This window comes from Mycolicibacterium canariasense (assembly GCF_002101555.1).
In the GTDB taxonomy this organism is placed as follows: domain Bacteria; phylum Actinomycetota; class Actinomycetes; order Mycobacteriales; family Mycobacteriaceae; genus Mycobacterium; species Mycobacterium canariasense.
In genome coordinates this window covers 1-48,763 of sequence record NZ_LQOL01000002.1, presented here as the reverse complement: position 1 = coordinate 48,763, position 48,763 = coordinate 1, and the positions used below count along the sequence as shown (strand labels likewise).

The window sequence follows — 48,763 nt, the reverse complement described above, 5'->3', positions numbered from 1 at the left end:
CTCATTTTCGAGAGACCTCGACCTCTATCCCGGCAACGACGCGCCAACCACCTCTACACCCTCATCTGTGAAGAGCCGGTCATCGTGTCCGACGGCAACAGTGCCGATGCCACCACCGCGATCGGTCATCGGTACGCCGACCGGGTCGTGGTGCACGACCTGCCGGCCCGCCAGACCATCGGCCAGGCCAGAAACATGGGGGCCGCGGTGGCCCGTGGCGATTTCTACGTCTTCCTCGACGCCGACGTGGTGATCCCCGATATCGACGAATTCTTCGGCACGGCACTGCAGCGGTTCCGCGCGAATCCGGAGTTGGTGGCCCTGACCGTCAAGTACCGGGTGTTGCCCGAGGCCAGTACATGGTTCGACACCTGGGTTTTCACGATGCTGGGGCTGCAATTCCGATTCCAGAACAACATCCTGGGTATCGGCGGGTCCGGCGGGGAGTTCCAGATGATCTCCGCGCAGGCCTTCCACGCCGTCGACGGCTTCGACGAATCGTTGGTCGCCGCCGAGGATATGGACCTGTTCCGCCGGCTGTCCCGAATCGGGCGGACCCGCTTCGACGGTCGACTCGCCGTGTTCCACACCGGCCGGCGGGCCCACGAGATCGGTTGGCCCAGCCTGCTGTGGCAGTGGTTCACCAACTCGTTCACGGTCTTCTTCTTCCAGCGGTCGGCCAGCCGGGAGTGGGAAGTGGTCCGGTGACTCGGCGCTAGCCGGCGGCCTCGGCTTTGGCCTTCAGCCGCGCCAGGGTGGCCTTGATGTGCTCGGCGTTGGCCGCATCCCGATCCGAGACCCCGGTGGCCAGCCCGGCCAGCGGTTTGAACCAGCCCGGCCTGCGATCCCAGGTTCGCTCGGTGACGGTGCACCCGCCGTCGTCGGCGGCGGTGATGTCGTACCGCCAGTGCGCGATCGGCAGACCGGTGGACTTGACGTCGAAGGCGAAGGTCCGGCCCGGCTCGGCCGTGGTGACCGTACACTTGGTGGTCCACTTCTTGGCGCCATTGCGGTTGTGCCCCTTGAACACCGCCCCCGCGACCGCCGCATCTCCGCTGAGCCACTCCATCGCGTGGGTTTCCTCGGCCAGGGTGGCCAGCGTGGCGAGATCGGTGATCAGCGCGTAGACGGCCTCGGGTGAGGCGGCGATGCTGACGTCGGCGCCCGCGGTGGCCGGTCCGGTGGTAACCATGCCGATGATGCTAAACCCGGCGGGTGGCGGGAATCACCTGCCCGGCGCGACACGTTGTTGACCGTATGAGTGAACGTCCCGTGCTCCAGCCCGGTCCGCAGCACCCCATCACCATCACGCCGACCGGGCTGCGCGTCACGGTCCGGGTGAACGGTGCCGTCGTCGCCGATACCGAGAACGCCCTGACCTTGCAGGAGGCGAGCTATCCGGCCGTGCAGTACCTGCCGCTGGCCGACGTCGACGCCGCGGTGCTGACCCGCAGCGACACCGCCACCTACTGCCCGTACAAGGGTGAGGCCAGCTATTACGACGTGGCCGGGGTGCCGGATGCAATCTGGACCTACGAGGACCCGTACCCGGCGGTGGCCGCCATCGCCGGCCGGGTCGCGTTCTACCCGGACAAGGCCGACATCGTCGTGGGCTGACCGGCCGGAGCCGTAATCTGGTGCGGTGCCCACCGGCAGTGTGGCCTTCCCCGGACCCGTCAGCCCGTTGCTGACGCTGTCGCCGCTGCGCCGTGGCTGCGGGGATCCGTGCTTCCGCGTCGTGGACGGCGTCATCTGGCGTACCAGCCTGATGCGCACCGGCCCGGTGACGGCCCGGATCGGCAGCACCCGCACCGTCGCCGAATGCGAGGCGTGGGGCGCCGGTGCCGACGAGTTCCTGGACGGGTTGCCCGCGCTGCTCGGCGCCGACGACGATGCCTCGGATTTCCATCCCGTCGAACCGACGATCGCCAGAGCCCATGAGCGGGTGCCGCATCTGCGGCTGGGCCGGACCGGCCGGGTACTGGAGGCGCTAATCCCCGCGATCATCGAACAGCGGGTGTCCGGTAAGGACGCCTTCCGTGGCTGGCGCCGGCTGGTGACGAAGTACGGTGCGCCGGCGCCGGGACCGGCCCCCGCGGGGATGCGGGTTCCGCCCGCGGCGGAGGTGTGGCGGCGCATCCCGTCCTGGGAGTTCCACCGCGCCAACATCGATCCGGGCCGGGCCCGCACCATCGTCGGCTGCGCGCAGCGGGCCGACGCCCTGGAACGGTGTCGCACCGCGGCGGGTTTCCAGTCGATGCCCGGGGTGGGTGAGTGGACCGCGGCCGAGACGATGCAACGCGCGTTCGGTGATGCCGATGCCATCTCGGTGGGGGACTACCACCTGTCCAACATGGTGGGGATGACGTTGCTGGGTTATCGCATCGACGATGCCGCCATGGTCGAGCTGCTGGAACCACTGCGCCCGCACCGGCAGCGCGCGGTGCGGCTGCTCGAGGTCAGCGGCCTGGCGCGCAACCCGAGGTTCGGTGCGCGCCAGGCCATTCCGGATCTGAAGGCGCTGTAGCTAGCGGGCCTGCTCCAGGGCGTCGTCGCGGTCCGGCCGGTCCGCGAGCTGTTCGGCGACACCGAACAGGAACGGATAGGCCACGCCGGCGATGGCGGCCCCGACCAGTGGAGCCACCCAGAACGCCCACAATTGGGCCGGTGCGCCGTCGCCGTTGAAGAAGGCCACCGCGGTGGAACGTGCCGGGTTGACCGAGGTGTTCGAGATGGGGATGGAGATCAGGTGGATGAGGGTCAGCGTCAGGCCGATGGAAAGGCCGGCAAAGCCTTTCGGCGCCCGGTCATCGGTGGACCCGAGGATCACCAGCAGGAAGACCGCCGTCAGGACGATCTCGGTGACCAGCACGGCCACCAAGGAGAACCCGCCGGGTGAGTGTGCGCCGTAGCCGTTGGCCGCCATGTTGCCCGCCGCGCTCCAGCCGTCCTGGCCGCTGGCCACGAAATAGATGACACCGCCTGCCACCAGGCCGCCGAGCACCTGCGCCACCCAATACAACGGCAGCGCCGCCCATTCCACACGGCGTGCCAGTGCCGCGCCGAGCGTCACCGCAGGGTTGAAGTGGCCACCGGAGATGGTGCCGAAGGCGTACACACCGGTGAGCACGGTGAGGCCGAATGCCAATGCGACGCCGAGGAATCCGATGCCCAATGAGGTTCCGTCGCCGGAGACGAACTTGGCGGCGAACACCGCACTTCCGCAACCACCGAGGACCAGCCAGAACGTTCCGATGAATTCTGCGGCCAGCCTGTGTTGCATTGTCGGTCTTGACATGACGAGCTCCTTTGCTGGATATGCCGTACCGTGAGAGTCGCACAGCCGATGGCCGACGCAGGACCCAGCAAAGGACATTGTGTCCGAATATTGGCTGATTAGAGACGGTTTCTAGACTCGGATGTCGCTGTCGCGATCGAAACGCTGCGACTTGCAGATCGACACGCGGGTCTGGCTCATCAGAAGATACGCGACGCCGACGGCGATCATCGCACCGGGTAGCACCGAGAACGAGTTCGCAGGCCATCATCGCCAGCACGACGAAATGCCCGGACCGTAAGGGATTCCGGGCAGTCGACCGGTCAGCGCGACGGTGCCGAAGAAGACGCGCAGCGGTGGAGGCCGGCACCCGGCGGATGCCGGCCCGGATTGGGCGGTGGCGTCAGAGATACGCCGTGAGCCTGCCCACCAGAGCCGGCCGACCGTCGGCGTCGAACGCCTGGGCGTCGGCCACGCCGCTGCTGCGTCCGCTGTGCAACGCCGTTGCGGTGTAGTGCGCGCGGCCACCGGAAATGAGCCGGCGCAGGTAGTTCACCCGCAGCGACGCGGTGTGCAACGGCCCGTCGGCCCGGGTCGTGTTGAGTGCGGCGGCAGCCACCAGTTCCAGGCCGGCCGCGGCCACGCCGCCGTGCACCGCGCCCATGCTGTTGTTCACCGCCGGACCGGCGTGCTGGACCAGCAGCGGGCCGGGGCCGCCGGCCTCGGCCACCTCGACGGCCATCAGCTCATCGAGGGCGTCGGGGACCGGTGCCGGCGCGTCGGGGCCGGCGTCGTCCGGCAGTGGCGGTGCGGACACGGCGATGTAGAACGTCCGGACCGTCCCCACCCCGATGCCGATGCCGCGGTGGCTGAGCTCGCAGGCCGACAGCGAGGTGGCGGTGGCGGCACCCACGGTCCGACTCTCGGCGAGCACCGGGGTGGCCGGGTCGGCGGCCAGGACGGCGTGCGCGTCGGGGGTGAACTCCATGGTCAGCTCGCTGGACACGGTCCAGTGCCCGTCCGGGCGGCGCAGATGATTGGCGAAGCCGGCGATGTGGTCGACGAGCACCGCCAGGGGTGCCAGGCTCGCGGCGCCGGTGAACGGATTGCACAATCCGGCCACCGGCATGGTGGCGGCGCAGCGCTGCGCCGTGGCGGCCAGGTTGACGATGCCGAACCGGCCCGGGGCGGTGTGCGGCGGGAAGGCTCCCGTCACCGGGTGACCCGCTGAACCAGACATTGCAGTACCAGACATTGCAGTCAGCTTGGCACGGCGTGTGCGCGGGCGGTGGAGGGAGGGAGTACCGCTGAGACCGATGTGCCTGATGTGGCAGGTGGGGTCAGTGATCGGCGCGGGTGTGCCGGTGCCTAAGAATCTGAACAGGCTTTGAGCAAATGGCATCCACAGCATTGCTGCAGCTTGCGGCGTCGACAAAGAAATCTTAGCAAAGCACAGTGCGGTAGGGCGGTCAGAGGCTCGGATACTGCCGCCATCCCCGTGCGGGGTGAGACCCCAAGTGCCGCAACAGGTTACGAGCCGGCGCCGGCGGCGACTCGTCCCCGCCGAGCGGGTCGCCGACCAGCTTAGTTAGGTCTGGCTAAGTTGGCATGTCAGGCGGTGCTTGTCATATCGTTTTTCCCAACTCAAGGCGAGCGGGACTGGCCGTCGTTCAATGCTGCACGAAAGGCACCGCGATCGCCTGGCCGGAACGCCGGCGGATGCCGCTGGTCACAGCAGGCAGCAACACACCCGGCTTCGCGCAAGCAGGGTAAGAGAGTAAAGGGTCAGGTGGTATCCGGATGGGACCAGTGCCCGGGAGTTTTCAGGGCTCCTCACGTCCGCGGGGTATGTACAACCCCGCCTACGAGCACGATTCATGCGGTGTGGCCATGGTCGCCGACATGCACGGCCGGCGTAGCCGCGACATCGTCGACAAGGCCATCACGGCCCTGCTGAACCTGGAACACCGCGGTGCCGCCGGAGCGGAGCCCAACACCGGCGACGGCGCGGGCATCCTGCTGCAGGTGCCCGACGCCTTTTTGCGCGCCGTGGTGGACTTCGACCTGCCCGAGGAGGGCAGCTACGTCACCGGCATCGCGTTCCTGCCCCAGTCCGCCCGGGACGCCAAGCTGGCCTGCGAGGCCGTCGAGAAGATCGTCGAGGCCGAGGGCCTGACGACGCTCGGCTGGCGCGACGTCCCCACCGACGACTCCTCGCTGGGCGCGCTGGCCCGCGACGCCATGCCCACGCTGCGTCAGGTGTTCATCGGCGGGGCCTCCGGGATGGACCTGGAGCGTCGCGCCTACGTGATCCGCAAGCGCTCCGAGCACGAGTTGGGCACCAAGGGTCCGGGGCAGGACGGTCCGGGTCGCGAAACCGTCTACTTCCCAAGCCTTTCCGGGCAGACCCTGGTGTACAAGGGCATGCTCACGACTCCGCAGCTGCGGGCGTTCTACCTGGATCTGCAGGACGAGCGGCTGACCAGCGCGCTGGGCATCGTGCACTCGCGGTTCTCCACGAACACGTTCCCGTCCTGGCCGCTGGCCCACCCGTTCCGCCGGGTGGCGCACAACGGTGAGATCAACACCGTCACCGGTAACGAGAACTGGATGCGGGCGCGCGAAGCCCTGATCCACACCGACGTGTTCGGATACCACAACGACCTGAACAAGATCTTCCCGGTCTGTACCCCGGGGGCCTCCGACACCGCGCGGTTCGACGAGGTCCTGGAGCTGCTGCACCTGGGCGGACGCAGCATCGCGCACGCGGTGCTGATGATGATCCCCGAGGCGTGGGAGCGCAACGAGGACATGGACCCGGCCCGCCGGGCGTTCTACCGCTACCACGGCTCGCTGATGGAGCCCTGGGACGGTCCGGCCTCGGTGTGCTTCACCGACGGCACCGTCGTCGGCGCGGTGCTGGACCGCAACGGGCTGCGCCCGTCGCGGATCTGGGTCACCAAGGACGGCTTGGTCGTGATGGCGTCGGAGGCCGGCGTGCTCGACCTCGACCCGTCGACGGTGGTGCAGCGGCTGCGCCTGCAGCCCGGTCGGATGTTCCTGGTGGACACCGCCCAGGGCCGCATCGTCTCCGACGAGGAGATCAAGGCCGACCTGGCCGCCGAGCACCCGTACCAGGAGTGGCTGGATGCCGGGCAGTTCCACCTCGACGATCTGCCGCCCGGCGACTACGTCAAGATGCCGCATCACCGCGTCGTGTTGCGTCAGCAGGCCTTCGGCTACACCTACGAGGAGCTCAACCTGCTGGTGGCGCCGATGGCGCGGACCGGCGCCGAGGCGCTGGGCTCGATGGGCACCGACACGCCCATCGCCGTGCTCTCGCAGCGTCCCCGCATGCTCTACGACTACTTCCAGCAGCTGTTCGCGCAGGTCACCAACCCGCCGCTGGATGCCATCCGCGAAGAAGTGGTCACCAGCCTGGAGGGCGTCATCGGCCCCGAGGGCGACCTGCTGAACCCGGACGAGAACTCGTGCCGCCAGATCGTGCTGCCGCAGCCGATCCTGCGCAACGCCGAACTGTCCAAGCTGATCCACGTCGACCCCGACCATGAGATCCGCGGCCGCAAGCACGGCATGCGGGCCGCGGTGGTGGGCTGCCTGTACCCGGTCGCCGACGGTGGCCCCGGACTGCGCCGCGCCCTGGAAGAGGTCCGGGCGAAGGTGTCGCAGGCCATCCGCAACGGGGCGCGCATCATCGTGCTCTCCGACCGGGAGTCCAACGAATGGCTGGCGCCCATCCCGTCGCTGCTGGCGGTGGCGGCTGTGCACCACCACCTGGTCCGGGAGCGCACCCGCACCCAGGTGGGCCTGGTCGTCGAGTCCGGTGACGCCCGCGAGGTGCACCACATGGCCATGCTGTGTGGGTTCGGCGCGGCCGCGATCAACCCGTACATGGCCTTCGAGTCGATCGAGGACATGGTCGACCGCGGCATCATCACGGGTCTGACCAGTGACCAGGCCAAGGCGAACTACGTCAAGGCGGCCGGCAAGGGTGTGCTCAAGGTGATGTCCAAGATGGGCATCTCCACGCTGGCGTCCTACACCGGCGCCCAGTTGTTCCAGGCGGTCGGTATCAGCCAGCGGGTCCTGGACGAGTACTTCACCGGATTGCATTGCCCCACAGGCGGTATCGATCTGGACGACATCGCCGCCGACGTGGCCACCCGGCACTCGCTGGCCTACCTGGACCGGCCGGACGAGTGGGCACACCGCGAGCTCGAGGTCGGTGGCGAATACCAGTGGCGCCGCGAGGGTGAGTACCACCTGTTCAACCCGGACACGGTGTTCAAACTCCAGCATTCCACCCGCACCGGGCAGTACTCGGTGTTCAAGGAGTACACCAAGCTGGTCGACGACCAGAGCGAGCGGATGGCTTCGCTGCGTGGCCTGCTGAAGTTCAAAGAGGGTGTCCGCGAGCCTGTTCCGCTGGACGAGGTGGAGCCGGCGAGCGAGATCGTCAAGCGCTTCTCCACCGGCGCGATGAGCTACGGATCCATCTCGGCCGAGGCGCACGAGACGCTGGCCATCGCGATGAACCGGCTGGGCGGCCGGTCCAACTCCGGAGAGGGCGGCGAGAGCGTCGACCGCTTCGAGCCCGACGCCAACGGCGACTGGCGCCGCAGCGCCATCAAGCAGGTGGCCTCGGCCCGATTCGGCGTCACCAGCCACTACCTGACCAACTGCACCGACATCCAGATCAAGATGGCTCAGGGCGCCAAACCCGGTGAGGGCGGCCAGCTTCCGGGGCACAAGGTGTACCCGTGGGTGGCCGAGGTGCGGCACTCGACGCCGGGCGTCGGGCTGATCTCACCGCCGCCGCACCATGACATCTACTCGATCGAGGATCTGGCGCAGCTGATCCACGACCTGAAGAACGCCAACCCGTCCGCGCGGATTCACGTGAAACTGGTGTCCGAGAACGGCGTCGGAACGGTTGCGGCCGGCGTCTCCAAGGCGCACGCGGACGTGGTGCTCATCTCGGGGCATGACGGCGGCACCGGTGCGACCCCGCTGACCTCGCAGAAGCATGCCGGTGCCCCGTGGGAGCTGGGTCTGGCCGAGACGCAGCAGACGCTGCTGCTCAACGGCCTGCGCGACCGCATCGTGGTGCAGGTCGACGGCCAGCTCAAGACCGGCCGCGACGTGGTGATCGCCGCGCTGCTCGGCGCCGAGGAGTTCGGTTTCGCCACCGCTCCGCTCGTGGTCTCGGGCTGCATCATGATGCGGGTCTGCCACCTCGACACCTGCCCGGTGGGCGTGGCCACCCAGAACCCGGTGCTGCGACAGCGGTTCAACGGCAAACCGGAATTCGTGGAGAACTTCTTCCTGTTCATCGCCGAGGAAGTTCGCGAGCACATGGCCAAGCTCGGCTTCCGGACCGTCAACGAGATGGTCGGTCAGGTGGGCGCACTGGACACCCAGCGTGCCGCCGAGCACTGGAAGGCGCACAAGCTCGACTTGGCTCCGGTGTTGCATGAGCCCGAGTCGGCGTTCATGAACCAGGACCTGTACTGCACGTCCACCCAGGATCATGCGTTGGACAAGGCGCTGGATCAGCAGCTGATCGCCCAGTGCCGGGAGGCCATCGACAATGGCACCGCGGTGAGCTTCACCACCAAGATCGCGAACGTGAACCGAACGGTCGGCACCATGCTCGGCCACGAGGTGACGAAAGTCTACGGCGGCGAAGGTCTCCCGGACGGCACGATCGACATCACGTTCGACGGTTCGGCGGGTAACAGCTTCGGCGCGTTCGTCCCGCGGGGTATCACGCTGCGGGTTCGCGGCGACGCCAATGACTATGTGGGCAAGGGCCTTTCGGGTGGGCGCATCGTGGTGCGCCCGTCGGCCGGTGCTCCGTCGGACTACGTCGCCGAGGACAACATCATCGGCGGCAACGTGATCCTGTTCGGCGCCACCAGCGGCCAGGCCTTCCTGCGCGGGGTGGTGGGCGAGCGGTTCGCCGTCCGCAACTCCGGTGCGCACGCCGTCGTCGAGGGCGTCGGTGACCACGGTTGCGAGTACATGACCGGCGGCAAGGTGGTCATCCTCGGAAGCACCGGGCGCAACTTCGCCGCCGGTATGTCCGGTGGTGTGGCGTACGTGTACGACCCGGACAAGGCCTTGCCGGACAACGTGAATCAGGAGATGGTGGATCTTGACGTGCTCGATGACGCCGACCTCGAATGGCTGCACGGCATGATCACCGCGCATGTGGATGCCACCGATTCGGCTGTGGGACACCGGATCCTGGCGGACTGGCCGGCGCATCAGTCGAAGTTCGTGAAGGTGATGCCACGCGATTTCAAGCGCGTGCTGACGGCGATCGCGGAGGCCGAATCGGCCGGGGCCGACGTCGACGAGGCGATCATGGCGGCGGCTCGTGGCTGATCCGAACGGTTTCCTCAAGCACACCAAGCGGGAGACGCCCGCCCGTCGTCCGGTGGACCTGCGCCTGCGGGACTGGAAAGAGGTCTACCAGGACTTCTCCAAGGACACCCTGCAGGTTCAGGCCTCGCGGTGCATGGACTGCGGTATCCCGTTCTGCCACAACGGTTGCCCGCTGGGGAACCTGATTCCCGAGTGGAACGACCTGGTGTTCCGGGGTCGTTGGCGTGACGGTATCGAGCGGCTGCACGCGACCAACAACTTCCCGGAGTTCACCGGCCGGCTGTGCCCCGCGCCGTGCGAGGCATCGTGCGTGCTGGGCATCAACCAGGATCCGGTGACCATCAAGCAGGTCGAGGTCGAGATCATCGACAACGCCTGGGAGCAGGGCTGGGTCAAACCGCTGCCGCCGGACGTGCTGACCGGTAAGAAGGTCGCCGTGGTCGGATCCGGGCCCGCCGGCCTGGCCGCCGCCCAGCAGCTGACCCGCGCCGGGCACGAGGTGACGGTGTTCGAGCGCGCCGACCGCATCGGCGGCCTGCTGCGCTACGGCATCCCCGAGTTCAAGATGGAGAAGCGCCACATCGACCGCCGCCTGGAGCAGATGGCGGCCGAGGGCACCCAGTTCCGCACCGGGGTGAACGTCGGTGTCGACCTCACGGTCGAGCAGCTGCAGGAGGACTTCGACGCAGTGGTGCTGGCAGGCGGGGCGACCGCCTGGCGCGACCTGCCGATCCCGGGCCGCGAACTGGACGGCATTCACCAGGCCATGGAATACCTGCCGTGGGCCAACCGGCTGCAGCAGGGCGACGATGTGGCCGGACCCGACGGGCAGCCGCCGATCACGGCCAAGGGCAAGAAGGTCGTCATCATCGGCGGCGGCGACACCGGGGCGGACTGCCTGGGCACCGCGCACCGCCAGGGCGCGGCCAGCGTGCACCAGTTCGAGATCATGCCGCGCCCGCCGGAGACCCGGGCCGACTCGACGCCGTGGCCGACCTATCCGCTGATGTTCCGGGTGTCCTCGGCGCACGAAGAGGGCGGCGAGCGGGTGTTCTCGGTGAACACCGAGCAGTTCGTCGGGACCGACGGCAAGGTGTCCTCGCTCAAGGTGCACGAAGTCGAGATGAAGGCCGGCAAGTTCGAGAAGGTGCCCGGCTCCGATTTCGACCTGGATGCCGACATCGTGTTCCTGGCGATGGGCTTCGTGGGTCCCGAGCGTGAGGGCTTGCTGACCGACCTGGGGGTGGAGTTCACCGAGCGCGGCAACGTGGCGCGTGACGACGACTTCCAGACGACGGTGCCCGGCGTGTTCGTGGCCGGTGACATGGGCCGCGGGCAGTCGCTCATCGTGTGGGCCATTGCCGAGGGCCGGGCTGCGGCCGCCGCCGTGGACCGTTTCCTGATGGGGGAGTCGGCGCTGCCGGCACCGATCAAGCCCACCGCCGCGCCCCAGCGATGAGCGCGTGCGCGAAGAGCCTCCGGTCTCAGCGATGAGCGCTTAACCAAACCGTCGCGAGATTGTTGTTGTTGCGGTCTGCACTCGCAGAACACCGCAACAACGGCAATTTCGCGATACGGGGCGGTCTCGGAACGATCGCGCGACGCCACTCCAGCAACTCCTGCCACAGCAAAAACATCCGATTTATCGTCGGCGCGCCTTGCTGTGTTTGCTCGGGGAGCGGTATCTAATGAGTGGGCAGGGGTCGTGCGGTAAAGTGACCCCACGGTGCAGCTATACGCCCGACCGCAGGAGTTCCTACCGTGTACATCAACCCGTATTCACGGTCCCGATTGAGTCGAATTGCCTGGTCATGGCTCCGCCATCCAGTCAAGAGCCGCGAGTTTCCAGCTAAGCACGAACGCCTGATCACCCAAGCCGAGTTGCTGCGCTACGGCGTCTGATCCGGCTCGTCGAGCGGCCCGTCGCTGACGGACGCGCTATTTTGCCAGTTGTTATCGAACCGTTACCAGCATGCCGTGGCGGGTGCGGGTGACGATTACCCGGCCGCGGAGACGGCCGGAGTTCCCGCCCGCCGGCACACGCTCAGGGAGCGAGGTATCCGCCGTCGACCACGAGCGACGTTCCGGTGACGTAGCTGGCCTCGTCGCTGGCAAGGAAGAGCGCGGCGTAGGCGGTCTCGATCGGCACGCCCGGGCGCCCCAGGACGGTGCCGGCGATCAGGGCGGCGTTGATCTCGGGGTCCTGATGCTCATTCATCGGCGAGAGGATGTAGCCAGGGTGTAGCGAGTTGCAGCGCACGCCGTCCTTGCCATGCGTCGCGGCGACGTTCTTGCTGACGTTGAGGATGGCGCCCTTGGCGGCCTGGTAGGCATACGAGCTGGGCACACCGGCCAGCCCCCAGATCGACGAAACGTTGACGATCGACCCCTTCTTCGCCCGGATCATGTGCGGCAGAACAGTTTTCATGCCGTAGAAGATGCTCTTGAGGTCGACGTCGAGCACCCGATCGTAGATGTCGTCGGTGGTCTCGAGGATGGGTTCGTACAGGCAGATCGCCGCGTTGTTGATCAAGATGTCGATGTGGCCGTGGTCGGCGACGATCCGGTCGACGACGGATGTCCACTGGTCGGCTCTGGTCACGTCCATCTGCAGGAAGTTGACGGCGCTGTCCTGCGTATCGGCGGCCTCGAGCACGTCGGCCGAGTACACGGCCGACGCGTTCTCGCGCATGAAGAGTTCGGCCATCTCGCGGCCCTGACCGCGTGCGGCGCCGGTGATCAGCGCGACCTTGTCGTCCAGTCGTCCCATGCTGGTGTCCTTTCCGATGACGGCGCCGCGACTCTTGCGAATTTTTGTATGACGGTCATATAGTCGCCTCGCCGGTCACACTCTAGGGCATCACGTGACCGCAATCACACCCTCGGTGGGACCATTCGAGACAAGGGAGTTCTCATGGCCGAACACTCGGTTCCGATCAGCGTCTGGCAGGTCAAGTACGGCGAGCGGGTGGTGCGCCGCAGCGACGTGCTCAACGACTACGCCCAATACGGCCTGCCCGACGGCACCCTCGACATGGACTACAACTTCTGGGTCGCCCGGGCGGGTGGCAAGACCATCCTGATCGACACCGGCTACGACATACCCGCCCGCGACTGGCTCGGTGAGATCAGCGTGACACCGCCGCGGGTCGGGCTCGATCTCGTCGGCGTCGACCCCGAGGCCGTCGACATGGTCATCACCTCGCACTTCCACTACGACCACATCGGCGAACTCCGTCTGTTCACCAATGCGCAGGTGGTGTCAGGCCAGGCTGAATATGACTACTGGTTCGGCAAATGGGAAGCGGGCACGCTGGACGGCGAGTTCACCACCGCTGAGAACCTCGAACCCGTCCGCAAGGCGCGTGACGAGGGCCGGTTGCGGCTGATCTCGGAGGAGACCGAGGTGTTTCCCGGTATCACCGTGTATCCCATCGGGGGGCACTGCCCCGGCGAGCTGCTGGTGCGCATCGACGGCGCCGACGGCGGCCTGATCCTCGCCGTGGACGCGGCGCACTTCTACGAGCAGATCGAGAACGAGTGGCCGTTCTTCGCGTTCACCGACCTCGACGAGATGAAGGCCGGGCTGGCCTTCATCAATCGGTTGGCCGCCCAGACCGGTGCCGCGGTCATCCCTGGGCACGACGCCCGGGTGCGTGACCGCTATCGCGCCGCACCCGGCCGGGCCGCCGAAGTCGCCAACGTCCTGGCCTGAGTCCTTGACTGCGGTCCACGGACCACCGCCGCCCCTTAGGCTGGAGCCATGCCTGGCAATTCGCTCGCCGCTTCGTGGCCGGCCGCGCCCGTCGGTCGCACCGCCGCGCCCCTGCGCGAGCAGGTGATCGCGGCGCTGCGCCAGGCGATCCTCGATTTCCATCTCGTGCCCGGGCAGCGCCTGGTCGAGCGGGAACTGATCGAGAGTCTCGGAGTCTCGCGGACCACCATCCGGGAGGCCTTGCGTGAACTTGCCTCCGAGGGGCTGGTGACGGTCGTCCCACAGCGTGGAGCAATCGTCACCGTGCCGTCACTCGACGACGCCATGGACCTTTACGAGGTGCGCGCCTCGCTCGAATCGCTCATGGTGCAGCGGTTCGTCGAGCGGGCCAGCGACGATCAGGTGGGCCAACTCGGGCGCACCGTCGAGCATTTCGCCAAGGTGGTCGAATCGGGTGCCGAGGTGCGCGACATCCTGGCGGCGAAGAACCGGTTCTACGTCGTGCTCACCGCGGGCGCCTCCAGCAACGCCGTCCAGCAACTCCTCGAGGCCATCCAGGCAAGGGTGCAGGTGCTGCGCGCGACATCGCTGTCCGAACCGGGTCGTGCCCACGACGTCATCGGTGAACTGCAGGGCATCGTCGGCGCCATCGCAGCCAGGGACGCTGCGCGGGCTTCGGAGCTGATGGCCGGGCACGTCCGCGCGGCAGCGCGGACCGCACTGTCCAGCCTCAAGGACGGCGTCGCCTGACGGCGGCGCGGCATCTCTAACTCCACTCTTGATCCACCTCGCGGGGTGACGTACGTCGGCGCCGGGCGAGCGCCGGCCGGAATTTCGCCGGATTGAATGACTGTCATACAAAACTGCGGTACGTTGCGATCAACCACAGCGCGTCATCGAAGACATCGCATTGGAGGTCGCTCACGTGCACACCACAACGGCCCGGGCGCCGAGTCGGGCCCGCATCGCGGTCGCCGTCGGCATCGGGAACTTCATGGAGTGGTTCGACTTTGCGGTGTACGGGTTCTTCGCCGCGATCATCGGTGAGTTGTTCTTCCCGCCGGGCACTTCGCCGTTTGTCGCGCTGCTGTCATCGCTGGCGGTGTTCGCGGTCGGCTTCGTGATGCGCCCCCTGGGCGGATTCGTGCTCGGCCCGATCGGTGACCGCTTCGGGCGTCGGATGCAACTCGCGGTCTCGGTCGTCGCCATGGGAACCGCGACCACGCTGATCGGGGTGCTCCCGGACTACGCGGCCATCGGCGTCGCGGCACCCTGCCTGCTCGTCCTGCTGCGCTGCGTACAGGGCCTGTCGGCGGGCGGCGAGTGGACCGGTTCGGCGGCGTTCCTCGTGGAGTCGACCCCGACCCACCGTCGCGGCATCTTCGCCAGCGTCATCTCCGGTACCGCCGCGCTGGCGACGATCGCCGGCAGCCTGTTCGCGCTCTTCCTCAACTCGGTTCTCACCGAGGAGCAGATCCTCAGCTGGGGATGGCGGGTGCCGTTCCTGATGGCCGCCCCGCTGGCCCTGATCGGTCTCTACATCCGTTCGCGCCTGTCCGAGACGCCGGTGTTCGAGAAAGTCAAAGCGCAGCAAGCGATTCAGGAGCCGGATCGGCTCGCGGTCTTCCGCGGCTTCCGCCGCAACATCAAGCCCATCCTGCTCACGCTCGCGATCGCCGCCGTGCAGGGGCTGGGGTTCTACTACCTCGCCACCTACGTGGTGAACTACCTCATCTCGACGGTGAAGCTCGACCGCGGCACGGCCCTGGGACTGGCCGCGATCGGCCTGTTCGTCTACATGATCTTGTGCCCGGTCGCCGGGGCGCTGTCCGACCGGTTCGGCCGCCGTCGGCTCAACATCATCGGCACCATCGGCTACGTGGTGCTGCCGTTCCCCGTCTTCCTCATGATGTCCGGCGGCGACAGCATCGCGATCGTCGCAGGAATCAGCATCTTGAGCCTGGCCCAGTGTCTGGTCAGTGTGACCACCGTGGTCATGCTCGTCGAGCTGTTCCCCGCCTCCACCCGAGCCTCGAGCAGTGCACTCGGCTTCAACTTCGCGCTGGCCTTCATCGCCGGCCCCGGCCCGTTCATCGCGGCCTGGATCGCCGGCGTGACGGGCAGCGCGGTGGCCCCGGCCGGCTACCAGGTGCTCGTCGCGGCGATCGCGCTGGTGGTCATCGTCCGGTGGTTGCCCGAGACGGCGGGGCGCAACATCGCCGCCGACCACGCCGAGGACGAGGAGCATGCGGGGGAGGGCGGCGCGGCGGGCGTACCCGCCGACGCGATCGGATCGAAAGGAAAGCGATGAGCTCCGAGAACTACCGGGTCACCATCGTCAAGTACGGCGAGCGGTCGACCCGCAAGTCGGATGTCTACCTCAACCACCACATCTACGGTGAGGACGACGCCCCGATCGGCATGGACTACTTCTTCTGGGTGCTGCAGAATGCCGACCGCACCATCGTCGTCGACACGGGTTTCTCCCGGCGCGGCGGCGAGGTGCGCAAGCGCACGTTCGGGATCGACCCGGCCCGCGCATACGCGGCCCTCGGTGTCGACCCGGAGGCGGCGCCGGATGTCGTCGTCACCCATGCGCACTACGACCACATCGGCAACCTGGGCCTCTTCCCCCGATCGAGACTGGTTATCGCACAACGTGAATACGACTTCTGGACCGGACCACTCGGACAGCGCAGGCAATTCCACTACTCGATAGAGGACGAGGAGATCGCGACACTCGTTGCTGCGGCACAGGACGGCCGGCTGCACACCTTCGAGCGGTCGCTCGAGCTCGCCCCAGGGGTGACCCTGGTCGAATTGGGCGGGCATACACCGGGTCTGAGTGTCGTCTTCGTGTCGACCGAGGAGGGCACCGTCCTGCTGGCCTCCGACGCGGTGCACTACTACGAGGAGCTGGATGCGGACATGCCGTTCGCGTTCGTCGCCGACCTGCCGGCCATGTACGCGGGTTTCGACACGATCACCGACATGGTCTCGTCCGGCCGAGTCACCCACCTCGTCTCCGGTCACGACCCCGGCACGCTGTCCCGGTTCACCCCGGTCACCGAAGGTGAGCTCGCCGGCATCGCCGCCACGATCGGATCGTTGGCATGACGGGCCGGTTCGCCGGACTCGTAGCCGTGGTCACCGGGGCGGCGTCCGGCCTCGGGCGCGCTTCGGCGCAACGATTGGCCGAGGACGGCGCCCATGTCATCGCCGTCGACATCAACGGCGATGCCGTCGAAGCACTGGCCGCGACGCTGCCCACCGAGTCCATCGGCGTGCGCGCGGACATCGCCGAGGAGGCGAACGTGGAGGCCTATGTCGCCGCGGGGGTCGACGCGTTCGGCCGGATCGACCTGCACCACCTCAACGCCGGCATCTTCGGCAGCTTCGCCGAGCTCCCCGACCTGACGGTCGACGACTTCGAACGGGTGATGGCGGTCAACGTGCGCGGCCAGTTCCTCGGCCTGCGCGCCGCATTCCGCTGCTACCGCCGGCAAGGCACGCGCGGGTCGATCGCGGTCACCGCCTCCATCGCCGGACACACCGGTGCGGCGGATCTGCTGCCGTACCAGACGTCCAAACATGCGGTCGTGGGACTGGTGCACGCGGCGGCCGTCTACGGCGGGCCCCTGGGCATCCGCGTCAACGGCGTCGCACCCGGCATCGTGCCGACCGAGTTGTTCGCGGCGGCCGCGTCCGCGTCGGGTGGCAAGAACGACATGGTGCGGCGCGCCTCGACGACGCCGTTGCGCCGGGCGGGCACCGCGGCCGAGATCGCCGGGGCCGTCGCCTTCGTGCTCAGCGACGACGCGGCGTACATGACGGGGGAGATCCTCGCCGTCGACGGCGGCGCGTCGATCGTGAACACGGTGCGGCCCTCCGGCGGCGCCGGAGCGTGGGACACGGGCGCGGTCGACGACGCCCTCTACGGGAAGGAGTGGCGCCGATGACGGCGAAGCCACCAACGGTCGGTTTCATCGGGCTGGGCAACATGGGCGGTCGCATGACGGCGTGCATCGTCCGCGCCGGCGTGCAGGTGCTCGGCTTCGACATGCGGCAGGGCGCGGCCGAAGAGGTCGGCGCCACCGCTGCACCCACGGCGGCGTCGGTGGTCGAGGCATGTGACGTGGTACTGCTGTCGCTGCCGGACAGCACCGTCGTCGAGGCCGTCGTGTACGCAGACCCCGCCTTCCTCGCCGCGGTGCGGCCCGGGCAGGTGATCGTCGACCTGTCCACCTCGGCGCCGGCATCGACGCGGCGCATCGCGGCCGACATCGCCTCGCGTGGCGCGGAATACCTCGACGCGGGCATCTCCGGGGGCGCGGCAGCCGCCGAGAAGGGCACGCTCACGCTGATGGTGGGCGGAGATGCCGCCGCGGCCGAGCGCGCCCGGCCGGTGCTCGACCACTTCGCCGCGAAGATCTTCCACTGCGGTGCCAGCGGCGCCGGCCACACGGTGAAGCTGCTCAACAACTTCCTCAACGCCGTAACCCTCTCGGCCACCGCGGAGGTCATGGTGGCGGCGAAGAAGGCCGACCTCGACCTGGCGACGGTGCTCGACGTCATCAACGCCAGTTCTGGGGTGAGCTTCGCCAGCCTCAACCGCTTCCCCAAGATCATCGAGGGCGACTATCTCAAGGGCGGGCTGACCAACACGTTGATGCTCAAGGACGTCGCGCTGTATCTCGACCTCGTCGCGGCACTCGGGGTGGCCAGTCTCAACGCTCCCGGGCCGGTGGCCGCGTTCGGCCTCGCCCGCCAACTCGGCTACGCCGATGCGATCAGCAACACCGTCGTCGACGCGATCGGCGACATCTCCGGCGGCATCCGCCTCCACGACCCGAAGGGAGACGCGTCATGATCATCACCTCGCCACGAGCCCAGGCCGGCACCGCCGGCAAACCCGGCTCCCAATTCACCGGTGCGGCATACCCGTACGTCACCATGCCCGCCACCGACGGCGTGACCATCAACACCGTCGACTTCACGCCCGGTGCCCGGACCCACTGGCACTCCCATGAACGGGGCCAGATCCTGCAGGTGCTCGCCGGCCGCGGCCTCATCCAGGCCGACGGCGGCCCGGTGCACGTGCTGAGGGCCGGCGACACCGTCTGGGCGGCGCCCGGCGAGCGGCACTGGCACGGCGCGGCCCCGGACAGCTTCATGGTGCACACCGCGATCTCGCTGGGCGTCACGGCCTGGGAGGTCCCGGTCACCGAGGAGGAATACGCAGCACCCACCAGCGAGGAGAACGCGCCATGACCACCGACGGCACACACGGCCAGAGCTACGAACGCGGCATTGAGATCCGCAAGAACGTACTAGGGCACGCCCACGTGCAGAAGTCACTCGACGCGGTCAGCGAATTCTCCCGGCCCATCCAGGAATTGGTCACCGAGTACTGCTGGGGCGAGGTCTGGTCGCGTGACGGCATCGACCGCAAGACACGGTCCATGCTCAACCTCGCGATGTTGACTGCGCTCAATCGGATGCACGAACTCGGCGTGCACGTCAGGGGAGCGATCAACAACGGGGTGACACCCGCCCAGATCCAGGAGGTGCTCATCCAGTCCGCCATCTACGTCGGCGTGCCGGCGGCGCTGGAATCCTTCCGGGTGGCCGAGCGGGTGCTCAAGGAGATGGACATCGATGTCTGAGGTGGCCGCCGCGCCGACGCCGACCATAGGGTTCATCGGGCTCGGGCGGATGGGCAGTCCGATGGCGCGCCTGTTGGCCGAGGGCGGGCACCGGGTGCTCGGCTACGACCTCTCGCCAGAGGCGCTCGCCCAGTTGGCCGGCGCCGGGGGCACCGCCGTGCGGTCGGCCGGTGAGGCCGCGGCCGCCGACGTCGTCGTGCTGATGCTGCCGGACTCCACCGTCGTCACCGCCGTGCTGCGCGACGACGCCGTGGTCAGCGCACTGACGCCCGGGCGCATCGTGATCGACATGAGCTCGTCGGAACCGGTGCGGACACGACAACTCGCCGCCGAGTTGGCACAGCGCGGTGTGCACCTCGTCGACGCCCCCGTCTCGGGCGGTGTGCGGGGTGCACAGACCGGCAAGCTGACGATCATGGTGGGCGGCGACACCGAGATCGTCGACCGCGTCGAACCGGTACTCAAGCTGCTCGGCAGGCCGGTCCGGGCCGGCGACGTCGGTGCCGGCCACGCAGTCAAGGCGCTCAACAACCTGATGTCGGCGACCCATCTCTGGGTGACGAGCGAGGCCATGGTCGCCGGCCAGCGGTTCGGGCTGGACCCCGAGGTGATGCTGTCGGTATTCAACGGGTCCAGCGGACGCAGCGGTTCCACCGACAACAAGTGGCCCAACTTCATCCTGCCGGGCAGCTATGACTCCGGTTTCGGACTGCGATTGATGCTCAAGGACATGAAGATCGCGACCGCGCTGGCTCGCGCGGTCGGCGTCGAGCCGGTCCTCGGGGACGAGGCCGTCGAACTGTGGAGTCACGCGGCCGACGATCTGGCGGCGACCGCTGACCACACCGAGGTGGCGCGATGGATCGCTTCGACGGCGCTACCACCGAGCGACGCGAATACCGCACGGACAGAAGGAGAGACGGCATGACGATGACGACACGCCAGCAGCAGGTCAAGGACGACTTCGTCCGTGTGCGCGGCACATGGGGTGAATCGTGGGACGCGATCCTGCAGCTCGACCCGGACTTCCTGGAGGCCTACGCGGCCTTCTCGTCGGTGCCCTGGCGCGATGGGCACAACCACCTCGACGACAAGACCAAAGAATTCATGTTCATCGCGGTCGACGCCGCGGCCACCCACATGTACGCACCCGGTGTACGCCAGCACATCAAGGCGGCATTCGCCGCCGGCGCGACGCCGAGCGAGATCATGGAGGTGCTGGAACTGACCTCCACGCTCGGCATCCACGCGATGAACATCGGGGTGCCGATCTTGGTACAGGTGCTCGTCGAGAAGGGACTGCGTACCGGCCCAGCGCCCTTGGACGCGAACCAGGAGCGGATCAAGGCGGAGTTCACCGAGAATCGTGGGTACTGGCATGCCTTCTGGGACGAGATGCTCGAACTCGACCCCGACCTGTTCGAGGCGTACACGAACTTCTCGAGCGTTCCCTGGAAAACCGGCACACTGTCGCCGAAGGTCAAGGAACTGGTCTACATCGCTTTCGACACCGCCGCCACCCATCTCTACGTGCCGGGTCTCAAACTGCACATCGAAAACGCCGTCGGGTACGGCGCCACTGCGGGCGAGATCCTCGAGGTGATGGAGATCGCCAGCGTCATCGGCATCCATGCGGCGACGACCGCCGGGCCGATTCTTGTCGAAGAAGCCCGCGCGGCGGGGTTCGACCTGGACCAGTGACGCACCGGATCCGTGCTATGGACACAGCGAACTTCGAGCGGTCGGCCGAGGATCGAGAGCCGCTGACCGGCTGTTGATCACCAATCGGTGATCGGCAATCCCTATGGTGCCCTGCACTTTTTCCGATTGGACAACTCCGGCGGGGTTGGGCAGCGTTGATCGCGTCATCGACAGCGGGTCAGCGCGGACCGGCTCGAAGAGTCGTCCAAGGGAGACATTGGGTGCCGCAATCCGGATTCTCGGCCGATGACTTCACCCTGGTCACGCCCAGGACATTCGACCAGCTCGAGGTCGGCGAGATCTTTCGTGCGCCGAGCAGGACCGTCACGGACGCGCATGCCTCGGCCTTTCAGGCCGTCTCGGCCGACAACCATCCCGTGCACTACGACGTCGAGTGGGCGCGGGCACACGGTCACGTCGCCCCGGTGGTGCACGGTCTGCAGGTGCTGGCGTGCACGGCGCCCGGGGCCACCCTCTTCCCGCACGTCATCGGTGAGGTGTTCGTCAGCTTCGAAAGCGTGTCCTGCCGCTTCCTGGGTGAAGTGCACGCCGGTGACACGCTGTACCCGCAGTTGGAGATCGTCGCGTTGTCCGATGCCGGCGAACTCGGCCGCGTGACCACCGCAGCGACCGTGCACAACCAGCGCGGGGAACTGGTGCTCGACGGTCAGCACACCTACTTGCTGCGGCGCTGACGCACATCATCTTCCGACCGAGGAGCGCAACATCCATGTCCCGACCCACTGTCGTCCTGGTCCACGGCGCGTTCGCCGACGCGTCCACCTACGCGCCGGTCACCAAACTGCTGCTGGACGAGGGCATTCCGGTGCTGGCACCCGCGGTGCCGAATCGCAGCCTGCTGGGCGACGCGCGTGAGATCCGATTCGTCGTCGAGCGGATCGACGGTCCCGTCCTGCTGGTGGGTCATTCCTACGGCGGTGCCGTCATCACGGTGGCCGGTGCCGCCGACAACGTCGTGGGACTGGTGTACCTGGCCGGCTACGCCCTAGACGAAGGCGAGAGCCTGGCCGAACTGCAGGGCGGGTTCCCGGATTCAGAGCTGCCCGCCGCGTTGGTGCAGACCGACGTGCCCGCATCGGTGGCCGGCGAAGCCCGTGTCGACGTCACGGTGGTGCCGGAGCGCTTCGGGCCGGTGATCGGTGCCGATGTCGACGCCGATGTCATTGCAACACTTGCTGTTTCGCAGCGACCGTTGGCCGCCGCCGCATTCGTCGAGGCCGCACCGGTCGCCGCGTGGCAATCCAAGCCAGCCTGGGCGGTCGTCGCCGCCGACGACCACGCGATCAACCCCGAGGTGCAACGCTTCGGCTATCAACGAGCCGGGGCGACCATAACCGAGATCGATTCGTCGCACCTGGTCATGCTGTCCCACCCCGAGGAGATCGCCGCGTTCATCGGTGGGGCGCTCGTAGCGGTCACCGTCTGATGGTTTCCGGTGACAGCCATTTCTACCGAACCGCGGACGGACACGGCCTTGCGCACGATCCGTTCAACGCCATCGTCGGGCCGCGCCCGATCGGCTGGATCTCCACCCGCAGTATCGAAGGCGTCGCCAACCTGGCCCCCTACAGCTTCTTCAACGCCTTCAGCTACACCCCGCCGCTCGTCGGGTTCTCCTCGATCGGGTGGAAGGACACGGTGGCCAATGTCGCGGCAACCGGTGAGTTCGTCTGGAACCTGGCGACTCGCCCGCTGGCCGAGGCGATGAACCTGACATCGGCTTCGCTGCCGACCGTCGAGGACGAATTCGCCTGCAGTGGTTTGACACCCGAGCCCAGCCGACTCATCGGGGCTCCCCGGGTGGGCGAGAGCCCGGTCAATTTCGAATGCAGACTGACCCAGCTGATCCGCCTGACCGATATCGACGGGCAGGACTCGGCGAGCTGGCTGGTGGTCGGACAGGTGGTCGCGGTCCATATCGAGCGCAGGCTACTGGTGAACGGGGTCTATGACACCGCCGCGGCCGCACCGATCTTGCGCGCCGGTGGGCCGGCCGCCTACGCCGCCGTCACTCCCGAGGCGATGTTTAACATGACCAGACCTGATGACCGAGCCAACGAGGAAGGGCGCCATGCCGACGATCACCACCGATGACGGCGTTGAGATCTACTACAAGGACTGGGGTTCGGGACAGCCCATCGTCTTCAGCCACGGCTGGCCGCTGTCCGCCGACGACTGGGACGCCCAGCTGATGTTCTTCGTCGATCACGGCTACCGGGTGGTGGCCCATGACCGACGCGGGCACGGCCGCTCGGCGCAAGTGGCCGACGGTCACGATATGGATCACTACGCCGACGACCTTGCCGCGGTGGTCGCTCACCTCGATCTGCGTGATGCGGTGCATGTCGGGCACTCCACCGGGGGCGGGGAAGTGGTCCGGTATCTGGCGCGCCACGGCGAGAGCCGCGCCGCCAAAGCCGCGCTGATCGCCGCTGTGCCGCCCCTGATGGTGCAGACCGATGACAATCCCGGCGGCCTGCCCAAGTCGGTGTTCGACGACTTTCAGGTGCAGGTCGCGACCCGTCGTTCCGAGTTCTACCGGGAGGTCGCGGCCGGCCCGTTCTACGGATTCAACCGCGAGGGAGCGCAGTTCTCCGAAGCCGTCGTCGCGAACTGGTGGCGCCAAGGCATGATGGGCGGGGCGAAAGCCCACTACGACGGTGTGGTGGCGTTTTCGCAGACCGACTTCACCGAAGACCTCAAGCGGATCCAGATCCCGGTCCTGGTGATGCATGGCGACGACGACCAGATCGTGCCCTACGCCGATGCGGGACCGCTGTCGGCCGCGTTGCTGCCCAACGGAACCCTGAAGACCTACCCGGGATTTCCGCACGGAATGCCCACGACCCACGCCGAGACGATCAACGCCGACCTGTTGGCCTTCATCCGGTCCTGAGGGGCAGCTCAAGCCGATTCGCGGGCCGCGGCACTGACTTCCTTCCAGATAGCGAAGAATGCCCGGGTGGCCGCGCTGGGCGCGATGTCGTTGCGCCACACCAGGATTTTGTCGAAGGTCACCGGTGGTGCCAGCGCTCGGACCGCCAGGTCGGGGCAATCTTGTAAGGCAGGATCCGAATCGGCGCAGATCGCGATGCCGACCGCCTGACGGGCGAACGCGAGCTGGAGCCGAACGTCGTTGGCGACGTAGTTGACGGTGATGTCGGCTCCGCTTTCGGCGATCACCGCGTCCAGACGTGATCGCAGCGCGCTCGAACTCGGGTAGGTGATCACCGGCCGGCCGGCCAGTGCAGTGATCCCGATGGGTCCGTCGAAAGTGAACGCGGACGGATCGAACACCGCCACCAGCCGACCCGAGAACATCGGCGCACTTGCGATCGCCGTCGGTAGGGCTGCATGTGGGCGGGCGATCACGGCGGCGTGCAGGCGCCCTTCGGCCACCATCTCCAACAGTGGTGCACTCGTTGCCTCCGTCAGGTGCACGTCGATGCCGGGATGGGCCTTCCTCAGCGCGCCCAGCAGCATCGGAATCGAGGTGTTCTCCACGCCGCCGCCGGTGCCGAACCGAAACTCGCCCCGCAGCAGGCCGGCCCGGGCCGAGAACTCAGCCTTGGCGTTCTCGGCGGCAGCCAAGCACTGGCGGGCGTACGGCAGGAGAATCTCACCTCCGTCGGTGAGCGACATGGTCCGCGCGGCACGGTCGAACAAGGGTTCGCCGAGCTCCCGTTCCAGCGCGGTGATCTGGCCGCTGATCGTCGGCTGCGTGACGTGGCACCGCTGCGCCGCACGGGTGAACGATCGCTCGTCGGCGACCGCGACGAAGTACTCCAGGCTGCGAAGATCCATGAGATAAGGATGGCGTAACCGGGACCCGGCTCTGCGATCAGCTGCTGGTGGTGCCGGCGCGCCCACCGATATTCGCCAGGTTTCGGTGGCAGTGCGAAAATCGGTGACCACCAAACTGGCGTTTCACCGTACGGAATCGCCACTGACTGCACAGGATGTATTCAGGAGGACCCGGGCCCCTCGCCGGACCGGCGGTTCCCGCAGGGTGACCTGCCCCCTGCGGGAACCGCCCCTGGTCAGAGTTTGGCGTCCCGGATCGCCTCGGCCAATGGTTCGAGCACCGCGGTGTCATACGGCGGCGGCAGGTAGATGATGGCCAGGTCCAGGCCCTCCTCGCCGAGCGCGGCGGCCTCGGCGACCACCTTGGCGTAATCGCGATCCTCCCCGAGCCGCACGTGTGCGGACAGGGCGATCTCCTTGGGGTCGCGTCCGATATCGGCGCAGTGCGCGGCGAGCACGTCGCGTTTGCGGGCGAACTCCTCCGGCGGACCGCCGACGAAGTTCCAGTGGTCGGCGTACTTGGCCGTGATGCGCAGGGTGCGCTTCTCGCCGCTACCGCCGATACAGAACGGCGGGTGCGGCTGCTGCGGGCCCTTGGGTTCGTTGCGTGCGTCTTTGAGCTGGTAGAACTTGCCGTCGAAGGTGGTGGTCTCCTGGGTGAGCAGGCCCTTGAGAACCTCGCAGGCCTCCTCGAAGCGGTCGAAGCGCTCCTTGATGCTGCCCAGTTCGATCCCGTACGCGCCGGACTCCTCCTCGTTCCAGCCGGCGCCGATGCCGAGCTCGAGACGGCCGTTGGAGATGATGTCCAGCGCGGCGGCCATGTTGGCCAGCACCGCGGGGTGCCGGTAGTGGATACCGGTGACCAGCACGCCCACGCGCAGCCGCTTGGTGGCCTGGGCGAGTGCGGTCAGGGTGGTCCAGCCCTCCAGGCAGGGGCCCGAGGAGTCGGAGAAGATCGGATAGAAGTGGTCGAAGGTCCAGCCGGATTCGAAGACGTCGATGTCGTCGGCAGCTTCCCAGATGGCCAGCATGTCGGCCCATGTCGTGTTCTGCGGGGATGTCTTGAAAGCGAATCTCACACGACCCAAAACTAGTCCTGTCGCGCGATTCATTCCGGATTGTTGTTGGCAAGTTGATGTGAATAGTTGCTCGGGGGCTACCCGGGAGCCACGAGAGACATCAATTCCGTTCCGTCGTCGGATAATTGGACGAGGGTGGTGTTGATGCGCCACAGGTTCCGAAACGAGCCTGGTGGCGTCTGCATTGTCCACCTGGTGTCGCAGGTGGACAGGTCGACGGCCTTGAGGGTCCGGCCGGTATCGGCGTAGCCGTCGTAACCGAGCGCGACCCTGCCGTCGCTTGCGAAATAGCCTCTCGGCAGGTCACACGCGTTCATCTCCGCGCCGGTCGTCATGTCAAATTGGCGTTTTTCGGCCGGTTGGTCACCGCGGATCACCAAGAAGTCGCCGATGACTACCGCGCGCGCCTGCTTCGGCGCGGACTGCTGCATGAGCAGCTCACCTTGAGCATTGAACAACGCCCATCCTCCCGCGGTGAGGTTCACCAGCGGCAGTCCGGAGGATCCGCCGAGGTCGCCGGGAACGCGGTTGCTTCCGGCGCGCTGACCGGAGTCGTCGAAGAACGCAACGTCGCCCACCTCGCGTCCAGCGGCGACTTCGGCAGCGAATCCGCCCGGGTAGATCACGGTGTGTCCCTGCTGCTCATCGTCCGCAATCGCCGGCCGAATGACGGTCCCGTCCCGCAAGGAGAAGGTGATCGTCCGGTCGGAGCCGTGCCCCGCCTGTTGGGTGGCCAACGTCGATGGCGCGAAATCCACCGGGGTGCCGGTCGCCGTGGGAAGCGTGCCGTTTCCTGGTACGAACCAACTGGTATTTGCGGTCGGTCCGATGCCGTAGACACCTTGGTCTTGCTTGGTGGCGACGGCGTAGATGCCGACCTGTTCCATGATGAATTTCGAGGAGTACGCGGTCAGCGGTGTCGGCCCTGTGTACGTGACGTGACCGCTATGGCTGTCGATGACCCAAGCCGTGGTATCACCGGCGCCATCGGTCAGGCAGAGCAGGGCGTCCGGTCCGTTGAGGTAGCACTTGGGACGAGATTGACTGGCGACGAGGGGAACTGGCGCGAATGCCCGGGTGCCGTCATTCACGTCCACGGCGACCAGCCACCATTGCGGCGCAGGTGCGCCGATGTTGCCCACCATGAAATATGCCCGATCGCCGAGATTGCCGATGTACGGGTCGGATAGGAATGGGTTGGTGTCACTGGCCAAGAGGTAGGGAGCAGAAGGCGCGGGATCGGGCACCCCGGCATCGGCCAGCGTCAGGCGCCACCCGACCGTAGGCTGCATCAACATCGAGGACGACAGCAGCGTCTGCGCCGGCGTGTGCCAAGTACCGTGCGCGAAGCTGATGTCCTCCTTCGATTTCCACCAGCTCGCCCCATAGCCGGCGACGATCACGATCGCAGCGATGATTGCCGGGACGACAAAGAGTGCCACAATGATGATGAGCCAGATCCGTCTATAGGGCTGCGCAAGCGTTCTCATTGCGGGGGCATCTCCTCGAGCTCTGCATATCGGCCCGCGAAAAGCCGGGTGCGTTCGGCCAACACCACATCGGGTGCCGGGAGCCGCAATTCGCGCTCCAAGAAGCTGCGGGTCTCGGCCGGATCCTGTCCGAGCCGTCGCATGAGTGCGGCGATGACGAGGTGCTGGCCGGCGAGGGCCTGGCGGGTGGCAAGGCGGGAAACGGTGATGATTTCCTCTGCCATTTCGGCTTCGGTCATCGCGGTCACCTTCGGGTCCAACTCGATGCGCAGCACTCTGCCGTCCATCAGGGCGGTCACCGACACCGTGGCCGACGGATTGCTCGCGGTGAAAACGACGGTGAGGAGGTCGTCGTCGCTGTCTGGATCCGGCAGATCGGCATGCGCGGCGGTGTCCGAGGCCGTGGCGACGTACGCCGAAAACGCGTCGAACACCGACGGTTCCTCATACTGCTCGTGGTCGTCGTCGTCCCACGGCCCTTCCCAAGAATCGCTCACATCCTGCCGGCTTGGCTGATCCGATTCCCCGCGCGGTAATCGGCGTTGTCGTAGTTGCTTGCGGCCGTGGTGAGCTTGTCGGAGAGTTCGTTGGACACTGTGTGCAGCGCGGAGCCGGCCGACTGTCGAGCCTCGTCAGCGGCCGAAAGTGCATTGCTGGTGAGAAAGCACACAAGCCCATGCGAGTCCGATACCCGATCGGCGACCCCGCTGGTCGCCCGGTTGGCGCCGGTGATCTGATCGGCAGCGGTGTGTTGCTGGTCCGCAAGCTTGCGCACATGCTCGGTCAACACCCGCAGGTTGTCGGCTTCGACGGTCACGGGTCATCCTCCTGGTGTGGTCGACCCGTACGGGATCCCGGGCGTGTTCGGTGGTTCGTCCGGCGTGGGGACGTCGAAGGAACGGTCATTGTTCAACCGCCCTGGTGCTGAACCCGCGGCGATGTCTGTTGCTTGAGGTACGAATGCTTCGCCTATGGTCGGCTGTTCTCCGGGCGGCAGATCTGGCTTGGAAGTGGCGTCAGCAGCGGCGGTGTACTTGTCGAGATGGCTGCTGATTCGGGCGGCGTTCTCGGCCGCATTCTTGACGAGGACGGCCATCGTGGCGTTCGTCGTCGCGAGCGCCGCCGAAGCAGCGGCGAGGTCGGCAGCCATCTTTGCTTGCCTCAGGCCCGGCACGAAATTCATCCATGCCGTCGCGGCGCCGAAGTCCGACAGGTACTGGTTGGTGTCGTCGAGGGTCTTGCGGGTGCGGCTGACCTGCCCGGCTTCGGTACTGATGATCGTGCCGATCTCTTCGTCGGCGACCTGGACATCCGAAGCGTGTCTACGGTGTCGGCTGTTGGTGCGCTCATAACTGTCGGAAGCAGCACCACTCCACCGGTCATCCCGAGGATCAGCGTCCGCCAGGGTCTGAACCACCTTCTGCATCCGTGTGGCCGACTCCCGGTAACCGTTGCCGTCCTCCGGGTCGCCCGACCCCGTCGTGGCGCGCTCGGCCTCGATCGCCAGCTGCGCGGCCGAAAGGATCTGGGAATCCGCGAGCTTGCCGAGCCACGACCCGGCGTACTTCTCCGCGATCTGCTGAGGGACCTTCGTCAATCCCATGCCCAGACCACCGAGGCCGTTGAGCACATCGCCGACGTCACCGATCACCTTGCGGCCGTCGGTCAGGACACCGTGTGCGTCCAGGTTGATCACGTCCTGGAACAGTTGGGGGACATCCTGCAGGCCGCCGCGGATGCCGTTGCCCAGGTCGAACAGATCCTTGAGCAGATCCCCGCCGCCGTCACCCATCCGACATCACCCCCGCCGAGCAGCCTAGCAACTCGTCCCCGTGTGCTCGGACACCTTTTCGCGGCACACTGAATTCATGGATCCGGTAACCGCCCTACGCGAGATCGCCTACTACAAGGACCGGGCGCGCGAGGAATCCCGGCGGGTGATGGCCTACCGCAAGGCCGCCGATGTGGTCGAGGCGTTGACCGATGAGCAGCGCGAACGACTGGGGCAGACCAACGGCTGGCAGTCGCTGCCCGGTGTCGGTCCCAAAACCGCCAAGGTCATCGCGCAGGCCTGGGCCGGCCGCGAACCCGATACGCTGACCGAATTACGTTCGAAGGCAACGGATCTCGGTGGCGGCGACGTGCGGGCCGCGCTCAAGGGTGATCTGCACCTGCACTCGAACTGGTCCGACGGCTCGGCGCCGATCGCCGAGATGATGGCCACCGCGCAACGTCTGGGCCACGAGTACTGTGCGCTGACCGATCATTCGCCGCGGCTGACCATCGCCAACGGGCTGTCCCCCGAGCGGCTGCGACACCAACTCGACGTGATCGACGAACTGCGCGAACGCTTTTCGCCTATGCGCATCCTCACCGGAATCGAGGTGGACATTCTCGACGACGGCAGCCTGGACCAGGAGCCCGAACTGCTGGAGCGCCTGGACATCGTGGTGGCCAGTGTGCACTCCAAACTGGCGATGGATGCCGATGCCATGACCCGGCGAATGGTCCGTGCGGTTTCCGGTGGACGGGCCAATGTGCTCGGGCACTGCACCGGCCGGCTGGTCGAGGGCAGCCGCGGCATCCGGCCCGAATCCAAGTTCGACGCCGAGGCCGTGTTCACCGCGTGCCAAGACAACGGCGTTGCCGTGGAGATCAACTCGCGTCCCGAACGCCGCGACCCGCCGGACCGACTGCTGACCCTGGCGATCGACATCGGGTGTGTGTTCAGCATCGACACCGATGCACACGCCCCCGGCCAGCTCGACTTCCTGGGTTACGGCGCGCAGCGGGCGCTCGACGCCGGCCTGCCACAGGACCGGATCGTGAACACCTGGCCGGCCGAACGACTCCTGGCGTGGGCGGCTTCCTAGACTCGGCGCGGCACCACTCGGTCAATCGGGCAGCATCGGCATCTCCAGTCCCGGATCACGCCCGACCAGCACCCCACGGGTCAACATCGCGTTCCCGAATCGTTCCCGCACCCGGTCCACGGCGGCGTCGATCGCCACGGGATCACCGCCGCCGTCGAAAGGTAGTTCCAACTGGGCGGCGCCGTCGCGGTCGATGTTCGACACCGCGAACCCGATGAGCGTCAGGCCCCGCTCGGCGATCAACGGGCCCGCCGCGGCCACCAGCTGCCGAGCGGCCGCCAACACCACCTCTGTCGACGCGGTGGCCCTGGGCAGGGTGTGTGAGCGGGTGACCCTGCCGAAGTCGTCGAAACGCAACCGCAGCACCACCGTGCGCCCGGTGCGCCCGCCGGACCGCATCCGCCGGGTGATCCGGTCCACCAAGTTGACGACCACCGCGTCGATCTCGGTGCCCGACATGGTGTTCCCAGCCCGCCCCAGCGCCCGCTGAGCACCCACCGACCGGCGTCGCACCCCGGTGACCACCCGGCGACGATCGATGTTGCGCGACAGGCAGAACAATTGCCGTCCCATGGCTCCGCCCACCATCGCGGCCAGCGAGGTCTCGCTCAGTTCGGCTACGTCGGCGACGGTGTGGATGCCGTGCGCCTGGAGTTTCTCGGCCGTCTTGGCGCCCACGCCCCACAGGCTGCGCACCGGTAAGGGGTGCAGGAACGCCAGCTCGCGGTCGGGCGGAACCAGCAGCAGGCCATCGGGTTTGGCCTGCTGGCTGGCGACCTTGGCGAGGAACTTGGTGCGCGCGATGCCGACGGTGATGGGCAGCCCGACCCGGTCCCGGACCCGATCGCGCAGCGTCGCCCCGATGTGTACCGGGGTGCCCGCCACCCGGCCCAGCCCGGACACGTCGAGGAACGCCTCGTCCACCGGCAGCGGCTCGACCACGGGTGTGGTGTCGTGAAAGACGTCGAAGACGGCGCGGCTGGCGTCGGAGTAGGCCGACATCCGGGGCGGCACCACGATGGCGTGGGGACACAGCCGGCGGGCAAGGTGGCCGCCCATGGCGGTGCGCACCCCGTAGGCCTTCGCCTCGTAGCTGGCCGCGAGCACCACGCCGGCTCCCACGATGACGGGGCGCCCACGCAGCGCCGGGTCGTCTCGTTGCTCCACCGAGGCGTAGAACGAGTCGAGGTCCGCGTGCAGAATGCTCGCGGTGGGAACGGGCCCTGACACGAACATATGCTCGCACCGGGGTCCGACAGGTCAGGGTTGGGCGCCGTAGATACTGGTCAGCCAGATGTGGGTGAGGGTGTCGACGACCTTGTCGTTCTCGACGGCCGGCTGCTCGCCGGCCAGCGTCGCCATCATGGTGCGCTCGTTCATCAGGTTCAGCGACGTCGCGAGATCCAGCGCAGGGATGGTCTCCGGGGCAGCACCACGCTCACGCTCGACCTTGATGAGCGCCGCGGTCATCGCGATCCACTTCTGCATCAAACCCTGCCAGACGGCACGGAACTCGGGGCTGGTGGTCACCGCTTCGACGCCCGCGCGCGCGGTGGCGGGGTGCGATCCGAACGAGCTGAAGAAGATCTCGATCCCGCGCCGGATGGCCTGATGCGGTTCGGCGGGCATGCTGTCCATCGCGTGGTCGAACCCGGTGTCGGCCAGCTTGATCAGGGGCTCGATGAGCGTGAGCAGCACCGCTTCCTTCGAGGCGAAGTAGAAGTAGAAGGTCGGCCGTGAGATGCCCGCACCCTTGGCCAGGTCGTCGACCGAGATGTCGGCGAACGACCGACTCTCCAGCAGTCGCGTCGCGGTTGCCAGAATCGCCTGCTCACGGTCGTCCCCGGAGGGCCGGGCGGAGCGGCGGCCGCGGGGGGCACGGGTCTGGCTGGCGGTGGTCACGCAGCCGACTTTACGCCATGTCGAATATTTCGACACACTGTTGACCCGCTCGACGCATTGTTGATACCGTCGGTCCCATGAACGAACACTTCGATGTCGTGATCGTGGGTGCCGGCATCTCCGGCATCAGCACCGCCTGGCACCTGCAGCGGCGCTGTCCGTCCAAGAGTTACGTCATCCTGGAGCGCCGCGAGAACATCGGCGGCACGTGGGACCTCTTCAAATATCCCGGTATCCGGTCCGACTCGGACATGTTCACCCTCGGCTTCCGGTTCAAGCCGTGGACCTCGGCCCGCTCCATCGCCGACGGCCCGTCGATCTGGAACTACATCAACGAGGCAGCCGTGGAGAACGGCATCGACAAGCACATCCGCACCGGCCAGAAGGTGACGGCCGCGGACTGGTCCGACGCCGACAACAGGTGGACCGTGACCATCGAGAGCGACGGGCAGGAAAAGCAGATCACCGCGTCGTTCCTGTCGGTGTGCAGCGGTTACTACAACTACGACCAAGGCTACTCGCCGACGTTCGCCGGGGCTGAGGACTTCAAGGGCCAGATCATCCATCCGCAGCATTGGCCCGAGGACCTTGACTACGCCGGCAGGAAGATCGTCGTCATCGGTTCCGGGGCCACGGCGGTGACGCTGATCCCGTCGTTGGTCGACGGCGGTGCCGGCCACGTCACCATGCTCCAGCGGTCGCCCACCTACATCGGGTCGCTGCCCTTGGAGGATCCGGTGGCGGCGCAAGCGAACAAGTACCTGCCGAAGAACCTGGCGCACTGGGTGAACCGGTGGAAGGCCATCGCCTACAGCACCGGCCAGTACCAGATCGCGCGCAAGTTCCCGGGCGTCTTCAAGAAGGCGCTGCGCGAGATGGCGACCCGCCGACTGCCCGAGGGCTTCGACTACGACAAGCACTTCAGCCCGCGATACAACCCGTGGGATGAGCGAGTCTGCTTGGCGCCCAACGGCGATCTGTTCAAGGCCATCCGCTCGGGCAAGGCCGACGTCGTCACCGACACCATCGAACGGTTCACCGAGACGGGCATCAAGCTGAACTCCGGCGAGGAGTTGACGGCCGACATCATCATCACCGCAACGGGTTTGAACATGCAGTTGTTCGGCGGCGCGAAGGCGCTGCGCAACGGCGAGCCCATCGACCTTCCCAGTACCATGTGCTACAAGGGCCTGATGCTCTCCGGTGTGCCGAACATGGCCATCACCTTCGGGTACACCAACGCGTCCTGGACGCTGAAGGCGGACCTGGTGTCCGAGTTCATCTGCCGCGTGCTGAACTACATGGACGAGCACGGTTTCGACCGCGTCGAACCGCAGCATCCCGGGGCATCGGTGGGCGAGGAACCGTTCATGGACTTCAGCCCCGGATATTTCCGCCGCGCCATGGATACCCTGCCCAAGTCCGGTTCCCAGGCACCGTGGCGGCTCAAGCAGAACTACTTCATCGACCTGCGCACCATCCGGTACGGCAAGGTCGACGAGGAGTCGCTGCACTTCACCAAACACCGCGCGCCGGTGAAGGTCTAACCGCCTGCCAGACACCGAGTCCCGCATTTCCTGAGGGAAGTGCGGGACTTTGCGTCTGATGGGCTCAGGACGGTGCGACCACCACGATGCCGTCCTCGTCGCTGTAGGCGATATCGCCGGGGACGAATGTCACGCCGCCGAAGGTGACCTCGATATCGCGCTCTCCCGCACCGGTTTTGGTGCCCTTGCGGGGATTGGTACCCAGCGCCTTGATCCCGACGTCGATGGTGCGCAGCGTCGAGGCGTCGCGGACTGCGCCGTGCACGATGATTCCGGCCCAGCCGTTGTCGCCGGCCAACCCGGCGATGATGTCGCCCACCAGCGCGGTGTGCAGCGAGCCGGCACCGTCGACGACGAGCACACCGCCTTCGCCCGGCGTCGACAGGATGGACTTCAGCAGGGCGTTGTCCTGGAAGCAGCGCACGGTGGTGATCCGGCCGGCGAAAGCGGTGCGGGCCCCGTAGTTCTGCAACTGCAGATCGCAGCTGCGGACGTCGGGATAGATCTCGTCGACCAGATCGGCGGTCGCGCGGGGTTCGATGCTCACGCCGTCGATGCTAGCGAGGCAGCTCAGTCCTCTCCGGCGCCGCGGCGCGCCAGATAGACCACCAGCACGGCGAGCAGCCCGGCCACCAGGGCCGCCGCCAGCGGCAGGCGGGACTGCTCGGGAGCGGTCGACGGCACTGCGGTCAACGGTGACGGGACCGAGGCGACGGTCGATTTCGCTTGCGCGGCAACCTCTTTGACCGGCGACGGCTGCTCGGGGGCGGGCGGGGCGGCCTTCTTCGCCGGTACGGCTTTCTTGGCGGGTGCCGTCTTCTTCGCGGGCGCTGCTTTCTTGGCGGGTGCGGCTTTCTTGGCCGGTGTGGCCTTCTTCACGGGAGCCTTCTTCGCCGGCGCCTTCTTTGCGGGAACCTTCTTGGCGGGCGGAACCGGCGGCTGCTCGGTCGGTGTCTCGTCGGGCCGGTCCGGCTCGTCGGCCATGTGGGGCGCTCCTTCGCTGTTTCGCACAGGCAGTGGTTCCATCATGCCAGCCGGTGGATTTCTATCCGGAGACCGCCAGCGCCGCCGCCAGCGTCAACGCCACCATCATCAGGGCCAACTCCGGGTAGGAGCGCCGGCTGGAGCCCTGCGCCGTGACTCGATGTCCGCGCGCCGAGGGCAGCCAGCCGGTCCGATTTCGCCAGGCCAGCACCATGAGCGCGGCAGTGAGCAGCACCTTGGCCAGGATCAACCGACCGTATCCGGTGCTCCACAGCTGTTCGGGCCGCTCGAGCGTCACCACCGCGCTGCCGACGCCGGCGACCAGCAGCACCACCACGCACCACAGTGACAGCGCCGAGAATCGCGGCAGCATGCGGGCCCACCGGCCCCGATGGCCCACGGTGAGCACGAGCGCCGCCAGCAGGCCGCACCACACCGCGGCCGCCAGTGCGTGCAGGGTGACCGCAACGCCGCCGAACGCATTCTCGGAGAGATGGCCGGCAAGGGTGCGTGCCGTGGTGCCGATCGCGGCGACGCCGGCCACCGCCACGCCCGCGGCCGGTGTCCGCACCGTGACGGCGAGCAGGCCCACCAGCGCCGCGGCCAGCACGCAGATCAGGTCGGCCCGGCCCGCCACCGTCGACATCGCATATTCGACGGTGGTCCGGGCGCCGAGGGCGCCCAGCGGTACCGCCGCGGTATCGGCGGCGGCGACGACCAACCGGGTCAGCTCCGCGGTCAGCCACACCGCCGCCGCGACCACCAGGGCCGACGAGCTGCGCCGGGCCAGTTCGTCGCGGTAGCGCGCGGCCTCCAACGCCGGTATCAGCGCCAGGCCGAGCACCAGCACCGCACTGATATCGGCCGCGGCCCGCGTCACCGTCGCGGCGACCGCCGGCTGGGGGTAGGTCAGCGCCCATGCCAGCGCGAGACCCACCCCCAGCGCGGCGGCGGCGGCGAGCGCTTTCCTCACGTCCGTCGGCGCCGGCTCCACCAGGCGCCCGCCCCCACGATCGCCACCGCGAGGACCACGAACGGCCAGATCGGGAACTCGTCGTCACCGGCCCGCGGAGCGGCCACCGGCGGCCCCGGCGTCCCGGTGCCGGCGACCGACAGCCGGAACGACCACGACCCGCTCACCACATGACCGTCGGCGGAGGTCACCCGGTAGTTGGCGGTGTACGTGCCGACCGGGCCGAGCGGACGCAGATCCACCTCGACCGCCGGTCCCTGCACCCGGGCCTCGCCCGTCGACCACAGGTTGCCGTCCGGACCGACCAGCGTCATCGAGGCAAACGCCGTCTGGAGTTGTTCGTTGAAGGTGGCGGTGATCCGGGCCGGTCCCGCCGTCAGCACCGCGTCGGGGGCGGGGTCACTGGACACCCGCACCGCGTGCGCCGAGGCGACCCCGGCACCCAGCAACGCGGCGACGGCCAGCACGGCGCTGATCAGCCCGAGGGCGCGCCACCTCATGCGCGCCGGCGTCCGATCAGGGCGACCGCCACGGCGACCGCGGCCAGCGCGAGCGCCCCGCCGGCCAGCCAGCGGGCACCGTTGTCCGCTCGGCGCGCCGGCTCGGCCGGTGGCGCCGCCGTGGGTGCGGCCGCCGGTGCCGGTGCCGGGGCGTGTGCAGCTTCGGGTGTACCGGTCAGGGACAGCTCCGGAGCCGGATACTCGGGCTCGCCCCCGCCGGGCAGCGGTGGCTGATCCCAGCGCACGACGGTGCCGTCGGAATAGGTCTGGGTGGCCGGGAAGCTGACGTTGTCCTGGTTCGGCAGGGTCACCGAGATCCTGAACAACCCGAACTGCTCCGGGGAGATGCCGACCTGCGGTGCGGCGGTCCAGGTGACCGACCGGACGGTGCCCGCGGCGCTGTCGCGGTCCAGCCGGGCGGTCCAACCCGGCATCAGCTCGGTGCGGGCGGAGGCGACATTGGGCAGGGTTACGCTGAATTGTGTTGTCAGCGCTCCCTTTTCGGACTCGCCAGGCACCTTGAAGGTCAGCACGGCGGTGCTGCCGGGGTGGGCGTCGTCGGCGTCGACGTGGACATGCGCAGATGCCGGTGCGGCAGTGAGCAGGGCGGCGCCGGCCGCGGCCAGCGTGAGAAGGGCGCGCGCGGGCGCCCGATGGGTGTAGTGCATTCGGTTATGGGCTTTCTGGGTCGAGGGTCGGTTGGGCGGTCAGGCCGCAACCGGTGGACCCCGATGCGATATGGATGCCCGAACCAGCAGGGCGGACTGCAGCGGCTGACCGCCGCTGCGACAGGCCCGCGCGACGGACGGCACCCGCGGTGACCGCGGTCCGGTGATGACCGCGACGGTGCGCGACAGTGCCGCGCCCAGCCGTTCCCCGGCGGCGATCAGCAGTGCACCGGCGCCCACGGCGACGGTGTGCGCGGCCAGCATCGCCGCCGGGTTCACCTGCAGATGGGAATGGCCGTCGACACCGAGCAATTGGTGGCCGATCGCCTGGCCGGCCGCCAGCACCGCCGCCAGGGTGGCCAGGCCGCCGCGGGCGACGGCGGCCACCGCCGCGACGGCGCCCGCCAGAACCAGCAGCGCGGTGATGGCGCCGCCCGACGGGAACGCTCCGGCGGCGGTTCCGTGCGCGGCGAATGCCAAAGCGGCCGTCAGCGCCCCGACGGCGGCACCGCGCAGCAGCGCGGGCCGGCGAGGCGTGGCGGCGGTCATGATGCGGTGGCTCAGCCGATTCCGAGCCGGGCGAGCAGGTCGGCGTCGATACCGTCGAGTTGCGCTCTGATCGCGTCATGGGCGGACGCGCGGCGCTGGGTGGGCATGTTCTCGGCGGCCGTGACCGCTGCCGACAGGTCGGTCAGCCGATCGGTGATCGCGGTGACGAACTGCTTGGTCTCCGCATCCTTGGGTTTCTTGGCCGCCACCTGCTGCAGCGTCTGCTCGGCACCGGCGATACGCGCAGCCAGCGCCGCCCCGTGCCCGGAGAACTGGCCGAGCTGGCTCAGCGGAACCCCGAGCCGGTCGGCGCGGCGTTGATCGAGGAGTCCGCGCGCGGCCACCGCGGCGCGGTAGGCCAGCGGCACCAGAATCGGCGCGAGCAGCCGCGATACCGTCAGCGTTCGGCGAATCCGGGTGGGTGAGAGCAGTTTGCCCTCACGGGCGGCCTTCAGCTGGGTCTCAGCAACCTTCAGGGCGGCCCGGTCGCTGTCCCGCTGCGCCCGCAGCTGAGCCTTGAGCGCACGGGACTGGTCCTTGCGGTCGGCCTTGTAGCGTCGGGCGTCGTTCTTGGCCGCGAGTTTGGCCTCCAGCTTGGCCTTCTTCGTGGCGGCGCTCTTGATGGCGCGGGCCTCGGCTCGGCGGGTCGCCCGGCTCTTGCGTCGCGTGAACAGGCCCATCGGCGTTGCCTCCCGGAATCTCGTCGCCTGCCGCGGTCACCGGACGGCAGTGTGGCCAACACTATCGCCCGTACCACGCGTCGGCCGCCGGTGTCCTCCCGCGCTACCGGGATCCCCTCTGCAGCAAACATTTCGGTCGCAATATGCGACAATCGGGTAAATTTCTGCCGGCGGAGCGTGTGGCGCCGTGAGGGGGTGACGACGTGAAGTCACGGGGGCGAGTCGCGGCGGCAGCCTGTTTGGTCGCTTCCGGCCTGTTCGTCGGTGGTTCCTGCGGTGCGGTCGCGTTTGCCGGCCCGGACGAAAGTGATGGTGCAGGCGGTACCGGCACGATCGGCGACAGCACGGGTGACGCATCCTCCGGTGCTGCGGAACCCGATACGGGCAGTGCCGGCGGCACCCATCCCGGTCGGCCGGGCGGGCTTACGCACCCGCCCCGGGTGACCGTGGGGAACGGACGCGACAGCACGGCGCCGAAGTCCGGTACCGGTGCCGCCGCAGGCGGCTCCAGCAAACACTCCGAGGGCGCGGGAAGCGGGACGTCCACGGCGACGGGGACGCCCGCCGGCGAACCGTCGACGCCCGCAGATCCGGGCAGAGTCGACGACCCGACCGACCCCGACGACCCCGACGACCCCGACGACCCCGACGACTGCGACCAGAAGGGACAGCACTGCCTACCGTGGTGGTGGCCCAAGCCAGGGGTGCAGAAGTCCGGTAACGGCAACGGCGGACTCGGCAGTGCCGCGCCCAAGCCACCGACGGTCAAGCCCGTACGTCCGCCGGTCATGCAGTTGCCCAAGCCGACCCCGAACGGCGCTCTGTCGGGCCTGCCGGCCCCGCCCGCGATCACCAGCCCGTTGCCCGTGTTGCCGGTGATCGACCTGCCACCTCTGCCCGCTGCGGGCGGGGGATCCGATGGATCCAGCGGGACGCCGGGACCGTCGGTGCCGCCGCCACCCCCGGGACCGCCGGGCGCCGTCGCGCCGGAGCCACCGCACACACCGGTTCAGGCGGTCGACAGGGCCGTCGTGCCGGTGTCCTACCGCGCCGGGTACGGCGACTACCTGCGCACGGCCGACATCCCCCACGTGGTTGCCGTGGCGGTCCCGGGCGTCACCGGAATGATGTTGCTGACGGCTGCGGGTGGGATCATTGGATACCGACAGGCCCGCTCGGCGCTCGCTTTGAGCGCCCGGCGGTCGGCCAGATTCACCAGTTGACCGCAATCGCTGGCCTGCGCCGCGTTACGGCACCATAGTGGAAGTATCGGAAGGAGGTCGAAATGCCTGCTAGTCGCCGCGTGACCAAAGCTGTCAGTGCCGTCCTGGACCTTGCCCCGCGCAAGGGCGAGGTGTCCGTGCCCCGATTGGTGGAAGCCGTCAGCGCCGACCGCGGCCGGCCGATCGAACTCAAGATGGCCGAACTTCCGGCCGGGGTGTGCGGACAATGGCGACAGTACGCTGACCACGACGTCTTCCTGATCCAGAAGGGATTGCCGGCGTGGGACCGCACGCTGGCCCACGAGCTCGGTCATCTGGTGCTCGGACATGACGGCATCCCGGTGGTGGAGGCGGCCCGCGGAGCCATGGAATTGGCCGGTTCCGACCTCATCGGCTACATGCTGAATCAACGGACCGGGTGCATGGGTCCGGCCGGTGAGGATGCCGAGCAGGAGGCGGAGGATTTCGCCGCGTTGCTGATCTATCGGCTCGGCCGGCTGCCGTCGGATCGTTCGTCGATGGTCCAGGTGCGGCTCGGAGAGGCGTTTGGTTGATCGTCTGGGTGCTCGCCGGACTGCTGGGACTGGCAACCGGGTTGCGCATCGGATGGGCCCTGGTCAACAAGCAATCGCTGGTCAGCACCGCGATGATCCTGGCGCTGGGCAGCCTCGGCACGGTCGCGGCCTTGAACTGGCAGCCGCTGACCCTGCTGATCGACACCGCGCTGCACTGGCCCAATATCGCCGTGGGACTCAGTCAGGTGGCGCTCATCTCGTGCGCGGCGGGCAGCTGCGTCATGATCACCACCGTCGCCTCCGACCGTAAACCGGCCACCATCCGGCGTATCGCCATCGCCCAGTACGTGGTGGCCGCCGTCATCGCGGTCGTCACCATGGTGGCGTTCTTCGTCTCCGGCCAGGAACCCGAGATGGCCCCGGAGGAGTACCTGCGACGCAACCTGGGCTCCGCCGGCGGATGGTCGGCGTGGCTGCTGCCCCTGCTGTACGTGTTGCTCGCACTGACGCTGGTGGCCTGGGCCGGCATGCGCCATTCCAACCGCACCCGTCGCGGGCGGGCGTTGTTCGTGTTCAGCATCGGGATCGTGCTGATCGTGCTCGCCAGCGCGTTCTTCCTGTTGCGGGCGGTAGGGACCACCGAGCTGCTGGGTGTGGGCTCGGCCGCGACGCTGCTGGGCTGCGCCATGTTGGTGGTGGCGGGGGGCTCACTACTGCCCAGCGTCGAAGACTGGTTCGGTGCGCGCCGGGAACTGCGCACGGTGTCGCCGCTACTGGCCGAGCTGAGCCTGCGGCACCCGGACGTGGGTATCGGTGTGCGGCCCCGCGGGCCGCTGCTGTTCCGGGTGGCCGAACAGATGTCGCTCATCTCGGACTCGCTGTACCTGGAGGCCACTGCCGCCGAGGCGATGCGCAGGCGGGTCAAGTCCAACGGATCCGCGGCACGCGACGACGACGCCGCCGACGACGTGGTGGACTTCGCCGACATCGCCGAGCTGGACGGGCCCCCGGTCCCGGCGGAGGAGCAGGCCAAGGGGATCGCCCAGTGGATCTACGACGGCCGCGGCGCGGGCCGCGATGCGGCCAACGCCGAGTTCCCCGGGCTCAACTGGCTCCGCCAGCCGGCGACCTTCTCTGACCGCGAGTGGATCCTGGCCATCGCCGAGCAGTATTGCGAACTCGAACGCACGGGGCCGAAACGCACAAACGGTGCCACCGAGCGCTGAACGCGCGGTGACACCGTTTACGGCGACCAGACGGGCTCCGGTCAGCTGTCGAGATTCTCCTTGCGGCGCAACTCGTCGGCCTTGAGTGCCAAGTCCTGCTGGGACTCGGGCGACAGTCCGACGGTGCGGGCGGCGATGCGGCGCACACCCTCGTCCCGCATGTTGGCCAGCCAGGTCAGCTCCTTGTCGAGCTTCTCGTAGTACTCGTCATCGGTGAAGTACGCCGGCTTGATGCGGAAGAAGTTGGCCAGGGCCGCCATCGTGGCAACCGAAGGATTGGTGCGGTTGCCCGACCGCAGCTGCGAGAGATACGGAGCAGACATCGTCACACCTTCGGCCTTCAGCGCACCGATGACCTCAGCAGATGTATGCGGGCCGCGCCCCGGCGGGTAAACCGTCTCGAACAACCTGTTCAGCCGGGCGGCGAACGTCTTGCTCATCTAACTTTCCTCCACATAACTCACGAGTGTTGTACATCAGTCTCGTATTTGCTGATCATCGTAGCGAGTGTTGTCGCCACAACCAAGTGCAAACCACTGAAAAGTCGGACCATGCAGATTCAGCATACGCCGCTAGGCCCCCCAGCAGCACGGCAGGCACTTTCAGAAACCCGGGACCGCCGGTCCGGCGAACAAAAAAATGACGTATCCGTTGTTTTGCCCGAAGCGGCCCGCCGGGGCGCATTGTCACAGCTGCCCAGGGGTTCCGCCCAGCTGCGGACGCTGCCCGCAGCAAAGCGGAATGGTGGATTTGCTGCTGGCACTGGCGAAATATGGGTCGTCGTCGACACCAGATTCCGTCGGGCCACGTAACCAGGAGGGCAGGGCAGTCGACGGACTAGTGTCGTCCGATCGGATGACAGTAGCCAGCGGCGATTCAGCGATATTCCGGCGACGAATCCAGTGCCGTCGATGGACCGCTCGCCGCGGACCCGCCCTTGGACCGCCGATACCGGACCAGCGCGGTCCCCAGCGCACTCAGCGCGAGCGTGCCCGTCACCACTGCGGCCACCCATGGCAGATGCAGGGCGTTGTCGAAGAGGATCCACAGGCCGAACAGCGCGAACAGCACCGCGGCCATGCTGTGCAGGAAGCGCTCGGGCAGCCGGCGATGCAGCAGCGTTCCCGCGGCGATGGCCACCCCGTCGGCGGCCACCATGCCGATCGTCGCGCCGATCCAGACGCCCGCCCAATTGTGGTCACTGGCGAGCGCCACCGTGGCGAGCATCGTCTTGTCCCCGAGCTCGGCCAGCACGAACGAAGACACCACCGCGAACACGATGAACCGCGGTTCGGCCACCCGGACATCCTCGGTGTCGTCATCCGCGGCGCGGCTGTCGCGCCAGGTCCACACCGCGAAGAGCAGGAAGGCGATGGCCGCGGCGAAGGCGATGGGACGCTCGGGCAGTGACAGGCCCAGGAAGTGCCCGATGGTGACGGACAGTCCGTGCACCAGGAAGGCGGCGATACCGACGCCGGAGAGCACCACCCACCACCGATGCCGCAGGGCGTAGGTCATGGTGATCAGCTGGGACTTGTCGCCCAACTCGGCGACGAACACCACTCCGAGACTGACGAGTGCGGCACTGAGCACGAGGGCGACCTTTCGACGCGGCGCCGGCCGACCATGCGCTGATGGTCTCCGGACGTTCGGTCGAAGGTCTCGCCCACCACCCCAGGATCGAGGAGCGGTTCGCCGGCCGGGCCTGCGCACATCGGATGCGCGCTGCCAGTATGTCGACACGACGATTGGGGGCTACTCCCCTTCGCTGATGCCACCGACGATAACCGTTGCGCGGCAACGGCGCCACCCCTGCCGGCGGATTCGGGTACCCGTACTTTCTTGCTACCCGATGCGAAAAGCGTTATGCGGCAAGCAGCATCGCAAGGATCGCGGTGTCCGGATGGCTGATGGGGTCCACGCCGACGCGGCTGACCATCGACGTGACCGTCCCGTCGGACTCGGCTTCCACCCAGGCCGCCCGGTGTTCCAGGCCCAGATGCGGAAGCCCGGGCAACAGCACGCAACCCGAAGCGGCGCCGGTGCATTCGGGCAGCGACGGCGTCGTCTCCGAAGGCGGATGCAGCATCATCAGGGCCGGCGGTTGGTGATCGGCGAAAAAGCCTGGGGGAATGGCGGATTCACCTACCACGGTGCCTTCTGCCAGTACCAGACCGACCGTGCCGGGAGCGGGTTGCTCGGGGAGTTCCTCGCGGACTCCGAATATGGTTGTGGTGGAAAGCAATCCGGGCATGGAGGCCACCCGCACGGCCACCATCAACAACTGGGCCCACTCCTTGGTCGAATCCGGCCAACGGCCGGAAACCACAAACCCCTTCAAAGAACCACGAGCATGGAACGGGGCGATCTCCACCGCACGTTGGGGTCCGGTCTCCATCTGGCCTCCCGACAGTGTTGGAATGCTGACGACACTGCTGTGGGTCGATTTGCCAAGGATGAGGCAGGAAGTGGCTAGCACGCAAGAGGACACGAGTGCCAAATGCAACGGGCCCCGCACGTCGCCAGGAAAGGCGATGACGTGCGGGGCCCGTGCTGCGAGCCGGCCGGCTCAGCCGAAGATCAGGCCAGCGGTCTTGGCGGTGGCCTTGGCGAACCGGTCCTGGACGTCGGCCCAGTTGACGACGTTCCAGAACGCGGTGACGTAGTCGGCCTTCACGTTCTTGTACTGCAGGTAGTAGGCGTGCTCCCACATGTCGACCTGCAGCAGCGGGATGATGCCCAGCGGCACGTTGGCCTGCTGGTCGTACAGCTGGAAGGTCAGCAGCCGATCCCCGAGGCTGTCGTAGCCGAGCACCGCCCAGCCGGAGCCCTGCAAGCCGTTGGCCGCGGCGGTGAACTGCGCGCGGAACTTGTCGAACGAACCGAACTGGTCGTCGATCGCCTGCGCGAGCTCACCGGTGGGCTTGTCGCCACCGTTGGGGGAGAGGTTCTTCCACCAGATGCTGTGGTTGACGTGCCCGCCGAGGTGGAACGCCAGGTTCTTCTCGTTCAGGAAGATGGCCGACTGGTCGCCGTTGGCGCGGGCTTCCTCAAGCTTGGCCAGCGCGTCGTTCAGGCCCTTGACGTAGGTGGCGTGATGCTTGGTGTGGTGGATCTCGTTGATCTGTCCGGAAATGTGGGGTTCCAGGGCGCTGTAGTCGTAATCAAGCTCCGGGAGGGTGTATTCAGCCACTGGCTTCCTTCCTAGTCATGTGATCCGCGGTCATGCGGGCCGCGTCGGGTGGATCGCGGCGGAGTTCGGCGTCGGAAATCTCGACAACAAGCTCGACACCATCCTTGCCCGATCACAGCTGACACCGCAAGGACGTGTGCCGTTAGCGCACACGGGGAATAAAACTCGTTCGGGTCAGGTCGATAACTCAGGTCAAGACGATGAGTGCGAGTACGGCGAGCAGGACGAGGGCGATGACGCCGGCGCGCAGGCACGCCATGGCCTGGTTGCCGTACATCCGCGACGTACCCTGCCAGTCCGACTGCGGCACGGCCGATCCGTGGCCCATTGAGTGCGCTGCCATCACAAGCTCCTGACCTGCACGATTCGAAACATCCCCCAGTGAGATCTGTCACACGGCTGTAGTGACGGTGATCATAAACCCTTAGCTGTCCGGCGGGAAATCCGGCCGTCGCACCGGCCCGGCACGTTTGAAAGTGGGCGGCGGCGGGAACCACCCCGGCCCGCCCGATTTTCGGCGAAAGTTAGCTGAGCAACCTTTTTCGCTCGGCGCGGCCCGGACTTGTTGATGACAGCGCCGCTGCGGGCTCAGGTTATCCACAGCCAGACCGCGGAGAGGCGTGCGTGCGGCGGTGCGGTGGCACCCGGTGCCTGTGGATGAACCTGTGGAAACTGTGGATAGCCGAATCATTGCTGTCACGTTCGATGACCGTCCGTGCGACCGTCGAACCGACGCCGCGGCCCCCGGACCCGTGCCAGCATGGAGTCCATGACCCGACGCCTTGCCCACCCAGCGGGACCGACCACAATGTCTGCTCATGTCTGACAGTGACGTGGCCCATGCCGATGTGAAGGACGTCCCCGTGGATTTCGGCGACGCGGTGGTGCTGCTGGACGTCCGCGAGGACGACGAATGGCAGCGCGGCCACGCCGCCGGTGCGCAGCACATTCCGATGGGTGACGTGCCCGCGCGGATCGACGAGATCGACCGCGACGCGACGCTCTACGTTGTCTGCCATGCCGGCGGGCGGTCCCTGCGGGTGGCCCAGTACCTGGCCAGGGAAGGTTTCGAACCCATCAACGTGACCGGCGGCATGCTGGCGTGGGTGCAGGCCGGACGGCCGGTGACCACCGACGGCGGCGCCGCGGGCACGGTCTGAACACGCCGTAGGCTGGACCGGTGATTCAGGTCTGCGCCCAGTGCGGGACGCGGTGGAACGTCCGCGATCGCCAGCGGGTCTGGTGCCCGCGGTGCCGGGGCACGCTGCTGGCCCCCGGCGTGTTGCCGCCTGTCCCGCCGCAGCCGGGTGGCCCTGATCCGAGGTGGCGACCACCGGCCGGCGCGCCGAGCCGGCCGCCCGCCCGTCCACAGCCCGGCCCGCTGCCACAAGGGTTCAAATGGATCGCCGTGCGCCCCGGTGCGGCGCCCCCGCCCCGGCGTCAGCGTCGCCCGCTGGGGCCCACGCCGCGCTACGCGAGCATCCCGCGCTGGAGCCTGTACGGCCCGCCCGGTGACTACGCCCCGGGCGCCGCCGTCGACGCCGAGGCGCGTCGCGGTCCGTCGGCGACCATGGTCCGGGCCACGCTGGTCACCACGATGGCCTTGTTGGGCTTCGCCGCGGTGATGCACATCCTGCGTTATGCCCTGCTGCTGATCAATCGGTCCGTGCTGCTGAACCCCGTGCTGGCCGGGGTGGTGACCTGGGTCGGAGTGGCTGCCAGCGCGCTGGCGCTGTTCGGCGTGATCGTGACCGCCGTGGTGCTGACCAATTGGCTGATCGCCCGCCGGGCCGGCGTGTTCGCGCACAACGGTCGAGACGATCCGCGGTCGAAATGGCAGTTGTGGGCGGGCTGCCTGGTGCCGCTGGTCAACCTGTTCTGGGCGCCGGTGTTTCTCATCGAGCTGGCCCGCGCGGAGGGCCGCACGGGGCTGCGGATCACGGCGTGGTGGATCACCTGGGTTTTCAGCACGGCGGTCTCGGTGATGTCCATCGCGACGAGCTTTGTCAGCGACGCGCAGGGCATCGCCAACAACACGGTGACCACCACGATCGCCTATCTGCTTGCGCTGGCCGCCGTCGTGCTGGTGCTGCAGGTCTTCCAGGGCTTCGAGAGCAGGCCGGTCGACCGGCCCGTCAAACGCTGGGTGATGGTGGCCACCGGCCCGCAGGACGGGGAATCCGCGGTCCACGAGACCGATTCCGCGCCAGCGGTTGAGACCGAAGACCAAAACCCGGCAGCATAGCCATATGACCGCGGGCGACGCCGGCGCCACTGGGCCGGCCAGATCGGAACCGACAGCGGGACCGGCGGCCGAACGTCACCCCTTCGTCGTCGCGCACCGCGGCGCGTCGGCCGAGCGCCCCGAGCACACCCTGGCCGCCTACGAGCTCGCGCTGCAGGAGGGTACCGACGGCGTCGAGTGCGATGTGCGGCTGACCAGGGACGGCCACCTGGTGTGCGTGCACGATCGCCGCGTCGACCGCACCTCGAACGGCACCGGTCTGGTCAGCGAGATGACCTTGGCCCAGCTACGCGAACTCGACTTCGGGTCCTGGCACACCGGCTGGCGTGAGAGCGGCGGTACCGGCGATACCGGACTGCTGACGCTGGACGCGTTGATCACGTTGGTGCTCGACTGGAAACGGCCGGTCAAGCTGTTCATCGAGACCAAACACCCGGTGCGCTACGGCGCGCTGGTGGAGAGCAAGGTGCTGGCGGTGCTGCACCGGTACGGCATTGCGGCACCGGCCTCGGCCGACCTGGCCAGAGCAGTGGTGATGTCGTTCTCCGCCGCGGCGGTGTGGCGGATCCGGCGGGCGGCGCCGATGCTGCCCACCGTGCTGCTGGGGGAGACATCGCGCTACCTCGGCGGCAGCGCCGCCACGACGGTGGGCGCCACCGCCGTCGGGCCGTCGATCGCCACCTTGCGGGAGCACCCCGAACTCGTCGACCGTGCCGCCGCCCAGGGCCGCGCCCTGTACTGCTGGACCGTCGACCACTACGAGGACGTGCGGTACTGCCGGGACGTCGGGGTGGGCTGGGTCGCCACCAATCACCCCGGCCGCACCAAGGACTGGCTGCAGAACGGTCTGACCGGGGTGGGCCGGGACTAGAGGTTGCCGCCGGCGGCCTTGGGCGCGCTCGGGTCGGCGGCGCCGCGCGCGAGTTCACGGGCGACGAAGTCCTCCAGGTGGAACAGGTTGGCTCCGGCGCGCTCGGCGATCCGCACCAGAGACGTCATGGTCGCCACCTCCTCGACCTGCTCCTTGAGGAACCACTGCATGTACTGCTCGCCGAGATAGTCGCCCTCTTCCCGGGCGACGCTGGCCAGCCGGGTGATCTGCTCGGTGACGGTGCGCTCCTGCTCCAGCGCCAGCCGCAGCGCCTGCGCGGGGCTTTCGAAGGAGTTGTGCACGGCATCGATGCCGGGGATCTCGATGTCCAGGTCACGATCGAGCAGGTACTGGACCAGCATCATGGCGTGGTTGCGCTCCTCCACCGACTGGGCGTAGAAGTGCGCGGCCAGCTGCGGCAGATCGGATCCATCGCAGTACACGGCAATGGCGATGTATTGCTGCGACGCGGTGAATTCGGCCCGGATCTGCTCACGCAGGAGGGTGTTGAATTTGGTGTCGAGAGCGGTCGCGTCGGTCATGGTCATGACAATAACGCAGGTCAGAGGCCCTGTCAGCGAAGGTGACCCTTACGGAGGTTAGCGTTTCCTAACTGGAGTGACTCCAGTTACACCTCTCTACTGGCGCATCAAAAAGTTTGCTGTGCGGTCAGGATCCCAGGTTCAGTACATCCGCGGGAACCGCAGTGTCGGCGGCGAGTGCGGCGAACAACCGGCCGGCGGCATCGCTGTCCCAGACCACCACCGCGCCGGAGTCACTGCTGGTGAATTCCCCGATGGGCACCGTCGTCGTCACGGTGTCACCGTGCAGCGCCCACCCCAATCTGGCCAGGTCCCAGACATGCCCACCCTGATCCACCGTGAGTGCGCTGCCGACGGCGTGGACCATCGGGTACCACCGCAGCGGATTCAGCAGCACCTCCGGGCCGGCGGCCCGGTGCAGCAGCGCCGACATGAAGGCCCGCTGGTTGAGCATCCGGTCCAGGTCCGCGCGCGGCGTGGCGCGCGAGCGCACGAAGCCCAGGGCGTTGCGGCCGTCGAGTTCCTGGCAGCCGGCCGGGAGGTCGATACCGGCCAGGGGGTCGGTGATCGGTTCGGCCGGGCACATGGTGACGCCCCCGATGGCGTCGACGAGTTCGGCGAAACCGTCGAAGCCGACCTCGGCGTAGTGGTCCAGCCGCAGGCCGGTGGCCTGTTCCACCGTCTGCGCGAGCAGTGGTGCGCCGCCGATGGCGAAGGCGGCGTTGATCTTGTCCTGGCCGTGCCCGGGAATGTCGACGTAGGAGTCGCGCGGCAGCGACACCATCGTGGTCGGCACGCCCGAGCCGAATCCGCCGATGTGGACCAGCAGGATGGTGTCGGTCCGGCCGTTGCCCACGTCACCGCCGGTGGCCAGCTCAGCCTGCTGTTCGGGCGAGAGGTGCTGCCTGCTGTCCGAGCCGACGAGCAGCCACGTGACACCTTTGCCCGGCGCCGGGCGGTCGGGGTAGTTGGCCAGCGCCGGCACCCGCTGCAGGGTGGTGTCGAACCAGGCCGCACCGGCGACACCGGCGGCCAGCACGATCAGCAGCAGCACCGTGAGCAGGGCGGCTGCGCGGCGGACGCGACCCCGACGACGCGGCTTGGCGGG

The 48,763-nt window shown here is 67.7% G+C and carries 53 protein-coding genes and 1 pseudogene; 27 read left to right on the top strand and 27 right to left on the bottom strand.

What is annotated here, in order from left to right:
• Positions 1–708: glycosyltransferase (locus AWB94_RS00275; RefSeq protein ID WP_133058195.1), on the top strand; the 708-nt coding region annotated here is incomplete at its 5' end.
• A gap of 7 nt (positions 709–715) precedes the next feature.
• Here the strand turns inward: AWB94_RS00275 and AWB94_RS00270 are convergent.
• The gene (locus AWB94_RS00270; protein ID WP_062660018.1) at positions 716–1,192 is read right to left on the bottom strand and encodes an SRPBCC family protein; all 477 of its coding nucleotides are present in this window, start codon (positions 1,190–1,192) and stop codon (positions 716–718) included.
• Positions 1,193–1,257: 65 nt separating this feature from the next.
• Here AWB94_RS00270 and AWB94_RS00265 point away from each other — a divergent pair, with 65 nt between their 5' ends.
• Together AWB94_RS00265 and AWB94_RS00260 are read left to right on the top strand one after the other, a co-directional pair.
• Positions 1,258–1,617, top strand: a complete 360-nt coding sequence (locus AWB94_RS00265) for a DUF427 domain-containing protein (protein ID WP_024455114.1) — start codon at positions 1,258–1,260, stop codon at positions 1,615–1,617.
• 25 nt (positions 1,618–1,642) lie between these two features.
• The gene (locus tag AWB94_RS00260; RefSeq protein ID WP_062660019.1) at positions 1,643–2,527 is read left to right on the top strand and encodes a DNA-3-methyladenine glycosylase family protein; all 885 of its coding nucleotides are present in this window, start codon (positions 1,643–1,645) and stop codon (positions 2,525–2,527) included.
• On the opposite strand, the gene aqpZ is transcribed toward AWB94_RS00260, so the two are convergent.
• The 3 genes and pseudogenes from aqpZ to AWB94_RS00250 form a co-directional block, all read right to left on the bottom strand.
• Positions 2,528–3,298: an aquaporin Z gene (aqpZ, locus tag AWB94_RS00255; RefSeq protein ID WP_062660020.1), complete on the bottom strand. Its 771-nt coding sequence runs from the start codon at positions 3,296–3,298 to the stop codon at positions 2,528–2,530.
• 111 nt (positions 3,299–3,409) lie between these two features.
• Positions 3,410–3,592: pseudogene (locus AWB94_RS36205) on the bottom strand (chloride channel protein); the annotation flags it as partial.
• Positions 3,593–3,680: 88 nt separating this feature from the next.
• Complete coding sequence (locus AWB94_RS00250) at positions 3,681–4,517, bottom strand: PaaI family thioesterase (RefSeq protein ID WP_062660021.1); 837 nt, start codon at positions 4,515–4,517, stop codon at positions 3,681–3,683.
• 560 nt (positions 4,518–5,077) lie between these two features.
• On the opposite strand from AWB94_RS00250, the gene gltB reads away from it, so the two are divergent.
• Positions 5,078–9,688 carry a glutamate synthase large subunit gene (gene gltB / locus AWB94_RS00245; RefSeq protein ID WP_062660022.1) on the top strand — a complete coding sequence of 1,537 codons (4,611 nt, stop codon included), beginning with the start codon at positions 5,078–5,080 and terminating at the stop codon, positions 9,686–9,688.
• Positions 9,681–11,147, top strand: coding sequence for a glutamate synthase subunit beta (locus AWB94_RS00240; RefSeq protein WP_062660023.1), 1,467 nt, complete (start codon positions 9,681–9,683; stop codon positions 11,145–11,147). The genes gltB and AWB94_RS00240 overlap by 8 nt, the downstream gene beginning before the upstream one ends.
• Before the next feature lie 585 nt (positions 11,148–11,732).
• On the opposite strand, the gene AWB94_RS00235 is transcribed toward AWB94_RS00240, so the two are convergent.
• On the bottom strand, positions 11,733–12,458 hold the full coding sequence (locus AWB94_RS00235) for an SDR family NAD(P)-dependent oxidoreductase (protein ID WP_062660024.1): 726 nt from the start codon (positions 12,456–12,458) through the stop codon (positions 11,733–11,735).
• Positions 12,459–12,602: 144 nt separating this feature from the next.
• On the opposite strand from AWB94_RS00235, the gene AWB94_RS00230 reads away from it, so the two are divergent.
• The 14 genes from AWB94_RS00230 (at position 12,603) to AWB94_RS00165 (ending at position 23,687) form a co-directional block, all read left to right on the top strand.
• On the top strand, positions 12,603–13,403 hold the full coding sequence (locus tag AWB94_RS00230; protein ID WP_062660025.1) for an N-acyl homoserine lactonase family protein: 801 nt from the start codon (positions 12,603–12,605) through the stop codon (positions 13,401–13,403).
• Between the two features lie 48 nt (positions 13,404–13,451).
• Positions 13,452–14,153 (top strand): GntR family transcriptional regulator, encoded by a 702-nt coding sequence (locus tag AWB94_RS00225; protein WP_062660026.1) that lies wholly within the window; start codon positions 13,452–13,454, stop codon positions 14,151–14,153.
• Between the two features lie 175 nt (positions 14,154–14,328).
• Complete coding sequence (locus tag AWB94_RS00220; protein ID WP_064961424.1) at positions 14,329–15,714, top strand: MFS transporter; 1,386 nt, start codon at positions 14,329–14,331, stop codon at positions 15,712–15,714.
• A complete protein-coding gene (locus tag AWB94_RS00215) occupies positions 15,711–16,520 on the top strand; it encodes an N-acyl homoserine lactonase family protein (RefSeq protein WP_062660027.1) in 810 nt (269 codons plus the stop codon). Before AWB94_RS00220 ends, AWB94_RS00215 begins: the two co-directional genes overlap by 4 nt.
• A complete protein-coding gene (locus AWB94_RS00210; protein ID WP_062660028.1) occupies positions 16,517–17,362 on the top strand; it encodes an SDR family NAD(P)-dependent oxidoreductase in 846 nt (281 codons plus the stop codon). Before AWB94_RS00215 ends, AWB94_RS00210 begins: the two co-directional genes overlap by 4 nt.
• Positions 17,359–18,273 carry an NAD(P)-dependent oxidoreductase gene (locus tag AWB94_RS00205; protein WP_062660227.1) on the top strand — a complete coding sequence of 305 codons (915 nt, stop codon included), beginning with the start codon at positions 17,359–17,361 and terminating at the stop codon, positions 18,271–18,273. Before AWB94_RS00210 ends, AWB94_RS00205 begins: the two co-directional genes overlap by 4 nt.
• Positions 18,270–18,674, top strand: a complete 405-nt coding sequence (locus AWB94_RS00200) for a cupin domain-containing protein (protein WP_062660029.1) — start codon at positions 18,270–18,272, stop codon at positions 18,672–18,674. The genes AWB94_RS00205 and AWB94_RS00200 overlap by 4 nt, the downstream gene beginning before the upstream one ends.
• The gene (locus AWB94_RS00195) at positions 18,671–19,069 is read left to right on the top strand and encodes a carboxymuconolactone decarboxylase family protein (protein WP_062660030.1); all 399 of its coding nucleotides are present in this window, start codon (positions 18,671–18,673) and stop codon (positions 19,067–19,069) included. The genes AWB94_RS00200 and AWB94_RS00195 overlap by 4 nt, the downstream gene beginning before the upstream one ends.
• Positions 19,062–19,997, top strand: a complete 936-nt coding sequence (locus AWB94_RS35600; protein ID WP_064961425.1) for an NAD(P)-dependent oxidoreductase — start codon at positions 19,062–19,064, stop codon at positions 19,995–19,997. Before AWB94_RS00195 ends, AWB94_RS35600 begins: the two co-directional genes overlap by 8 nt.
• On the top strand, positions 19,994–20,770 hold the full coding sequence (locus AWB94_RS35595; RefSeq protein ID WP_062660031.1) for a carboxymuconolactone decarboxylase family protein: 777 nt from the start codon (positions 19,994–19,996) through the stop codon (positions 20,768–20,770). Before AWB94_RS35600 ends, AWB94_RS35595 begins: the two co-directional genes overlap by 4 nt.
• Positions 20,771–20,991: 221 nt before the next feature.
• Positions 20,992–21,465: a MaoC family dehydratase gene (locus AWB94_RS00180; RefSeq protein WP_062660032.1), complete on the top strand. Its 474-nt coding sequence runs from the start codon at positions 20,992–20,994 to the stop codon at positions 21,463–21,465.
• A 35-nt stretch (positions 21,466–21,500) separates the two neighbouring features.
• On the top strand, positions 21,501–22,217 hold the full coding sequence (locus tag AWB94_RS00175; protein WP_062660033.1) for an alpha/beta fold hydrolase: 717 nt from the start codon (positions 21,501–21,503) through the stop codon (positions 22,215–22,217).
• Entirely contained in the window at positions 22,217–22,885 is a 669-nt protein-coding gene (locus tag AWB94_RS00170; RefSeq protein ID WP_062660034.1) for a flavin reductase family protein, read from the top strand. Before AWB94_RS00175 ends, AWB94_RS00170 begins: the two co-directional genes overlap by 1 nt.
• On the top strand, positions 22,863–23,687 hold the full coding sequence (locus tag AWB94_RS00165; protein WP_062660035.1) for an alpha/beta fold hydrolase: 825 nt from the start codon (positions 22,863–22,865) through the stop codon (positions 23,685–23,687). Before AWB94_RS00170 ends, AWB94_RS00165 begins: the two co-directional genes overlap by 23 nt.
• A gap of 8 nt (positions 23,688–23,695) precedes the next feature.
• Here the strand turns inward: AWB94_RS00165 and AWB94_RS34870 are convergent, their stop codons facing one another.
• The 6 genes from AWB94_RS34870 to AWB94_RS00135 form a co-directional block, all read right to left on the bottom strand.
• A complete protein-coding gene (locus AWB94_RS34870) occupies positions 23,696–24,595 on the bottom strand; it encodes a LysR family transcriptional regulator (RefSeq protein ID WP_062660036.1) in 900 nt (299 codons plus the stop codon).
• 236 nt (positions 24,596–24,831) lie between these two features.
• Positions 24,832–25,674: an LLM class F420-dependent oxidoreductase gene (locus AWB94_RS00155; protein WP_062660037.1), complete on the bottom strand. Its 843-nt coding sequence runs from the start codon at positions 25,672–25,674 to the stop codon at positions 24,832–24,834.
• Between the two features lie 77 nt (positions 25,675–25,751).
• On the bottom strand, positions 25,752–27,164 hold the full coding sequence (locus tag AWB94_RS00150; protein WP_062660038.1) for a 9-bladed beta-propeller domain-containing protein: 1,413 nt from the start codon (positions 27,162–27,164) through the stop codon (positions 25,752–25,754).
• Positions 27,161–27,661 carry a YbaB/EbfC family DNA-binding protein gene (locus AWB94_RS35590; RefSeq protein ID WP_234811547.1) on the bottom strand — a complete coding sequence of 167 codons (501 nt, stop codon included), beginning with the start codon at positions 27,659–27,661 and terminating at the stop codon, positions 27,161–27,163. The genes AWB94_RS00150 and AWB94_RS35590 overlap by 4 nt, the downstream gene beginning before the upstream one ends.
• Entirely contained in the window at positions 27,658–27,981 is a 324-nt protein-coding gene (locus AWB94_RS00140) for an ESX-1 secretion-associated protein (RefSeq protein ID WP_064961426.1), read from the bottom strand. Before AWB94_RS00140 ends, AWB94_RS35590 begins: the two co-directional genes overlap by 4 nt.
• Positions 27,982–27,984: 3 nt before the next feature.
• Complete coding sequence (locus tag AWB94_RS00135; RefSeq protein ID WP_062660039.1) at positions 27,985–28,956, bottom strand: EspA/EspE family type VII secretion system effector; 972 nt, start codon at positions 28,954–28,956, stop codon at positions 27,985–27,987.
• A 76-nt stretch (positions 28,957–29,032) separates the two neighbouring features.
• Here AWB94_RS00135 and AWB94_RS00130 point away from each other — a divergent pair, with 76 nt between their 5' ends.
• Positions 29,033–30,037, top strand: a complete 1,005-nt coding sequence (locus tag AWB94_RS00130; protein ID WP_062660040.1) for a PHP domain-containing protein — start codon at positions 29,033–29,035, stop codon at positions 30,035–30,037.
• A gap of 21 nt (positions 30,038–30,058) precedes the next feature.
• Here the strand turns inward: AWB94_RS00130 and dinB are convergent, their stop codons facing one another.
• Both dinB and AWB94_RS00120 read right to left on the bottom strand, forming a co-directional pair.
• Complete coding sequence (dinB, locus tag AWB94_RS00125; RefSeq protein ID WP_062660041.1) at positions 30,059–31,273, bottom strand: DNA polymerase IV; 1,215 nt, start codon at positions 31,271–31,273, stop codon at positions 30,059–30,061.
• Between the two features lie 24 nt (positions 31,274–31,297).
• Complete coding sequence (locus AWB94_RS00120) at positions 31,298–31,939, bottom strand: TetR/AcrR family transcriptional regulator (protein ID WP_062660042.1); 642 nt, start codon at positions 31,937–31,939, stop codon at positions 31,298–31,300.
• Positions 31,940–32,016: 77 nt separating this feature from the next.
• On the opposite strand from AWB94_RS00120, the gene AWB94_RS00115 reads away from it, so the two are divergent.
• Positions 32,017–33,486 (top strand): flavin-containing monooxygenase, encoded by a 1,470-nt coding sequence (locus tag AWB94_RS00115; RefSeq protein ID WP_062660043.1) that lies wholly within the window; start codon positions 32,017–32,019, stop codon positions 33,484–33,486.
• Between the two features lie 64 nt (positions 33,487–33,550).
• On the opposite strand, the gene rraA is transcribed toward AWB94_RS00115, so the two are convergent.
• The 7 genes from rraA to AWB94_RS00080 all read right to left on the bottom strand — a co-directional run bounded on the left by rraA (position 33,551) and on the right by AWB94_RS00080 (position 37,840).
• The gene (gene rraA, locus AWB94_RS00110; RefSeq protein WP_062660044.1) at positions 33,551–34,033 is read right to left on the bottom strand and encodes a ribonuclease E activity regulator RraA; all 483 of its coding nucleotides are present in this window, start codon (positions 34,031–34,033) and stop codon (positions 33,551–33,553) included.
• 23 nt (positions 34,034–34,056) lie between these two features.
• Positions 34,057–34,470 (bottom strand): hypothetical protein, encoded by a 414-nt coding sequence (locus AWB94_RS00105; protein WP_062660045.1) that lies wholly within the window; start codon positions 34,468–34,470, stop codon positions 34,057–34,059.
• Between the two features lie 61 nt (positions 34,471–34,531).
• Positions 34,532–35,443: a CopD family protein gene (locus tag AWB94_RS00100; protein WP_109762696.1), complete on the bottom strand. Its 912-nt coding sequence runs from the start codon at positions 35,441–35,443 to the stop codon at positions 34,532–34,534.
• Positions 35,440–35,943, bottom strand: a complete 504-nt coding sequence (locus tag AWB94_RS00095; protein WP_062660047.1) for a copper resistance CopC family protein — start codon at positions 35,941–35,943, stop codon at positions 35,440–35,442. The genes AWB94_RS00100 and AWB94_RS00095 overlap by 4 nt, the downstream gene beginning before the upstream one ends.
• On the bottom strand, positions 35,940–36,611 hold the full coding sequence (locus AWB94_RS00090; protein ID WP_062660048.1) for a YcnI family copper-binding membrane protein: 672 nt from the start codon (positions 36,609–36,611) through the stop codon (positions 35,940–35,942). The genes AWB94_RS00095 and AWB94_RS00090 overlap by 4 nt, the downstream gene beginning before the upstream one ends.
• Positions 36,612–36,650: 39 nt before the next feature.
• Complete coding sequence (locus AWB94_RS00085; RefSeq protein WP_062660049.1) at positions 36,651–37,160, bottom strand: hypothetical protein; 510 nt, start codon at positions 37,158–37,160, stop codon at positions 36,651–36,653.
• Between the two features lie 11 nt (positions 37,161–37,171).
• Positions 37,172–37,840, bottom strand: a complete 669-nt coding sequence (locus tag AWB94_RS00080; RefSeq protein WP_062660050.1) for a DUF6474 family protein — start codon at positions 37,838–37,840, stop codon at positions 37,172–37,174.
• Positions 37,841–38,280: 440 nt separating this feature from the next.
• Between AWB94_RS00080 and AWB94_RS00070 the strand changes: the two genes are divergently transcribed.
• The 3 genes from AWB94_RS00070 to AWB94_RS00060 all read left to right on the top strand — a co-directional run bounded on the left by AWB94_RS00070 (position 38,281) and on the right by AWB94_RS00060 (position 40,804).
• Positions 38,281–39,063 (top strand): hypothetical protein, encoded by a 783-nt coding sequence (locus tag AWB94_RS00070; RefSeq protein WP_062660052.1) that lies wholly within the window; start codon positions 38,281–38,283, stop codon positions 39,061–39,063.
• A 62-nt stretch (positions 39,064–39,125) separates the two neighbouring features.
• Positions 39,126–39,617, top strand: a complete 492-nt coding sequence (locus AWB94_RS00065; protein ID WP_024455857.1) for an ImmA/IrrE family metallo-endopeptidase — start codon at positions 39,126–39,128, stop codon at positions 39,615–39,617.
• Positions 39,614–40,804, top strand: coding sequence for a hypothetical protein (locus tag AWB94_RS00060; protein ID WP_062660053.1), 1,191 nt, complete (start codon positions 39,614–39,616; stop codon positions 40,802–40,804). The genes AWB94_RS00065 and AWB94_RS00060 overlap by 4 nt, the downstream gene beginning before the upstream one ends.
• Positions 40,805–40,845: 41 nt before the next feature.
• Here the strand turns inward: AWB94_RS00060 and AWB94_RS00055 are convergent, their stop codons facing one another.
• From AWB94_RS00055 to AWB94_RS34865, 5 genes are all read right to left on the bottom strand, one after another.
• Positions 40,846–41,244, bottom strand: a complete 399-nt coding sequence (locus tag AWB94_RS00055; protein ID WP_024455859.1) for a helix-turn-helix domain-containing protein — start codon at positions 41,242–41,244, stop codon at positions 40,846–40,848.
• Between the two features lie 436 nt (positions 41,245–41,680).
• Positions 41,681–42,397: a TMEM165/GDT1 family protein gene (locus tag AWB94_RS00050; protein ID WP_062660054.1), complete on the bottom strand. Its 717-nt coding sequence runs from the start codon at positions 42,395–42,397 to the stop codon at positions 41,681–41,683.
• Between the two features lie 271 nt (positions 42,398–42,668).
• Positions 42,669–43,202, bottom strand: a complete 534-nt coding sequence (locus AWB94_RS00045; RefSeq protein WP_062660055.1) for a hypothetical protein — start codon at positions 43,200–43,202, stop codon at positions 42,669–42,671.
• 171 nt (positions 43,203–43,373) lie between these two features.
• Entirely contained in the window at positions 43,374–43,997 is a 624-nt protein-coding gene (locus AWB94_RS00040) for a superoxide dismutase (RefSeq protein WP_062660056.1), read from the bottom strand.
• A gap of 187 nt (positions 43,998–44,184) precedes the next feature.
• Entirely contained in the window at positions 44,185–44,340 is a 156-nt protein-coding gene (locus AWB94_RS34865) for a hypothetical protein (RefSeq protein WP_165605430.1), read from the bottom strand.
• Between the two features lie 475 nt (positions 44,341–44,815).
• Here AWB94_RS34865 and AWB94_RS00035 point away from each other — a divergent pair, with 475 nt between their 5' ends.
• Genes AWB94_RS00035 through AWB94_RS00025 form a run of 3 tightly spaced genes read left to right on the top strand, consistent with a single transcriptional unit; the run spans position 44,816 to position 47,113 of the window.
• Complete coding sequence (locus AWB94_RS00035) at positions 44,816–45,157, top strand: rhodanese-like domain-containing protein (protein ID WP_062660057.1); 342 nt, start codon at positions 44,816–44,818, stop codon at positions 45,155–45,157.
• Positions 45,158–45,177: 20 nt separating this feature from the next.
• Positions 45,178–46,242 (top strand): DUF4328 domain-containing protein, encoded by a 1,065-nt coding sequence (locus AWB94_RS00030; RefSeq protein WP_062660058.1) that lies wholly within the window; start codon positions 45,178–45,180, stop codon positions 46,240–46,242.
• Between the two features lie 4 nt (positions 46,243–46,246).
• Positions 46,247–47,113: a glycerophosphodiester phosphodiesterase gene (locus tag AWB94_RS00025; protein WP_062660059.1), complete on the top strand. Its 867-nt coding sequence runs from the start codon at positions 46,247–46,249 to the stop codon at positions 47,111–47,113.
• Here the strand turns inward: AWB94_RS00025 and AWB94_RS00020 are convergent.
• Complete coding sequence (locus tag AWB94_RS00020; RefSeq protein ID WP_062660230.1) at positions 47,110–47,655, bottom strand: ferritin; 546 nt, start codon at positions 47,653–47,655, stop codon at positions 47,110–47,112. The two genes, AWB94_RS00025 and AWB94_RS00020, sit on opposite strands and share 4 nt — an antisense overlap.
• Positions 47,656–47,782: 127 nt before the next feature.
• Positions 47,783–48,709, bottom strand: coding sequence for an LCP family protein (locus AWB94_RS00015; RefSeq protein ID WP_062660060.1), 927 nt, complete (start codon positions 48,707–48,709; stop codon positions 47,783–47,785).
• Positions 48,710–48,763: the final 54 nt, after the last annotated feature.

What these genes read in the sequence shown, in the direction of transcription:
- AWB94_RS00230 (WP_062660025.1), top strand. Translation starts at nt 12,603, where the DNA reads ATGGCCGAACACTCGGTTCCGATCAGCGTCTGGCAGGTCAAGTACGGC.
- dinB (WP_062660041.1), bottom strand. Translation starts at nt 31,273, where the DNA reads ATGTTCGTGTCAGGGCCCGTTCCCACCGCGAGCATTCTGCACGCGGAC.
- AWB94_RS00235 (WP_062660024.1), bottom strand. Translation starts at nt 12,458, where the DNA reads ATGGGACGACTGGACGACAAGGTCGCGCTGATCACCGGCGCCGCACGC.
- AWB94_RS00175 (WP_062660033.1), top strand. Translation starts at nt 21,501, where the DNA reads ATGTCCCGACCCACTGTCGTCCTGGTCCACGGCGCGTTCGCCGACGCG.
- AWB94_RS00130 (WP_062660040.1), top strand. Translation starts at nt 29,033, where the DNA reads ATGGATCCGGTAACCGCCCTACGCGAGATCGCCTACTACAAGGACCGG.
- AWB94_RS00170 (WP_062660034.1), top strand. Translation starts at nt 22,217, where the DNA reads ATGGTTTCCGGTGACAGCCATTTCTACCGAACCGCGGACGGACACGGC.
- AWB94_RS00085 (WP_062660049.1), bottom strand. Translation starts at nt 37,160, where the DNA reads ATGACCGCCGCCACGCCTCGCCGGCCCGCGCTGCTGCGCGGTGCCGCC.
- AWB94_RS00035 (WP_062660057.1), top strand. Translation starts at nt 44,816, where the DNA reads ATGTCTGACAGTGACGTGGCCCATGCCGATGTGAAGGACGTCCCCGTG.
- AWB94_RS00080 (WP_062660050.1), bottom strand. Translation starts at nt 37,840, where the DNA reads ATGGGCCTGTTCACGCGACGCAAGAGCCGGGCGACCCGCCGAGCCGAG.
- AWB94_RS00250 (WP_062660021.1), bottom strand. Translation starts at nt 4,517, where the DNA reads ATGTCTGGTTCAGCGGGTCACCCGGTGACGGGAGCCTTCCCGCCGCAC.
- AWB94_RS00225 (WP_062660026.1), top strand. Translation starts at nt 13,452, where the DNA reads ATGCCTGGCAATTCGCTCGCCGCTTCGTGGCCGGCCGCGCCCGTCGGT.
- AWB94_RS00025 (WP_062660059.1), top strand. Translation starts at nt 46,247, where the DNA reads ATGACCGCGGGCGACGCCGGCGCCACTGGGCCGGCCAGATCGGAACCG.
- AWB94_RS00095 (WP_062660047.1), bottom strand. Translation starts at nt 35,943, where the DNA reads ATGAGGTGGCGCGCCCTCGGGCTGATCAGCGCCGTGCTGGCCGTCGCC.
- AWB94_RS00135 (WP_062660039.1), bottom strand. Translation starts at nt 28,956, where the DNA reads ATGGGTGACGGCGGCGGGGATCTGCTCAAGGATCTGTTCGACCTGGGC.
- AWB94_RS00210 (WP_062660028.1), top strand. Translation starts at nt 16,517, where the DNA reads ATGACGGGCCGGTTCGCCGGACTCGTAGCCGTGGTCACCGGGGCGGCG.
- AWB94_RS00020 (WP_062660230.1), bottom strand. Translation starts at nt 47,655, where the DNA reads ATGACCGACGCGACCGCTCTCGACACCAAATTCAACACCCTCCTGCGT.
- AWB94_RS00265 (WP_024455114.1), top strand. Translation starts at nt 1,258, where the DNA reads ATGAGTGAACGTCCCGTGCTCCAGCCCGGTCCGCAGCACCCCATCACC.
- AWB94_RS00195 (WP_062660030.1), top strand. Translation starts at nt 18,671, where the DNA reads ATGACCACCGACGGCACACACGGCCAGAGCTACGAACGCGGCATTGAG.
- aqpZ (WP_062660020.1), bottom strand. Translation starts at nt 3,298, where the DNA reads ATGTCAAGACCGACAATGCAACACAGGCTGGCCGCAGAATTCATCGGA.
- AWB94_RS00115 (WP_062660043.1), top strand. Translation starts at nt 32,017, where the DNA reads ATGAACGAACACTTCGATGTCGTGATCGTGGGTGCCGGCATCTCCGGC.
- AWB94_RS00165 (WP_062660035.1), top strand. Translation starts at nt 22,863, where the DNA reads ATGCCGACGATCACCACCGATGACGGCGTTGAGATCTACTACAAGGAC.
- AWB94_RS35600 (WP_064961425.1), top strand. Translation starts at nt 19,062, where the DNA reads ATGTCTGAGGTGGCCGCCGCGCCGACGCCGACCATAGGGTTCATCGGG.
- AWB94_RS35595 (WP_062660031.1), top strand. Translation starts at nt 19,994, where the DNA reads ATGACGATGACGACACGCCAGCAGCAGGTCAAGGACGACTTCGTCCGT.
- AWB94_RS00150 (WP_062660038.1), bottom strand. Translation starts at nt 27,164, where the DNA reads ATGAGAACGCTTGCGCAGCCCTATAGACGGATCTGGCTCATCATCATT.
- AWB94_RS00090 (WP_062660048.1), bottom strand. Translation starts at nt 36,611, where the DNA reads ATGCACTACACCCATCGGGCGCCCGCGCGCGCCCTTCTCACGCTGGCC.
- AWB94_RS00215 (WP_062660027.1), top strand. Translation starts at nt 15,711, where the DNA reads ATGAGCTCCGAGAACTACCGGGTCACCATCGTCAAGTACGGCGAGCGG.
- AWB94_RS00270 (WP_062660018.1), bottom strand. Translation starts at nt 1,192, where the DNA reads ATGGTTACCACCGGACCGGCCACCGCGGGCGCCGACGTCAGCATCGCC.
- gltB (WP_062660022.1), top strand. Translation starts at nt 5,078, where the DNA reads ATGGGACCAGTGCCCGGGAGTTTTCAGGGCTCCTCACGTCCGCGGGGT.
- AWB94_RS00105 (WP_062660045.1), bottom strand. Translation starts at nt 34,470, where the DNA reads ATGGCCGACGAGCCGGACCGGCCCGACGAGACACCGACCGAGCAGCCG.
- AWB94_RS34865 (WP_165605430.1), bottom strand. Translation starts at nt 44,340, where the DNA reads ATGGCAGCGCACTCAATGGGCCACGGATCGGCCGTGCCGCAGTCGGAC.
- AWB94_RS00045 (WP_062660055.1), bottom strand. Translation starts at nt 43,202, where the DNA reads ATGGAGACCGGACCCCAACGTGCGGTGGAGATCGCCCCGTTCCATGCT.
- AWB94_RS00200 (WP_062660029.1), top strand. Translation starts at nt 18,270, where the DNA reads ATGATCATCACCTCGCCACGAGCCCAGGCCGGCACCGCCGGCAAACCC.
- AWB94_RS00205 (WP_062660227.1), top strand. Translation starts at nt 17,359, where the DNA reads ATGACGGCGAAGCCACCAACGGTCGGTTTCATCGGGCTGGGCAACATG.
- AWB94_RS34870 (WP_062660036.1), bottom strand. Translation starts at nt 24,595, where the DNA reads ATGGATCTTCGCAGCCTGGAGTACTTCGTCGCGGTCGCCGACGAGCGA.
- AWB94_RS00055 (WP_024455859.1), bottom strand. Translation starts at nt 41,244, where the DNA reads ATGAGCAAGACGTTCGCCGCCCGGCTGAACAGGTTGTTCGAGACGGTT.
- AWB94_RS00065 (WP_024455857.1), top strand. Translation starts at nt 39,126, where the DNA reads ATGCCTGCTAGTCGCCGCGTGACCAAAGCTGTCAGTGCCGTCCTGGAC.